This is a genomic window from Streptomyces sp. NBC_00569, from assembly GCF_036345255.1.
In the GTDB taxonomy this organism is placed as follows: Bacteria; Actinomycetota; Actinomycetes; order Streptomycetales; family Streptomycetaceae; genus Streptomyces.
In genome coordinates this window covers 630,882-686,440 of the sequence record NZ_CP107783.1, presented here as the reverse complement: position 1 = coordinate 686,440, position 55,559 = coordinate 630,882, and the positions used below count along the sequence as shown (strand labels likewise).

The window sequence follows — 55,559 nt, the reverse complement described above, 5'->3', positions numbered from 1 at the left end:
CGTCGGCACTGGCCTCCTACTTCGCCACCATCGTGCAGGGACTTTCGCAGCGCGCGCGGGACGGAGCCGACGCGGACGAGCTGTCCCAGGTGGCCGAGCTGGCGCTGGCGGCGTGGCCTGGCGGCGACTGACGGCCACATCGGGACCCTTCCGTCGTCGGCGAACCGGCCCGTGAGAGCGTCGGACGCGCCGTCGGCGACGCGCTGGGCATCGCGCTCTAACTGGGACGCACGCCCACCGCATCCGGCTCGTCCCGGCCTCCACGCCGACGCCCGTCACCGTTCGGCCCACCCGAACCACTGCCCCTGACTTCGCGTGCCCGGCGCTCAAGACCGCGCCGGACGCGTGGGGCTCAGTTCCCGCGCAGCTGCTCGCGCAACAGCGTGCTCAGGGAGGTGGGTTCGCGTCCGATCAGGGTGGCGAGCGTCGGGTCGACTGTCGCGAATTCACCGGCGCGGCCGGCGGTGAAGACACCGAGCAACTGATCGGCCGTCCCGGCGGCAACGCCGTGGCCCACGAGCTGCTCGCGGAACGCGTCATCAGTTGACGTGATCCTCTTGACGCTGCGGCCGCCGACTTCGGTGGCGAGGTTCGCGATGTCGTCGAAGGTCAGCGCCTGCGCGGCGGTGAGCGGTGGGGTCGGGCCGTCGAAGAGGCCCTCGTCGGCGAGGACGGCACCCGCCGCTTCGGCGAGGTCGGCGTGCGCGGTCCAGCTCACCGGCCCGTCCGCGGGGAGTTCGACTTCTCCGGACTCCAGCCCGTGTCCCAGGAACTGCAGCGCACTCGTGGCGTAGAAGCCGTTGCGCAGCGAGGTGAACGGCACACCGCAGGCCCTCAGAGCCTCTTCCGTGGAGGCATGGTCACGGCAGGGCTCGAAATGCGACGTGGGGCTCGCGCCCATGTGGCTGGTGTAGAGGATGCGCCGGGCGCCCGCCGCGACCGCCCCGTCTATCGCGGCGCGGTGCTGCCGCACGGCCTCCTCGCCCATCTTGTCGACGGAGACGATCAGCACTTGTGAGGCGCCCTCGAAGGCGTGCGCGAGGCCGGCGGCGTCGCTGAAGCTGCCTTGCCGCACGCGCACCCCTCGGTCGGCGAGGTCCTGGGCCTTCTGCGGGTCACGGACGCTGACGCCTACCCGGTCCGCGGGCACGTGTGCCAGCAGGCTCTCGACGATCTGACGCCCGAGCTGTCCGGTCGCTCCGGTCACGATGATCATGGTTCGCTCCAACGCATGGTTCCAGTGGAATCGCTTTCACCGTAACACTGATATTAACGATGGTAACGCCCGTGTTGTATCGTCGATATATGCCATCACGTTCACGAGGGAGTCGCGGCGAGGCCGCCGCCGCGTCCGAGACCGCACCCACGGAGCGTGAGCCCCGGCAGCGGGTGATCGAGGCCGCCGCCGAGCTGTTGGCGCGCGAGGGCCGTGACGCGGTCACGACGCGCGCCGTGGCGGTCGCCGCGGGCCTGCAACCGCCCGCCATCTACCGGTTGTTCGGCGACAAGGACGGCTTGCTCGAGGCCGTGGCGGAGCACGGTTTCGCCAAGTTCCTCGCGAGCAAGACCGTTGTCCCCCATCCGCAGGACCCGATCGAGGACCTCCGGGCCGGCTGGGACCTGGCCGTCGAGTTCGGGCTCGACAACCCCGCGCTGTACACGCTGATGTACAGCGAACCCACGACCACCTCGTCGGCCGCGTTCGAGGCGGGCATGAAGATCCTCATGGGGCGCATCCGGCGGCTCGCCGCCGGCGGATGGCTCAGGGTCGACGAGGAGCTGGCCGCCATGATCATCCATGCCACGGCGCGCGGCGCGGTCCTCACCTGGCTGTCACTGCCCGAAGACCAGCGCAATCCGGCCCTGTTGACGACGCTCCGGGAGTCCATGGTCGCCACCGTCACCAACCAGGAACCGGCCGTGCAGGCCGCGGGCCCGGCCGGCGCCGCGCGCGCCCTGCGTGCCGCGCTGCCCGAACAGACAGTCCTCAGTGGGGCGGAACAACGCCTGCTGACCGAGTGGCTGGGGCGCCTCGCCGCCGACGGCTGAGCCCAGGGCCTCTCCTGCGGATCCAGGCTGGGCTCGCGGGGCCCGGCACGCTCGTCCGCGCGTTGTCTGATCCGATCGGAACGCCCTAGCCCGCCGGTGGCAATGTGCCGCGCGCCCGCTCGTGCCTGCCGTCACTTCACCCGTACCTGGCAGCACAATCGCCCCTGTCAGGACGCACGGGCGTGTGTGAGCGGCACACGGCACAGAGGGGAACGACCGATGGACGCAGCAGAGTCTCCGAAACGCAGGGTTCTGCTCGCCGGCGCACTTGCGAGTGCCACGGTCGCGCTCGCGGCGTGCACACCGACCCGCGCCGTCACCGCACCGACCGGCGCCGTCACCACACCGTCCAGCCCCTCCCCGACGCCGCCGCCGACCACGCCCGCGGCGGCATTCGCGAGGCTGATGGAGGGCAACAAGCGCTGGGTGAGCGGGGACCTTCAGCACCCCGACAGGGATCCGGACCGTCGTGAGCTGGTGGCTCAGGAGCAGGAGCCGTACGGGTCGGTCCTCTCGTGCATCGACTCCCGCGTACCGCCTGAACTCCTCTTCGACACCGGGCTCGGCGACCTCTACGTGATGCGCACGGGCGGGGAGGCGATCGGGCCGGTCGTCACCGGTTCCGTCGAATACGGGCCCATGACGAGTGGCACCCCGCTCATCGTGGTCCTCGGCCATCAGCGGTGCGGCGCTGTCAAGGCGGCGTACGAGTCCCTGCGTGACGACAAACCGCTGCCGGGCAACCTGCAGGCGATCGTCAAGGCTCTGGAACCGGCTTATCGACAGGCGGTCCGCAAGGGTGGAGGGGACCCCGTCGAGACCATGGCCCGCGCGCAGGTCACCTTGACCGCAACAGATCTGCGCACCAACGGCGACCTTTCCCCACTCGTGGGAAAGGGCGACCTCGCCGTCGTGGGCGCCTACTACTCTCTCGACACCGGCAAGGTGGAAGTCCTGACCGGCGCCCCGTCCTGAGCCGGCCCCGCGCGGCCGGTCGTCTCAGCCGGTGAGGAAGTCGATGAGGCTGTGCGGTGCCCGTTCGTCGAGGCAGAGCGCCATGAGCCGGTGCGCATCCACGGCTTCCGACTCGCTGCGCGGGAACATCGCCTCTTCATAGGTGGTGAGTGCCGCTTCGAGGTCGTCGGGGTGCGCGGCGATCGCCTGCCCGAGCTCGGCGCCGTCGAGCATCGCCAGGTTCGCGCCCTCGCCGGACGGCGGCATGAGGTGGGCGGCGTCACCGAGGAGCGTCACCCCGGGAACGCGGTCCCACCGGTGGCGGTCCGGGAGCGTGTGGATGGTGCGCGGTACCGGTGCGGTTTCGCCGTCGGTGATCAGCGCGGTGAGTTCCGGCGCCCACCCGTCGAACTCGGCCGCGACCCGAGCGGTCGCCGCGGCGGCGTCCGTGAAGTCGATGCCGGCGATCCACTCGGCGGGGCAGTTCAGTTGCACGTACGTGTGCAGGATGTTCCCCGCCTCGCGGTGGGTGGAGATGCCCTTTCCCGGGGCGAGAGCGAACATCGCGCCGCCGCCGACCGCCTCGGCCGCCGCGGAGTGCCGCTCGTCGGCGTCGTACAGGTAGGTCTCGATGAACGTCGTGCCGACGTACTCGGGCTCGGCGTCGGAGAGCAGCGGCCTGACCTTTGACCAGGCGCCGTCAGCGCCTACGAGGAGTTCGGTGCGCACGGTGGATCCGTCCATGAACGTCAGTTCGTGCAGCCCGTCGCCGAGGGCCGTGACGCCGGTGAGCTTCTTTCCCCACTGGACCGTCCCCGCGGGCACGGAGTCGAAGAGGATGCGCCGCAGGTCTCCGCGGAGTACCTCGGGCCGCCCGCCGTTGCCGTCGTCGGGTTCGTCGAGGAGCACCTTTCCGCGCTGGTCGAGCGCGCGCGTGGCCTCGCCGCCCGCATGGATGATCGCGCGGAATTCGGCGGTGAGGCCGGCCGCTTCCAGTGCGAGCTGCCCGTTGTGCTCGTGGATGTCGAGTTGGCCGCCCTGCGCGCGGGCCTCGGCCGAGGGCTCGGCCTCGTAGACCGTCGCGGGTATGCCGTGGACGTGGAGGACGCGGGCGAGGGTCAGCCCTCCGAGGCCTGCGCCGATGATCGTTACGGGTGTGGTCATGGTGATTCCTTGCCTGTGCACGACTGCCGGGCGGGGATCCGGCAGGTCATCTCATCTCTGGAATGTTGTTCCAGAGTCAGACTGGAACTCTGTTCCAGAGATGTCAAGCTGGAACGGGGTTCCAGACGTATGTCAGGATGGGCGCATGGCAACCAGGGCGCGTCGTCCGGAGCGACGGGAGAAGCCGCTCTCCCGTGAGCGCATCGTCGAGGCCGCGATCGGGCTTCTCGACGCGGCGGGCGAGAGCGGACTCACGTTCCGCGCGCTGGCCGAACGGCTCGCCACCGGGCCGGGCGCGATCTACTGGCACGTCGCGGGCAAGGACGAACTCCTCAGTGCCGCCACCGACGCCGTCGTCGCCGGAGCCATGACCGCCGACACCGCCGACGCCACGCCGCAGGACGCGATCCGAGCACTTGCGCTCGGGGCGTTCGACGCGATCGACGATCACCCGTGGATCGGCGCCCAACTCACCCGAGCCCCTGGGCAGTCGCCGATGCTGCGGGTCTTCGAACACATCGGGCGCCAGGTGCAAGCGCTCGGGGTGCCCGCCGCCGATCAGTTCACCGTCGCGTCCGCGCTGTGGAATTACATCCTCGGAGTGGCCGGACAGAACGCGGCCAACGCCCGTTCGGCCCCGCCGGACACGGACCGGGCCGCGTTCCTGGGTGCTGTCTCGGCGGTATGGGCCAACCTCGATCCCGACGAGTACGCGTTCACCCGCAGCGTCGCCGGCCCACTGCGCGATCACGACGACCGAGAAGAGTTCCTCGCCGGCATCGACCTCATCCTCACCGGAATCACCGCCGGTCGACAGCCGACCGACCAGCCGAAGCTTTCGGGGACGCGACGGGGATGACGCGGCGAGGCGAACGGATACGGGCATGAAGCGCGAGCGCCGACCGCCCCGATGCCGTTCGGCGTGACCCGGGCGGGCTACGCGGCCGGGAGGTGCCGCACGGATCGGGGAAGGGACTGAGGATGCGTCTGTTCCCCGAGCGGCTGACGAAGCTGCTGAGCCGTGTCCCCAGCGGCAGCCGGCTCGTGAAACGGCTGAAGCACCCGGCCGCGGTGCAGACGCTACGGGCCACCGTCGCCGCGACGATCGCCTACGTCATCGCCCTGCGCCTCAGCCGCGAACCGGTCCCGCTGACCGCGCCGCTGACCGCTCTCCTTGTCGTAGAGGTGACCCTGTACGCGACCGTGAAGATGAGCATCCGCCGCATCAACGCCGTGGTCGTCGGAGTGTTCATCGCCATCGGGTTCAGCGCCTTGGTGGGGCTGAGCTGGTGGAGCCTGGGGCTGATCATCCTCGCGTCCCTCACCATCGGGCCCTTCGTCCGCGCGAACGAGTTCGTGCCCGAGGTGGCGATCAGCGCCATGCTCGTACTCGGCGTCACCCAAGTGGCGTCGAGCGCATGGGACCGCGTACTGGAAACCCTGATCGGAGCCCTGACCGGGCTCGCCTTCAACCTGTTCTTCGCGCCGCCCCTCTGGGTGGACACGGCGGGTGACGCCCTGGAGGACCTCGCCCGGCGCATGCGCCGCCTGCTCCTCGAGCTCGGCGACCAGCTCGACGACGAGACCCCCTGGCCACTCGCTGCGGAACGACTCCACGAGGCGCGCCGCCTCGATCAGGACATCGCCGACGTGGACGCCTCCCTGCGGCAGGCCGAGGACAGCCTCCGGCTCAACCCGCGCGTAAGGGAGGGGCGTCTGCACCGCGTCGTTCTGCGGACCGGCCTCGACACACTCGAAATCTGCACCGTCGTGCTGCGCGTCATCGCCCGGACCCTGACGGACCTGGCCAAACAGCGTGAAGAGGAGTGGCTGCTCGACCCCGAGGTGTCGATGGCGATGCGCGATCTGCTCGGGCACGTTGCCGACGCGGTGGTCAGCTTCGCCGTACTCGTCTCCACCGGAACCAGTTCGGAATCGGAAGTGGCCGAAGACCGCCTGGTCAGCCATCTCGGCGCCGCCAATGCCCAGCGCGAACACGTCGCGCGACTGCTTCTGGACACCGTCCAGGAGGACCCGAGCCATTGGCAACTGCAGGGGGCCCTGCTCACCGAGATCGACCGCATCCTCGCCGAACTCGACACGGAGCACCGCTCGCAGCGCCTCATGGAGGAACTCGACCGCAACGCCCAGCAGCTGCACGAACGGTACCCGGCACTCGCCGAAGTACTGAAGTGGGCACGCAAGCACGGGCTTCGCGTACGCCGGAAAAGCGCGTGAGAGGGGGCGAGGCGGGCTAGTGGCCCGTCAGTGCCGCCCTGAGCTCGTCCAGCGACTCCCGCATGAACCGCGACATCTCACCTTCCTCCGCCGCGCCGATCCAGCGCTCGAAACCCACCTTGAAGACGGCGACCCCCGCCTCGGCGGTCAGGCTCGCCGCCGGCTCGGCCACGCCGCGCCGGCGCAAGGTGTCGGCGAGTGCCGCTGACATCGAGGCGAGCTTGATGAGTTCGCGCTCCTGGAGTTCCGTGGTCGCCATGATCACGGCCTGCCGACGGCGCGCGAAGTCGCGGCGGTCGGCAAAGTACTCGGCGAGCGCGTCGAGGCCCACGGCCACCGCGTCGATCGGCGCCGCGGACTTCGGCACGTCGGCGACCGCTTTCACGAACGCCTCCTCCAGATGGCTGGAACCGGCGAAAAGGACCTCGCGCTTGTCCGCGTAGTGGCGGAAGAACGTGCGCTCCGTGAGCCCGGCCCGTTTGGCGATCTCCGCCACGGTCGTCTGCTCGAACCCGCGCTCGCTGTAGAGCTCCAACGCCGCGTTCGCCAGACGCCCACGCGCGTTCGGCTCCCATCTACCCATGCGCAGATCTTACGTGATGACAGTGAATGACATCAGGTGTAGCGTTGATGACAGGCACTGACATCACCTTGGCAGCATCTGCCATCGACTCTTCTGGGGTTTCTCATGCGCATCTTCGTGACCGGCGCTTCCGGCTGGATCGGCTCCGCGGTCGTTCCCGAACTCATCGACGCGGGACACCAGGTCGTCGGGCTGGCCCGCTCCGACGCCTCCGCGGCGGCGCTCACCGCCGCGGGGGCGGAGGTCGTCCGCGGCACCGTCGACGACCTCGACGTACTGCGTGACGCGGCCGCCGCGTCGGACGGGGTGATCCACCTCGCCTTCAAGCACGACATCGCCTTCTCCGGCGACTTCCAGGGGGCCGCGGAGGCGGATCGCCGCGCCGTCGACGCCCTCGGCACCGCGCTGGTGGGCACCGACCGGCCCTTCGTCATCGCCTCCGGCGTGGCCGGCCTCGCGCCCGGTCGGGTGTCGACCGAGCAGGACACGGCCACGGCCAACGGCTCGCCGATCACTATCCGCGCTGCCACCGCTCAGGCGGTGCTCGACCTCGCCCAGCAGGGCGTGCGCTCGTCCGTCGTGCGGCTCTCCGCCACCTGCCACGGCGACGGGGACAACGGTTTCATGGCGACGCTGGTCGCCACCGCCCGCGCCAAGGGCGTCTCCGGATACGTCGGCGACGGCGCCAACCGCTGGCCCGCCGTCCACCGCCTCGACGCCGCCCATCTGTTCCGCCTCGCGGTCGAGAAGGCCCCCGCAGGATCGGTGCTGCACGGCGTCGCGGAAGAGGGGGTCGCGCTCCGCGACGTCGCCGAAGTGATCGGCCGGCACCTCGACGTGCCGGTGACCTCCGTGGCTCCAGAGAACGCCGCCGAGCACTTCGCCTGGCTGGCCGCCTTCGTCGGCATCGACGCCCCGGCGTCGAACGCGCTGACCCGCGGACTGCTTGCCTGGGAGCCGACCCACCCCGGCCTCCTCGAAGACCTCGACAAGGGGCACTACTTCCAGGCGCCGACGACCACTGCCTGACCAGAGCCACGACGTCGGCACCGGCGCGGTGCACGTACGCGTGGACCGCGGCACAGCGGCTTCACCTCAACCGGCCGACCGCCGTCCTGCCCGACTCGTTCAGCCGGCCAGGACACGGATCTCGTCGTGGATTCGTTCCGTGAGTGGTTGTGCCAGTTCGCGATGGTTGTCGTCGGTGATGGCGGTTACGACGCAGGTGCTGCCGTGATGGATGGCGGTGACCGCGAGGGGGTGGCCCGGGCCGAGTGGTGGGATGCCTGCCATCGCGGTGAGCCGCGCTGATCCGAGGGTCAGTTCACCGGCGTGTGTGGACACGCTGCTGCACAGCAGGGAGAAGTAGCGAGGCGAATCGACGTAACGGCCCGCCGCGTTGCTCAAAGGGGTGATCTTGCGTGGTCGTGAGGAGACCACGGCGGCCTGGGCACGGGCCCTGGCTCCGATCGCGGCGCGACGGACGAAGGAGTCGACGGCGGCGAGTCTCTCCCGAGCGTCCCTCAGCTGGGGGAGCGGCACCCGCACCGTGGCGTAGTGGTTGCCGAGGAGCTGCGATTCCTCGTCGGTGCGTACGTCGACGGGGACGAGGGCGCAGATGCCGGGCACGGTCGGCAGGGGGCGGGCGGTGACGCCCAGGGACCGCAGCGCACCCGCGGTGGCGGCGAGGAAGACCGCGTTGGTGGACGCGCGCCCGGCCGGCGCAGCGGAGCGCAACGAGGCGCGGGCGGCGTCGAGTTCCCCGCGCGGCACCTGGCGGAAGGACAGGACGCGGTGAGGGTCCACGGGACCGTGAAAGGGGAGTGGGCGGCCCTTGGGGAGCAAGTCGCCCAGAGCCCAGACGAGTTGACGGGCCCGGGAGGGCGAGTCCGCTGTCGCAGAGCCGCCGGCTCGCGGAGGGCGCAGGACGGCGGTCTCGTCGGTCAGGGCGCGGAGCAACGTGGCGATCGACCTCCCGTCGAGCAACGCGTGGTGGGCGCGGAACAGGAGGACGAAGCCGCCCGTGGTCGGGATGAGGTGCAGCTGCCAGGGCGGGCGGCGGGGGTCGAGTGGCGCAGTGAAGAGGGCTGAGATGTCCGCTTCGAGTTCCGTCGTGGCGGCGCCGGGGCTTTCGACGATGTGGTGAGCGGCCTCGAAGCGCGGGCCGGTCGACCACAGCGGCCAGCTGTTCTCCGCGGGATCGGCCGCGCTCGGCATCTGCCGCAGCCGCTCGTAGGGCGCGAGGCGGTACCCGGCCAAGGAGCGAAGGGCGGACAGCGTGGGCGGGGGCCCCTCGAACCAGGCGAGCAGCGCGGCCGTCATGTTGGTGCCGCCGCTGCTCTGCTGGCGGTGCATCCAGGCGTCCAGCGGTGGCATGGCGGTGGTGGGGCGCGAGTTGTCGTGTTCCGACGCGGTCGACGCGGTGGCGAGGTGTGATGGCGGGGCTGGTCGGGTCATAGGGGGTCCTCAAACCGATGATGGGGTGCGCCCCCCGTTCGGTGTGTCCGGGCGAGCTCTGGGCCGGCGCATGCGCGGGTCGACGGGGATCAGCCGAGCGCGGCGACCGCGCGGGCCACCACCCCCGCTCCGTCCTCCTGCGCAAGGCGTACGGCCGCTGCCGCGGCGTTTTGCGACAGCGCACGGTCCTGGGTCGTCCGGGTGAGCGCGTCGGCCAATCGTGCGGCGGTCAGTTCGGTGCAGGGCAGTGCTTGCGCGCTCACCCCGAGCTGCACGAGGCGGGCGGCCCACCAGGGCTGATCGGTCATGACCGGCACCGGTACCGCCGGAACACCCGCCCGAAGACCGGCCGCCGTGGTGCCGGCGCCCGCGTGGTGGACCACTGCCGCCGTCCGAGGCATCAGCCAGCTGTGCGGGATCTCGTCGACGGTGATGACGTCGTCGTCGACCACCGAGAGGCCGGCCCAGCCCGACTGGACGACCCCACGCAGCCCCGCGCGGCGCAGCGCCTGTGCTGCGATCCGGCCGAGCTCCTCGGGGTCGCCGGGCATCATGCTTCCGAAACCGATGAGTACCGGGGGTGGTCCGGCCGCAAGGAAGTCCTCCACCAGGGTGGGTGGTTGCCAGTTCGGGCACTCGTGCGGCCACCAGTACCCGGCCACGTGCAGCCCGGGCCGCCAGTCCGCCGGACGTGGAACCACCCAGGGGCTGTAGCCGTGCCAGATCGGCCACTGATCGCGCTCACGGACGCTGCGCAGGCGATGGGCACTGCGGTGGTCGACACCCAGACGGGCGTGGACGGCGCGATTCGCCGTGCGGAACAGGGTGTCGAAGAGGGCGTTGGCGGCGTGGCCCCGCAGGACGTTGGTGCGGCCCGGTCTCCGCCAGGCCATCGTGCACGGGGCGAACTCGGCAGTGGGCACATCGGGTTGAAGGAAGACGCCCATGCTGGGAATGCGGTGGTAGCGCGCGATGGCCGCGCCGATCGGGGCGGCCATGGTCGACAGCAGGACGAGGTCGGCCTTCGGATCCACCGCTGTGAGGACGGCGTCCACCAACGAGAGCATGGCCTGTTCGGTCGTACGGAAGAGTGACCGTAGCGACTTGAGTGCTTGGCGTCGGGGTGAACGAGGGGCGTCCGACGGATGCCCTGCGCTGCTGCGGCTGCTGTGGGCGCCGATCAGCGACTCGAAGGGATCGGCTTCGAGCGGCTGCATGCGGAGTCCACAACAGGCAACCATCGGCGCGAACTTGGCGTGAGTGACGATCTCGACGGTGTGCCCCTCGGCCAGCAGCCGGTGGGCGAGGCCGGTGTACGGGGCGACCGAGCCGGTCGAACCCACCGTGATGACTTGGATGCGCATCGAGTGCGGGTCCCCTTTCAACCGGAGTCGCGCAACCCGGTTCCGCTGCCGCGTTGTTGGGCTGCCGCGACTCGCGTTCGTCCATACGCCACCAACGAGCGCGCTGACCGAGAGTCACATGATCACGTGCTGCCCGGGACGCCGTCGGGCGTGCTCACCGTGCCGGGCAGGGGTGGGAAGTCCGCTCCACCCCGCGGCAGTACGTGAGCTGTTCCAACGGCTCGTCCGTCAGGAAGTGTGTGATCAGGTCGGCGAGTTCGACCGGCCGCTCCAGCGGAAGCATGTGGTCGGCGTCGGCCACCTGCGTGAACCAGCTGTCGGAGCACGTGGCGGCGAGGTCCCGGCACAGGTCCGGAGTGGTGAACGTGTCGTGTTCCCCGGTCGCGACCAGTACCGGCATGGCCGGCGGCCGGCTCGTGTCGAGCATCTCGTGCCTGAGCAGACGCATCGTGTTGGCGAGGTGTTTCGCGACGTCCTCCTCGCTCAGGTTGAGCATCCGGCGCATCAGGAAGCGGCGAACCCGGGAGCCTGCGGTGACGGAGTCGATCCGGTCGGCGTTGACCATGAACGCGACGGTCTCCTCGGCGAACTCCTCCATACGCCGGTCCACGAGCAGGTCCAGAGTCCGGCGCATGGCGACCCGGGCGTGCCCGGGAATGGACGTCATGGTCCCTACCAGCACCATCCTCTCGACCAGTTCGGGCCGCCGCTGCGCGAGGCGGTAGACGATCGCCGTGCCGTACGAACCGCCCACGAGATTGACGGAGGTCAGACCCGACTCGTCGAGCATGTGACCCAGTGCGTCCGCGAGGAAGTCCGCGCCATGGCGGTCGGGGAGAACGTTCCCGGCACCCCAGCCCGGCAGGTCGACAGTGAACACGTCCACGTGCGCGAGCAGTTCACGCTCCAGACGGCCCCAGCTCTCCTTGGTCTGGAACGCTCCGCCGACCAGCACCAAGGGCGCGATACACGGCGCGGCCGCACGCACCAGCCGCGATTCGCAGCGGTAGCCCTCCCAGGCGTGGCGGGATACGAGAGGGGATCGGGTGCGGGCGTTCGGGACGGCGAGCGCCGGGCGCGTCAGCGACACGGGGTCTCGACCCCCGTTCCGTGCATCAGGTCCAGCGGTGGGCCGCCTCGGCGTTGTCGCCGCGTGGTCGATCCGGCCGAGGTCCCGACAAAACCGTACATTGGCATGCCGTCAAGATATCGTCCCGAACGGAACATTCAGTTCCATTCGCTGGATAGTGGTCGAGCCGTGGCATACCAACTCTCCAAGCTCGCTGACTTGTTCCCCCAAGCCGGTGCCGTGGCGCGCGTGCTGGGGCATCGGGCTCAGGTACGGCGGCCGGCGAGCAGGCGTCGGAGCCAGCGGGTGCGGGCGGTGCGCGCGTCCTGGCTCAGGGTTGCTTTGGGCGCCACGCTGTCGAAGCCGTGGTAGGCGCCCGGCCATACGTGCAGTTCGGCCTGGCCGCCCGCCTGCCAGATGGCACCCGCGTAGGCGACGCCCTCGTCCCGGAACATCTCTGCCGACCCGACGTCGACATACGCCGGGGGGAGCCGTGAGAGGTCCACGGCGCGGGAGGGGGCCGCGTACGGGGGCAGGTCCTCGGCACCGTGGCGATCACCCAGCAGGGCCTGCCACGCCGTGGCGTTCGAGGTGAGGTCCCACAGCCCGAGGCCCGACATCTGTCGACTGGAGAAGGTGCTGCCGCGGTCGTCGAGCATGGGGCACAGCAGCAGTTGTCCCAGCGGCTCGGGACCGCCGCGGTCGCGGGCCAGCAGGGCGAGGGCCGCGGCGAGTCCGCCGCCCGCGCTCTTCCCGCCGATGATGACGCGGTCCGGGTCGATGTCCAGTTCGGCCGCGTGCGCGGTGACCCAGACGAGCCCTGCGTAGCAGTCCTCAAGAGGCTCCGGGTACTGCGCCCCTGGCGCCAGCCGGTACTCCACCGAGATCACGGCCATGTCCAGCGGAAGAGCCCACTCGCGAAGAATCCGCGGAAGCACGGACCACGCGTTGCCCATGACCATCGCGCCGCCGTGCATGTAGTACAGCAGCGGCAGCGGCCCGACGAGTCCGGAAGGCCGGGCGCTCACGAGCGTGACCTCCGGCCCGCCGGGCGGTCCCGGTACGCGCAGCTCCGTCACTTCGAAACGGCCGTCCGCGCACAGGTCCTCGGCGGTCGGCCTGGGCCGGGCCGCAGCGTCCTGCTGCTGCCGGGCGGCGAGATTGTCCGGGGTGAGAGGCTCCCTCGCCCCTCTGTCCAAGTCCGCCAGTACGACGCTCAGTTCAAGGTCGAACGGGGGCGCCGCCTTCGGCGCCGGGACACGGTCCCCGGTCGGGCTGCGGAACGATCGTCTGAGACCCATACGCCGCAGCCAACCACACCGATCGGCTGCGCCGACGCCGCTGCCTGATGCCTCACGCCGTAAAGGTGCGGGCCGGCGAGTTCGGTGGAGTTAGCGCCGCTATTCGTCCCTACGAGTGAATTGATGAATGGACGTCTGAACGGTCGTCCCCGCTGTGCGCTGTGCTGGGTCAAAGGGCAACGGATGCCGAGGGGGAGCGTATGCGTGTCGCCGTGCTGTGTGTCTGGCTGATCACCGCGAGCCTGGGCGGATATCTGGCCACGGTGTGGATCCGACACGGCGGACTGCAACAGCGCACGCCGGGCGTGACGCGGCTGCCGCTGTGGCTCGTCCTCGGCCACATCGCGCTCGCCGTCGCCGGACTTCTCTCCTGGACGGCGTACCTCGTCGGCAACGCGCGCGGCTCCGCCTGGGCCGCCTGCGCTGTCGTTCTGATCGTGGCAGCTTTCGGCTTCATGATGCTCTTCCGCTGGCTGCCCAGCCGGGGCAGACATTCGCAGGGGCATGCCACCGCCGAACGTAACTTCCCGCTCACCGCGGTTGTCGCCCACGGGATGAGCGCTGCCGTCACGGTGCTGCTGGTCGCGCTCGTCGTCCTGGGACGCGCGTGACACGGCCGGTGGCGGCAGCTCCCTGCTCCCTCAGGCGCGGTCCCGCACCGCGTCGAGGCGGTCACGCACCCAGGCGTCCACATCGTTGACGTGCCGGTTGGCCGCCGTGAAGGCGGCCAGGCTGTCGTGGGCGCGCAGGGCGCGGTAGATGTCCATGTGCTGCTCGTGGGTCCAGGCGAGCACGTCGGACTTGATGAGCGCTCGCCAGACGCGGGCCCTGGCCGTCTGCTGGGTGACGGAGGAGAGCAGCGACTCAAGGGTGCGGTTGCCTGTCGCGGCGACGATGTCGGCGTGGAACGCGAGGTCTTCTCGGACCAGCTCCTCCGGGTCGTGCAGCGTCCGCATGCGCTCGATGCGCTGGTGGAGGGCGTCGAGGGTGGCCGCGTCGATCCGGGTCGCCGCGAGCGCGGTGGCGCCCGGCTCGATGACCTTGCGGCACTCCAGCATCTCGTCGAGACCGGTGTCGTTGGCGAGGTCCAGGAAGCTGCCGATGGCGCGCACCAGCCGGTCCGGCCGCAGATCCGTGACGAACGTGCCGTCACCTCGGCGCACGTCGAGAACCCCGGCCATGGCGAGGGCGCGTACGGCCTCGCGGAGAGAGGGGCGGGACAGCTCCAGCTCGTTCGCGAGCGCGGTCTCCGGGGGAAGTCGCTGACCCGGCGCGAACTCGCCCGACTCGATGCGCTTCTTGAGGCGGCTGATTGCCACGTCGACGACGCTGAGTGCGCTCTCGCCGGAGCCGTCCGCGTCTCTCTTGGTTGACATGGGGTCAGGATCCCATCCGGTCGGACTCGCCCCAGACCGGACCGGTGGGGTAGCGGTAGGTCTCCAGGGTCTCGCGGCGGATCTGCGCGCTGTAGCCCGGAGCCTCCGGCACCAGGTAGCGCGAGCCGCGGATGCGGACGGGGTCGTGGAAGTGCTCGTGGAGGTGATCCACGTACTCCACCACGCGGTCTTCCATCGAGCCGCTGACGGCTACGTAGTCGAAGATCGACAGATGCTGTACCAGTTCGCACAGGCCGACTCCGCCCGCGTGCGGGCAGACGGGCACGTCGTGCGCGGCGGCGAGCAGCAGGGCGGCGACCGCCTCGTTCACGCCGCCGAGCCGGCAGGCGTCGATCTGGCAGATGCCGATCGCCTCGCTCTGCAGGAACTGCTTGAACATCACGGCGTTGTGGGCGTGTTCACCGGTGGCCACGTGGATCGGCGCGATGCGCCGCGCGATGGCCGCGTGACCCAGGATGTCGTCAGGGCTGGTCGGCTCCTCGAACCACCAGATGTCGAACTCCGCGAGCGCGTCCGCCCAGGCGATCGCTTCCTCGACGCCGAGCGTCTGGTTGGCGTCGATCATCAGCCTGCGGTCGGGGCCGATGATCTCGCGGGCGATACGGCAGCGGCGTATGTCGTCCTTGAGGTCGGCCCCGACCTTGAGCTTGACCGCGTCCCAGCCCTGCGCGACGGCCTCCTTGCACAGCCGGGCCAACTTGGCGTCGTCGTAGCCGAGCCAGCCCGCGCTGGTCGTGTACGCGGGGTAGCCGTGCCGGCGCACGTACGCCTCCCGTTCGGCGCGACCCGGCACCTGGGTCTCGAGCATGTCGAGCGCGGCCTGCGGGGTCAGCGCGTCCTTGAGGTAACGCCAGTCCACCAGGTCCACCAATTGCTGCGGCGAGAAGTCGGCGAGCAGCTTCCACACCGGCTTGCCCGCCAGCTTGGCGGCCAGGTCCCAGGCGGCGTTGACGACCGCGGCGGTGCCGAGATGGATCGCTCCCTTGTCGGGGCCCAGCCAGCGCAGCTGACTGTCGCCGAGCAGATGGCGGGAGAAGCCGCCCAGGTCGCCGACGATCTCGGCGACGGACAGACCTACGGCCCGCTCGCCGATCGCCCGTGCGGCCTGGACCGCGAGGTCGTTGCCGCGGCCGATGGTGAAGGTGAAGCCGTGCCCTTCGGAGACGTCCGTGAGCTTGTCGCCACCGCCGACGCGCAGCACCACGTACGCCGCCGAGTAGTCCGGCGAGTCGTTCATCGCGTCGGAGCCGTCGAGGTCCTTGGAGGTGGGGAAGCGGACGTCGATCGTTTCCACATCGACGATACGAGCAGTCATCGGCGGTCACTCCTGTGTGCGACGGGTGGACGAGGTGACGAGGCGCGGTGGACCCGTGTTCCGGGCTTCCGGCGAATGATGGCCAAGATGTCAGATGTCTGCGGCGCTCGCCAGATGTTTCGCTCAGATCATCTGGTTGCCTCCCAGGTATTGCTCGTCAGTTGGGCCATCGCTACGGTCCATTGGTCAGATGTCTACGGCGCCCCCAGGCTAGACATCTGACAGACAGCCGCAACCCCCTACGCGAGTCAGCGTGGACCGCAGGAGGTCCGATGAACATGGTGCCCACCCTGGAGAGCGTGCGCCGGAAGGTGTCCCGGCGCTTGCTCCCCCCACTCTTCTTGATGTTCGTACTGAGCTTTCTGGACCGCACGAACGTGGCGCTGGTGAAACCCCACCTCGAGGCGGACGTGGGAATCGACGCCGCCGCCTACGGTCTCGGTGCCGGCGTCTTCTTCGTCGGCTACGCGGTGCTGGGTGTCCCGTCCAACCTCGCTCTGCACCGGATCGGCGCCCGCCGCTGGCTGGCCGGCCTCATGTTCGTATGGGGCCTGCTGTCCTGCGCGATGGCGACCGTCAACAGCCCCACCAGCTTCTACGCGCTGCGCTTCCTGCTCGGCGCCGCCGAGGCCGGCTTCTTCCCCGGCGTGATCCTCTACATCACGTACTGGTTCCCGGCCGCCGACCGCGGCAAGGCGACCGGCATGTTCCAGTCCGCCGTCGCCATCTCCAGCATCATCGGCAACCCCCTCGGCGGCTATCTCATCGGGCTCCACGGGCTGGCCGGCCTCGACGGGTGGAAGTGGATGTTCCTCCTGGAGGGAGCGCCCACCGTCCTGCTGGCGATAGCCGTCCCCTGGCTCCTCACCGACCGCCCGGAGCAGGCGAGTTGGCTGACGGGCGAGGAGAAGGCACTCCTCACCGACCGCCTCGCCGCGGACCGCCCGGACCCGACCGTGCGCTCACCCCGGCGCGCTCGCGACGTCATCGGCGACAGCCGGGTACTCCGCCTGATGTTCGTCTACTTCGCGATCCAGATCAGTGTGTACGGGGTCACGTTCTGGCTGCCCGCGCTGGTCGGGCGCATCGACGGTCTCGGCGACGTCGGCATCGGCTTCGTCTCCGCGCTGCCCTGGGTGTTCGCCCTGCTCGGCGTGGTGATTCTGCCCTGGTACTCCGACCGCACCGGCGACCGGCGCGGGCCGCTGCGCATCGCCCTCGTGCTGACCGTAGCCGGACTGCTCGGCGGTGTGCTCCTGCCGCCGGTACCCGCGGTCGCCGCCCTGTGCGTCGCCGCTTTCGGCTTCCTGGGCGCGCAGCCCGTGTTCTGGACGGTTCCGCCGACGATTCTCGCCGGCATCCAGATCGCCGCCACCATCCCGCTCATCTCCGGCTTCGGGAACCTCGGCGGATTCGTCGGCCCGTATGTGATGGGAGCCGTCGAGTCGGGTACCGGTTCGGGGGCCGGAGGCCTCTATGTCATCGCGGCGATCGCCGCCGCCGGGGCCGTCGTGGTCACCGGCTTCCACTGGGTGGGTCGGACCACCCGAACTCCCGCAGAGAGGACCGAAGATGACGCGCATCGTGCGCTTCGCTGACGACACCGGGGCCGTACACGCCGGAGTCGCCGACGAGACCGGAACCGTCCGCACCTTCGAAGGCGCGCCGCGCATCGCCGACCTGCTGCGACTGCCGGCAGCCGACCTGCGCACGCTGGTGGAGGCCACCGCGGCCTCCGCCGGCCCCGGCCTTCCCGTACGTGACGTGCTGCTGCTCCCGCCGCTCGACGGCCTGATGGAACTGTGGGCCGCCGGTGTCACGTACGAGCGCTCCCGGGACGCCCGGGTCGCGGAGAGCACCGAGCAGTCGGTGTACGAGCGCATCTACGACGCCGCGCGCCCTGAGCTGTTCTTCAAGTCCCAGCCGTGGCGGGTCGTGACCGACGGCGAGCCGATCGCGGTACGGGACGACTCGGACCTCGACGTCCCTGAGCCCGAACTCGGCCTCGTGCTCAACCGGCACGGCGAGACGGTCGGTTACGTGATCGTGGACGACGTCAGTTCCCGATCGATCGAGGGCGAGAACCCCCTCTATCTGCCCCAGGCCAAGATCTATGCGGGAAGCGCCGCGGTGTCCTCGGGCATCGCGCCCTTCTGGGAGATCGAGGACGCGACCGCCCTGAAAATCGCCCTGGAGGTGCGGCGGGACGGCGCTGTCGCCTATGCGGCGACGACCACCACGGCCTCCTTCCACCGTCCTCCGCAAGGACTGGTGGACCATCTCTGGCACTCCCAGCCGTTCCCCGACGGCGCGGTGCTCTCCACCGGCACCGGCATCGTGCCCGGACTCGACTTCACCCTGCGGGGCGGGGACGTCGTCGAGATCACCGTCGACGGCGTCGGGAAGCTCTCGAACCCCGTACTCGGAGACCAGGCGGAGTTGGACTGGCTGGTCGAAGCGATCGACCACCCACTGACGCGGCGTGCGCACCGAACAGAACCGAATGGGGGCCGGTGACCGATGGGGCGCGCGGCGGCCCCCTCATGGGCCGGCAAGCGCCAAATGACGGACTGGGGACGGCAGTTGACCCTCACAAGGAGGCGTCGCGGGGAGGGTGGCCCGTTCCATGGGGCACTCGTCGATGCGACAAGGCGTGGCCCTAGTCTCGTCGCTTGTGACTGAAACTTCCTCACACCACAATGCGACAGCGGACGCCTACGACGCCGTGTCCGTCCTCTACGCCGAAGTCACCCGTGATGCGCTGGACGCACAGCCGCTGGACCGCGCGGTGCTCGCCGCGTTCGCCGAACTCGTGCGGACGGACGCGGACGGGCCCGTGGCCGAGCTGGGCTGCGGCCCGGGACGTGTGACCGCGCACCTGCGGGACCTCGGCCTCGATGTCTTCGGCGTCGACCTGTCGCCGGTGATGATCGACCTGGCCCGCGAGACCTACCCCGACCTGCGGTTCGAGGTCGGCTCCATGGACGCGCTGAGCCTGGCCGACGGCTCGCTGAACGGCATCCTGTCCTGGTACTCGGTCATCCACACCCCACCGCAGGACGTGCCCTCGTACTTCGACGAGTTCCGCCGTGTACTCGCGCCCGGCGGCCATCTTCTGCTCGGCTTCTTCGAGTCAGGGGACGATCCGGTCACGGAGTTCGACCACAAGGTGGTGACGGCCTACCGGTGGCCGGTCGAGGACCTGGCGAAGATGGCCGCCGAGGCCGGCTTCGCCGAGGTGGGCCGGATGCTGCGCGAACCGAGCGAGGGCGAACGGTTCCGCCAGGGGCGTCTGCTGATGCGCAGGGGCAGCTGACGCGACGCCGCCGGCCCGTGCCCTGGGGGAGGGCGGGTACCCCCGCCGGGGCATCAACCGCACGCCGCGTGACCGGGTTTGTGTGTGGACTCGGAGAATGCCTTCCACGCGGCGTGCGGCTCCGGCACCCTCACCGGGGCACTCACCCGGTTCCGCTCCTTGGCGATGCGGGTCAGGCCCTGGCCTCGCTGATGTTGACCATCCAGGTGATGCCGAACTTGTCGGTACACATGCCGAACACGTCACCCCACATCTGCTTCTCCAGCGGGACCGCCACGTTGCCGCCGGCGGACAGCTTCTCCCAGTAGCCGCGCAGCTCGTCGGCGTCGTCGCCGCTCAGGCTCACCGAGAAGTTGTTGCCCTGCTTGAGCTCCATGCCCGGCGGGTTGTCGGCGCCCATGAGCATGAAGCCGTTCGGGGCCTCCAGCATGCCGTGCATGACCTTGTCGGCGTACCCGGGGGGCGTCTCGGAACCGAACGCTCCGTACGTGTTCACCGACAGGTTGCCACCGAAAACGCTCTTGTAGAACTCCATGGCTTGCTTGGCGTCACCGGCGAAGCTGATGTACGGATTGAGTCGAGAGACCATGAGGGATTCCTTTCGTGACGTTTTGTCAGGGGTGCACACTAGTCGCGTTCCGCCTGCTCGGTCGGGATAGGCGCCGACCGATTCCCCGGGACGGGCCTTGGCCGCGTGGATTCCTCGGCGGGAGCGGAATTCCCGACACTAGAGTGAAACGGTGACTCTCCCGCAGGAAAACCCGGCACGCCCGATCAGCGAAGACGACCGCAACTCGGCCGTGCAACGTGTGCAGGAGGCGTACGCCGAGGGGCACATCTCGCATGAGGACATGGACGGCCGTCTGCAGCAGGTCCTGACCGCCAGGACGCACAGCGAGCTCGCGCCGGCTCTCGCCTCGCTCCCGGAGGAGGACGCGGGCACGTCGTCCACGATCGGCGCCCTCGGCGGACGGATCAAGCGGCGCGGCGCATGGAAGGTCCCTCGGAGTCTCAGAGTCGAGTCCGCCTACGGAAGCGTGCTCCTGGACCTGTCCCGGGCGGTCTTCGAGCACGCGGCAGTCGACATCGAGCTCCAGGTGGGCACCGGCAGGGCCAAGATCACGGTTCCTCGCGACGCGATCGTCGACGTGGAGGGTCTGCACACGGGGTGGAAGGACCTGCGCTACAAGGCCCCGCGGCACTCGGGCACGGGCGGGCCGAGGATTCGGATCTCCGGGACCATGGGGTTCGGCCGATTGAAGATCCGCCACGCGCGGCGTTGAGGGATCGGTCCGTCCAGGACCGAGGTCACGCTCACCTACGGCTGGTCGGCGGTGCCGCGGCACATCCGGGAGTACATCCAGTTCCCGCCGTTCGGCCCGGAGCATCTCACCAACTCGCTGCACCACTTGGCCGTGCTTGCCTCCGGTAGGTGATGTCTCCACCAGGAAGGAAGGCGCGGATCGGCGCCGTCCGGCCACCGTTGGTTCATTGATCTCGGCTGCCCCGGACCGCTGGTGGTGTCGTACTCATGCGCCAGCCGTCGCAGCGAGGTCCGATCACATCGGTCGGCCAGCCCGCGGTGTCCACGGCCGCCTCGTAGACGGCGTCGCCGAACGCCACGATGGCCTGGCGAGGGTCGGCCGTCTCCCTGAGCGTGGACCACGGCAGCAGGGCGAGACCCGCGCCGGGATTCCAGGCCGCGCCGTCGACACCCCAGGACCGGCCTTCGAGACCGCCCGGTTCGGGCCAGATGTAGGCGTACATACCGGCGTTCGGCGACTTGGCGTCGCCGAAGGTGAACCCGACCGATACGTACTCGTCGCGCGCGGCGTTCTGCATGAACGCCGGACGGTCGGCCTCCGGGGTGGCCGGATGTGCCCGGTATCGGGTGGCGGACAGATCGAAACCGCCCCACATCACACCGACCCGGGGACGATGCCCCTGGAAGGGGGCCTGCCACGTTTCGAGTCCGCCGGCCGCGAGGTCGAAGGCCGTCCACATCAGCCGGGCGGCGTCGCCGTCCCAGATGCGTTCGACCTGATCGTCCTCGAACTGCCGTGGCGCACCAGGGATCTCGCAGATCAGCGAGGTGCGCGGCGGGCGCACACCGAGGTCGGCCACCGCGTCGCAGAACGACGCGTAGAAGGCCGCGACTGATCCGTCGGACACGGGCACCGTCACCGAACCCTGATCGGACTCGACGACCACGTCACCGTCGAGCAGCCGGTAGTGCACCTCGAAGGTGACTCCCTGGCGCCGAAAAGTCGGCGTCCGCAGACCGCGGGGGGTGACATCGAGAACGATGTTTCCCCAGCCGGCCTCGAAGGGCTCGTCCAGGGTGTACTTGCCTCCGACCTGCACCAGCCGGTTCACGTAGTCGACCATGGGCGCCAGGTCCTCGTAGACCAGCGACGGCCATGCGTTGAGTCGTTCGCTCATGGAGAGCCTCCCGCCATTTTCTCACGCAGCTCAGAGCGCTGCCTGCTCGGCGGCGAGGGCTGCCCATCCGGCCAAACCGGCCTTGGCGGGAACGACGCGTTCCGCAATCCGGCGCGTTGCGCCACCCCCTTTCCCGGTCTCACCCGCAGCGCCGCGACCAGGCCATGAGGCGAACCCGGCCCCCTTTCGAGGCCGCACACGGTTCCCGCAGAGCGCCGCACACGCAGGGAAACGCATCGTCTGAAAGTGGATATGCGAAACGCTCTTCGGTGAATTGATGGATTGGCCGGTGATCACGGCAGGGAAGGTTCACCGCGCCACCGGCACGCGATCTTCACCGGCTCACCCCGGCACCCGTCGCGTGTCTTCCGTCCGCCCTGAGAGGGGGTGCAGTGATGAAGCTTCTCTTCGCTATCCGCAACAAGGCCGCGGCCCGAAAGTCCCTGAAGGCGAACGCCTGGTATCTCTGGTACTGATCCGGCACGCCTCCACCCGCCCCCGCTGTGCGGTGGCAGCGAGCGTCGCGCCCGACGCCGGCTGCCGTACAGCGGGGGGTTCCGCCCCCACCGCCACCGGAGAACCCGTGTCGCTCACCTCCGCGCCGCGCACGCGCCGCACCGTGTTCGCCCCGCGACTGACAGCCCTCCTGGACGACCACCTGGGCCGGGACGTCTTCCGGCTCGAGAGCGACACCGTCGGAGTGGCCGGACACGACGTCACCGACCGGATCCTCGCCGCGCGCCGGGCGACGGAGACCGAGCGGCCGACGTTCAAGCCGCTGCACGGCCGCTCGATCTCGCGCAACGAAGCCTCCTCGGTCACCCGGACGACAGGCAACGACGTCCGCGAGGCGCTGAGGCACCCCTTGCCGCCGGACGTCGACCTGTCGGGTCCTTGGCCTCTCACCGGACACCTCCTCCTGAGGGACCTCATCCTCGGCCAAGACCCCCTCCGTCTGCGGTTATTGATGAGCCGTAACCTCGAACTGACACCCAAGCTGACCTGGTCCGTGATCGCCGCAGGCGCCGCGCTGCCCGGCTGGCCGCGACCCGGCGCCCACCTCACCGGTCTTGCGGGGCGGGCGGCCGAGGCCGTCGGCTACCAGGACCGCAGGTACGCGATGGGTGTCTACCGGCGAGCGGCCGCCCCGGTGTGTTTCACGGTCTCGACCCTCGTCGCGAACGCACTGTGGCTCGGCTCCCCCTTCGACGACAGCACGCCGAACCGCAACATCATCTACGAGGCCCTGCGACTGCTGCCGCCCTCGTGGAACATCCTCCGCAACGCCTCCCCGGAGTACCCCGCGATCGACAGCCGGATCCGGGATGACGACGACGTCCTGCTGCTTCCGCTGCTCTCGCACCGCGACCCGGCGCTGTGGGAGGACGCGCCCGCCTTCCGGCCCGAGCGCTGGGACGAACTAGACCCCGACACCACGCCGGGCTATCTGCCCTTCGGGCATGCCTCTGAGCGCTGCTGGGGACGGCACTTGGTGATGCCGCTCGCCGAACTTCTGCTGGACCGGATCCGCAGCTCAGGGCTCGTCGTTGATCCCGACCAGCGCACCGGCAGGGTTCCGCTGCTCGGCCTGCTGGGGGTCGAGGAAGTACGTCTGACGAAAACGCGAAAAGCCTGACGAACGCCATGAGTTGTCGCCGGACCGTTGAACTTCCTGGAATCCAAGCCTACTTGGCGATGTTGCGGAGAGGCACAACCAAGAGTCTTCCGGCCCGAGGTGCACGATCGTAGGGCGCCGCCTTACGGGAGGATGGCGTCGATGTATCCGCCGTCGACCCGCAGCGCGCCACCCGTGGTCGCGGACGCCAGGTCGGAGCTCAGGTACACCACCATGTTGGCGATCTCCTCGGGTTCGATCAGGCGCTGCAACAGCGACTGCGGGCGGTACTCGCGCATGAAGACCCGCTGCGCCTCGTCCCAGGGCAGGTCGCGGTCGACGAGTTGGTACACGAAGTCTTCGACGCCACGGGTGTGCGTAGGGCCCGCGATGACGCAGTTCACGGTGACGCCGGTCCCCGCCGCATGCTTGGCGAAGCCGCGGCTGACCGCGAGCAGAGCGGTCTTCGACATGCCGTAGTGGATCATCTCGGCGGGGATCACCACCGCGGAGTCGCTCGCGATGTACTGGACACGCCCCCGGCCGCGTTCGGTCATCCGCGGCAGGTACAGCCGCGTGAGCCGGACGGCGGCCAGCACGTTCACCTCGAAGTAGCGGCGCCATTCGTCGTCAGTGATGTCCAAGGGGTTCTTCGCGTCGAAGATGCCGAGATTGTTGATGAGGATGTCCACGTCAGGCAACGTTTCCCAGGCGCGTCGAGCGCCCTCCTCGGAACCGACATCGGCGGCGACCGGAACGAAGTCACCGTCCGGCACGCCGGCTCTGAGCTGCTCGACGGCCGCCTCCACCCTGCCCTGGTCGCGTCCGTTGACCCCGACCCGCGCGCCGGCGCGTGCGAGTCCGGTCGCGATCGCGGCTCCGATGCCTTGTGTGGAGCCCGTCACCAGAGCGGTCCGGCCCGAAAGATCCAGGTGCACGTCGTGGTCCCTTACTGGAATGGGTGGGTGATCGGCAGGTCGTCACGAGACTCTTCCCGCTCGCGGACCCCCGGTGATGTCCGAGGGCTCGGAAGTGGGGCCGAACGGGTGGGAAGCGGTAGGACTGTTACGCGCTTCTGGGTGACGGGACGTAGACGAGGCGTGACGGAAGCGGGGCCGGAGCCGTGCGGGGTAACGGCCGAGACGTCAACCTGGTGCCTTCAGTACATAAATGGACGATACATATGAGAGCAACAGAAATATGGGCGACGCGTAACGGCCTTCACGTCTTGCGCACATTCAGGACGATCTGTTGGCAAGTTGTGCGTTCTCGGCCATCGGGCCGGGACCCGCACATCGCAGACCTGCGGCACATCACGCCGGTACACGGGTCTGCAGTACAAAGTGAAGGGGCATTCATGTCCGCTTTCATGTCAGTTGTCGCCCGCCGTACGGCTGCCGCCGCTCTCGCGGCCGGCGCGCTGGTCGGAACGTTCGCCGCGTCGGCATCGGCCGACGCCGCCGTCCGCCCGGGCCGCGACCGTGTCGAGATCTCCGGCGCGCAGTACGACTCCCCGGGCTGGGACAACGGCACCAACCGCTCCCTCAACAAGGAGTGGGTCGATGTCACCAACACGTCCCGGCACGCCGTGAACCTCGATGGGTGGACGCTGTCGGCCAGGGACGGCCGCACCTACACCTTCCATCACTACCGTCTGGCGGCCCGCTCGACGGTCCGCGTCCACACCGGTGTCGGACGCGACAGCGGCCGTGACGTGTACCAGGACCGTCGCAGGTACGCGTGGGACAACCGCTCGGACACCGCCACGCTGCGCGACGACCGCAACCGGAGGGTCGACACCCTTTCCTGGGGCGGCCACCGCGACGACCGCGGCCACGGACACGGCGGCCACCGCTGACCTGACCTGAACCTGCCCGCGGGACTCCCAGCCCGCGGGCAGCGATGACCCGCCACAGGGGGCGTTCCGCAGCACGGTCTGCGGGACGCCCCTTTCGGCTGCCGCCGAAAGTACGGACGCCGCCGCGACGTCACCCCTGCCAGTCGTAGCGGCGCTCCGGTCGGCCGGCGACGCCGTAACGCAGTGACACGCCGGCGCTGCCGGTGCCGTGGAAATATTCGAGGTAACGGCGGGCGCTGACGCGGGAGATGCCGGTCAGGGCGGCGCATTCGGTGGCGGACAGAGTGCCGGCGGCCTCGCGCAGGGCGCGTTCGACCATCGCGGCGGTCTCGACACTCATGCCCTTGGGCAGACCACCGCCCGGAGCGGCCAAAGCAGTTCCGCCCAGCACGCGGTCCACGTCGGCCTGGCCCCGTACGACCGCGGAGAGCAGCCTGCGGCGTCGGGCGGCGTACCGCTCGAGGCGGGGGAGCAGGTCCTCGAAGTCGAACGGCTTGAGCAGGTAGTCGACCACGCCGCGGCGGACCGCGCGGCGCACCGTCTCCGCTTCCTGGGCGGCGCTGATGACCATGATGTCGCAGTCGTGGCCCGCGGAGCGCAGCCGGGGGATGAGATCGAGGCCGAAGACGTCCGGCAGGTACAGGTCGAGCAGGATGAGGTCGGGGCGCAGTTCCTCGACGGCGTCGATCGCCTGTTGCCCGGTGTGAGCCGTGCCGATGACACGGAACGGCTCGACGCGCTCGACGAAGGTGCGGTGCACCCGGGCCACCATGAAGTCGTCGTCCACGACGAGCACGTCGATCGAGTCGTCTCCTGCGGCCGTGTCGTGCGGGGCGGTCATCCGGCGACTCCTTCGGGCGCCACATCGGCGGGACGGCCGAGCGGCATGTGGGCGGTGAACATGGCGCCGTCGACGGTGTTGGCCACCGATATCTCGCCGCTGTGGCGCTCGCAGACGAGCTTGGTGAGGGCCAGGCCGATCCCGCGCTCGCCCTCCCGGGCGGCCTTGGTGGTGAAGCCGTGCGCGAAGACCTCCCGAGCGACCTCGGGCGGCAGGCCGGGGCCGGAGTCCCGGACCACGACCTCCACGCTGGACGCGTCCTGCCGCAGCTCCACCTCGACCCACGCGTCACCGGTGTCGTCATCGGAAGCGGCGGCGTCCACCGCGTTGTCGACGAGGTTGCCGATCACGGTGGCCAGATCGGCCGCGTCCTCCGGTGCCAGCCGGTCGAGCGCGGTCCCCGCGGACATCCGCAGGCTGACCTTGCGTTCGGCGGCGAGAGAGGACTTCGCCATCAGCAACGCGGCGATGGCGGTGTCGCGCACGCGCCGGGCGAGTGTCACATCGAGCGATTGGCGGCGCTTGTTGAGGGCGCGGATGTAGCGGACCACTTCGTCCTGCTCTCCGATCTGGATCAGACCGGAGATGGTGTGGAGCTGGTTCGCGAACTCGTGGGCCTGCGCGCGCAGCAGCTCGGAGGAGCTGCGGAAGGAGCCGATCTCCCGTTCCAGTTCGGCCAGTTCGGTGCGATCACGCAGCGTCGTGACCGAACCGAGCAGGCGGCCGTCCTTCGTGACGGTCATCCGGTTCATCACCAGCAGGCGTCCACGGCGGATCACCACCTGGTCGTGCCGGTCGGCCGCGCCGTGCCGGGCCCCCGCGAGTACGTCCCGCAGCCGCCCCTCGAAACCCAGGTCGTCGATGCTCTGCCCCACGCAGTCCTCGGGCAGGTCGAGGAGGCGCCGGCCCACGTCGTTGACCAGTGTCAGACGGAGTTGCGGGTCGAGTGCGACGACGCCCTCCGCGATGCCGTACAGCATCGCCTCGCGGTGCTCGGCGAGGCCGGCGATCTCGCGCGGCTCCAGGCCGTACGTCTGGCGTTTGACCCGCCGGGCAAGGAGCCAGGAACCCATCACACCGAGCCCGCTCGCGATGCCCAGATAGGCGAGCAGGTACGACGAGGCGCCGCTGAGCCGCTGCCACACGGTGGGGGAGGCCTCTCCGATCATGACGGTGCCGAGCTGCCGCCCCAGGGTTTGCGGCGCGGCGCTCAGGACGGGCACCTGGGCCACCAGCTCATGGCTTCCGTCCAGCGTCAGATCGCCGGACCAGCTGCGGCCCCGGGCAACCCCCGCTCCCAGGCTCAGCCGTTCACCCACCACCGTGGGGTTGGTGGACGAGACGATGCGGCCCTGCGCGTCGGCCACGGTCACCGATGTGACGCCCGACTGCGCCAGTGTGGAGTGCACCAGCGGGGCCAGCGCCTCCTCGGGGACGGGCCTCACGAGCTGGCTGCGGACCAGGGGGTTGGCGCCCAGTTGCTCGGCCAGCGCGTCGACCTTGCGGCCTTCGACCCGCTGGAAGGTGGCCTCGGACTGGGCGAGCGAGACCCCCGCGACCGCCAGCAGCACCACCACGACGATGGCGAGCTGGAGCACCAGCATCTGGCCCGCGAGGGTATGGCGGCGGAAGGTCGTGACCACAATTAACTCAATCTTCGCTACTGACACAACGTGGGCGGCTCGCGTGCCATGTCGGACAATCATGACGCCCGGCCGTTGAAATCGAAAGCGAGGTGCCATGAGAGGTCCCGCACGTGCCCTTCGTGGCACCGTCGCCGTACTGACGCTCCTCACCGTCAGCGCATGCGGGGTGTTTCCGGGCGGACAGGCGCAGCCGGACGGCGATCTGCGGATCGTGGTGCCCAACACACCCGGTGGCGGCTACGACACCACGGCCCGGACCGCGGCCCGGGTCATGGACGAGACGCGCATCGCGCCGGACGTGCAGGTGTTCAACCTTCCCGGTGCGGGCGGCACGGTCGGCCTGCAGCGCATCGTCGACGAACGAGGCAATGGCGACCTGGCGCTCCAGATGGGCCTCGGCGTCGTGGGAGCCTCGCATGAGGCGAAGGCGAAGGTGACGGTCGCCAGGACCACACCGATCGCCCGTCTCATCGAGGAGGCAGGTGCGGTCGTCGTCCGCAAGGACTCGCCGTACAGAACGGTAGGCGACCTCATCACCGCGTGGCGAAGGGCTCCTGAACGTCTCGCCGTCGGTGGCGGATCATCACCCGGCGGACCGGATTACCTGCTGCCCATGGAGCTGGCGAAGACAGTCGGCATCGACCCCAAGCAGGTCGACTACGTCGGCTACGGCGGCGGTGGCGGTGACCTGCTGCCGGCGCTGCTCGACGGCGAGGTCGACTTCGCCACCAGCGGCCTGGGGGAGTTCCTCGACCAGGTCGACAGCGGCCAGCTGCGTGTTCTCGCCGTCACCGGCGAGCATCCGGTCGAGCCTCTGGCCAAGGTCCCGACGCTCAAGTCGTCGGGCATCGACCTGGTCTTCAGCAACTGGCGGGGCATCGTCGCGCCGCCCGGCATCAGCGACACCGACAGGAAGCGCTGGGTCGACGTGCTGACCGAGTTGCACCGGTCCAGGCGGTGGCAGGCCGAGCTCGACCGGCACGGCTGGACCGACGCGTTCGCCACCGGAGACACGTTCGCGGCCTACCTCATCCAGCAGGACAAGCTCGTCGCCGACCTCGCGGCCTCCCTCGGACGGGAGTGACCTGGCGGTCGTCCACCGACGGCCCGCTTCGACACCGACGGCCTTCACCACGGGCAACTGCCCGACGTCATCCCACCCACCCATGACCGGGACGGTCCAGCCCCTGTGCGCGCGGGCTCGCCGAGCCATGCCCGTTTCCCCCCGGCCAGACCCCGAAAGGCACTCCGCCCGTATGACCTCGCACACCTGGTACCTGTTGCTCGTCCTCACCGTGGCGATCGGGCTGCTGATCTACTTGATCAACTCCCGGCTCCGCATCCACCCGTTCATCGCCCTCGTAGTGGTGACCATCGGCACCGGGCTCGCCGCCGGTGAACCCGTGGCGAAACTGACCGGGTCCATCGAGGAGGGAGCGGGCGGCACACTCGGCGACATCGGTCTCACTCTCGCCCTCGGAGCCATGCTCGGCCGCCTGCTGTCCGACTCCGGCGCCACCGACGCCATCGCCCACGCCATCGTCGACCGCTCCAGCAACCGCAGGCTCCCCTGGCTCGTCGCCGCCGCGGCATTCGTCATCGGCATTCCGATGTTCTTCGAGGTCGGCCTCATCGTGCTGCTGCCGCTGATCTTCAGCGTCGCCCGCCGCCTGGAGGACGACGGCGCCACGAAGGGCTCTCCGTACGTACTGCTCGGCGTGCCGGCCATCGCCGCGCTGTCCACCCTGCACGGCATGGTGCCGCCCCACCCCGGACCGCTGACCGCCATGACAGGCCTTCACGCCGACCTCGGTCTGACCCTCGGCGTCGGCATCATCTGCTCGATCCCGACCGTCATCCTGGCCGGCCCCGTGTACGCCCGCTGGATCGCGCCCCGCCTGGCCGACGTACGCCCCGACCCCGTGCTCGTGGCCCAGTTCACCGGAGCCGACCGGAACGACGCGGCCGGCACCACCACCCACACCTCTTCCACCGGCCCGGCCGAGGGGACGTACACCGACACTCTGCAACGCGCCGGTGTGTCCACGGGACTGGCCGTCACCTCGGTTCTCATACCCGTCGCCCTGATGCTGCTGCGCACTCTCGCCGAAACCGTCCTCGACGAGTCCAGCACCGTGCGTGCGGCGCTCACGTTCGTCGGTGAACCGCTGGTGGCGATGCTCGCCGGTTTCCTCTTCGCGCTCGGTGTGACCCTCGTACGCGGTGGCCGCTCCAGCGAGGCGACGCGCTCCTCCCTGACGGACAGCCTCAAGTCCATCGCCGCGATCCTGCTCATCATCGGTGGCGGCGGCGCGTTCAAGCAGGTGCTTCAGGACTCCGGTATCGGTGACGCCATCGCCTCCGCGGCCGAGGGAGCCCACCTCAACGTGATCGTGCTGGGCTGGCTGATCGCGCTGCTCCTGTCCCTGACCACCGGTTCGGCCACCGTCGGCATCGTCTCGGCCACCGGTATCGTCGCCCCGCTGATCGGCACGGCCGGCGGGCTGGAGGCCTCGCTCCTGGTGGTCGCCATCGGCGCCGGCTCCCTGGGCCTCAACTACGTCAACCATGCCGGGTTCTGGCTGGTGAAGGAGTCCTTCGGCATGGACCTCGGCCAGGCCGCCAAGACACAGACCGTCGTGCAGACGCTCGTCAGTGTGATGGGCCTCGGGATGGCCCTGCTCCTGTCCGTCCTCGCCTGACGGGAGCGAGCGCTAGGAGTTGGACCAGTCGCGGGTGGACAGCACCAGCAGGTAGCCGTCCGGGTCCTGGATCGCCACACCCCACGTGTCCCAGTAAGGGTTGTGCGCCGGAACCCGCTTGCCGCCGTGCTGTTCGAGGCGTTCCACGAGGGAGTCCGGTACCGGTTCGCCGAGGTAGATCACCAGTAGATCCTCGGCGGTCGGCCGCGGCTCCACGGGTGCGGCGGGATCGTGGACGAGTTCCAGGTGCCAGGCCGCATCAGGCCAGCCGGCCATGAGAAGTGAGTGGTCGTCAGGCGTGCCGTCCGACGCATGCCGGTACAGGACGTCGAGGCCGAGTCCCGAGATCCAGAAGCGCTCCGCCGCTGCGAGGTCACGCGACGGACGGGCGATGCGTACATGAGCCGCGGCGTTGGCCGGCATCGTGTCAACTCCTGATGGGTGAGAACTTCTTTCCAACTGGCAGGTCGTACGCCGAGCCTAACGAGCAAGCGATCTTTCGCCCATCCGGCGCACGTCCTAGGTCTCCCGGCCGAACTCCGGCTCCTGCGAGCCGCCTTCGGCCCGCGCCTTCGCCGAGGCGATGTAGTTGTCGACGATCCGGCAGAGCCGCTGCCGGTCGAAGCTGGGACCGTGGCCCGGGCGGACGATCCGGACCGGCAGCTCGCGCAGGCGTCTCATGGTGCGGACGTACTTCTCACGGTCGGAACCCGGCAGCTCGTCGAGGAGTACGTCGTCGTACACGACGTCGCCGCTGAACAGAGTCCCGTCGGATGCGTCGAAGAGGGCGATGCCGCCCGGACTGTGGCCCGGCAGATGCAGCACGGCCAGCGCGCGGTCACCGAGATCGATGCGGTCACCGTCGGGGAGGTGACGCGTGACGTGTGCGGGGCGCAGTTCGTACGTCGACGGGTCGTAGCCTGCGTGCGGGACCGCGGAGATCAGCAGCGGGGGCAGGTCGAAGTCCTGGAGGCCGCCTTGGGCGGCCCATACAGAGCCGAGCAGCGATCCGAGTTCCGGTGACTCCACGGCTTCCAGCGGGTGTGCCCAGCAATGGGCGAACGCGTGGGCCCCACCCATGTGGTCCAGGTGGGCGTGCGTCAGGACGACGGTCGGTTCGCGATCGGTGAGCCGTGCCAGGAGCGCCGGAAGGTCGCCCACTCCCAGACCGCAGTCGACGAGGAGATCGCGATCGCGGCCGCGGACCAACCACGTGTTGGCGTCGAGCAGTTCATGGACGTGGGGTTCGTCGATCAGTGTGAGGGTGCTGTCGATCGTGGTGACCCTGAACCAGTCGTGGACCACGGGGAGTGCCGGATGGGTTGCCATCATGTGTCCTTGGGTCCAGGGCCCGTCGGCGTGACCGACGGGCCGGGCGTGGCGTCGGCCGATCGCCTGGCTACGTGTCGGTCCTGTCGTGGTCCCGCGCCGCGGCGAGGGCGCCTTCGCCGAGCCCGAGGATGCGTTCCGCGGTCGCGGTGATCAGCTCGCGGACCTCGGCGTAGTCGATCTTCGTGCGCATGGCGGCCTGCGGGCTGAGGCCGTCGATGAGGACGAGGATGTGCATCGCGGCGTAACCGGCGTTGTCGACGCGGAAGCAGCCTTGTGAGACGCCGGCCTCGATGTGTGCCTCCAGACGGTCCTGGGCGGCTTTCATCTGCCGTGTGACCGCGGTGAGCAGCGCGGGGCGGCGCCGGCTCGCCTGCCAGGCGTCCAGCCACAACAGGCTGACGGGGTCGCGGTCCTCGTGCAGCCACGCCTGCATCAAGTGCCGCACCTGGTCCACCGGGTGGTCCGATCGCGCCGCGTGCTCGAAGACCGTGTCGTTGTCGGCGGTCGCGGCGTGGCTGAAGGCCGCGGCGACGAGTTCGTCGGCGGACTTGAAGTGATAGTCCACCAGGCCCGGGACGACGCCCACGGCCTGGGCGACCCGTTTCGCCGTCAGCTTGTCCAGGCCCTCGCTCACGGCGATCTCGCTCGCGGCCCGCAATATCTCCGCGCGCCGCTCGCCGGCGGGCAAGCGGCGTCGTCCGGTCCGTGAGGTTGACGTCATGACCTGGGATGCTATTGACTCCCGCCCCAACAAGCAACTGGTGCGCGTCCCAATAGCGGGTTTCCGGAGGTCAGGATGGCGTTGAGGGCAACTGGCGGCACCAGTGAGGGACCCGAGCCGGGCGAGCCGGTCACCGACCGCGCCGGCCATGTGGAGACCCACGGCGTCGACCACATCCCCGACTCCGACCGCCACGGTCGGCCACGCTCCCTGTTCGCGGTGTGGGCGGCCTCCAACATGAGCTACCTGTACATCGTGCTGGGTGGCGCGATGGTGCTGCTCGGCCTCGACATCTGGCAGTCCTTCGCGGTGATCGTGGCCGGCAATCTGCTGTGGGCGGGCGTGGGGTACCTCGCGACGAGCGGCCCAAGCTCCGGAACGCCGAGCTGGGTGGTGACGCGGGCGATGTTCGGAGTCCGCGGCAACAGATTCCTCAACGTGACGCTCGGGTGGACCGTCGCGGTGGCCTACGAGGCGATCGGCCTGGCCCTGGGATCCCTCGCCGGGTTCGCGCTTGCCGAGCAGTTGGGTATCGACGTGAACACCCCGGTCAAGGTGGCGATCGTGCTGGTCACCGCCGTCGTGACGTTCTCCATCAGCGTGTACGGGCACGCCACCATCATGCGGTGCAGCATCTGGTTCACCTGGGCGCTGACCGCCTGCGTCGTGGTCCTGGCGTACTACGTGCTGCGTCACACGGACTGGGGCTACCGCACACCTGCCGCCACCGCGGTCCACGGCCACGAGCTGTGGGTGGTCCTCGCCTCGGGATTCACGATCATGGTGGGTGGCCCCCTGTCTTGGAGCAGCGGCGCCGACTACGCCCGCTATCTGCCCGCCGATGCGTCACGCAAGGCGGTGTGCTGGTGGACGGCCGTCGGCGGTTTCGTGCCCGCCGTCCTGCTCAGCGGACTCGGCGTCCTGGCCGGGACGGCGGTGGACATGACCGACGCGCAGACGTCACTGAGGGCGGTCGTGCCCGGCTGGTTCTATCCGGTCTTTCTGCTGATCGTCATCTTCGGCTCGATCACGAACAACGTACTCACGGCGTACAGCGGCGGCCTGGCCCTTCAATCCGGCGGGATCCCCTGGAGCCGCGCGTTCACCGTCATCTTCGACGCCTCCATCGCGCTCGGCCTCACCTTCTACTCCCTGTTCGTGTCCGACTTCCTGGACACCATGAACAGCGGTCTGGAGCTCTCCGTCGCCTTTCTCGGCCCAGGGTTCACGATCTACGCCGTGGACATCCTGCTGCGCCGCAACCGCTACGACGGAGTCGCGTTGCAGGACCAGAGCTCCCACAGCCGTTTCTGGTACTGGCACGGCGTGAATCCCGCCGGAGCCGCCGCGATGGCCATCGGTGTCGGGGCGGCGCTCCTGTGCGCCAACACGGGCATCTACACCGGCCCGGTCGCAGCCGCCCTCGGCGGCGCCGACCTGTCCGCAGCCGTCGGAATGTCCCTGGGAGCCCTGGTCTACGCGGGACTGATGCTCCGTCGGCGGCGTGCGACGGCCGACCGGCCCGGTGTCTGAAGAGTCTGTCCGGCTCGACGGCGGACCGGTCGTGGAGCCGCCCGGCAACTCGCGAGGACCGAGCCGGCCCCGTCGGTCAGGCAGCTCGTGGTCACCGCGCCGGGAACGGCACGCCCCAGTTCTCCTCCTCCAGGAGCAGCCCGTTGGCCAGACAGCTGATGGTCCGGTACCAGCCGGCGAGTACGAGGAACTCCAGGAGCTGGGCGTCCTCGTAGTGTTCGCGCAGGGCGCCCCAGGCGGACTCCGAGAGGCGCGCCGTGTCGTGCAGTTCGTCGATCGCGTCGATCAGGGCCGCATGGCGCGGCGGCCACGCACCGGTGACGCTGGTGTCCATGTCGGTGGTCGCCCGGAGCTGTTCCGGGCTGAGTCCGGCCTGCTGGGCGAGGACCGCGGCATGCACGCCCCACTCGTAGGCGCAGCCGGTGCGAGCGGTCACCCGTGCGATGACGATCTCGCGATCGATGTCGGGGAGGAGTCCGTGCCCCAGCAGTCCGGCCCCCAGGGCGAACATGCGTGAGGCCAGTTCCGGGTTGCGGTGCAGGACCCGGAAGAGAGTCAGCGGTTCGTGCGGCACGCCGGGCGGCATCCATCGGCGGAGCGCGCGGTCGATGGAGTCGGGGTACGGCGGCGTGAGCGGTTCGATGCGCGGCATTCCTTCGTGCCTCCTACATCCCTCGTGCTTCGATTTCAGAATCACTATGATGCTTCTGAAATCGAAGCGCAAGAAGTGGGCGAGGAGGAGCAAGAAGTGGCCAGGGAACAAGAAGTGGGCAAGGAAGCGGGAACGCCGAGGCCCGGCGTACCCGTACGAGGGTCCGAGTCGGGTCGCCCGGTCATGGCCGCACTCGATCTCCTCGGGCGGCGTTGGACGCTGCGCATCCTGTGGGAGCTGAGCCGCACCCCGGCAGGGTTCCGTGAACTGCAGCGGCGGTGCGATCGCATGTCCTCCAGCGTGCTCAGCACCCGGCTCGACGAGTTGACCGGCGCCCGTCTGCTCGCTCTCAAGGACGACGCGTATCACCTCACCCCGCTCGGTGAGAATCTCGTCGAGGCGCTCGCCCCCCTGCATGCCTGGAGCCGACGCTGGGCGGAGGAGACAGGCGCCGAGGGGACGGAAGAGGCCCCCGGCCGGCGGTGACGCCGGTCAGGGGCCCTTGGTTCAGTCTGCGCTCCGCCTAAGTCACCCGTCGGATTCCGGTGACGGGATGTAGGCGCCCGGCACGTCCTTCGGGGCGAAGATCTTGCTCTCGCCGGGGTACGGCTTCGACCACTCGTGCGTCTGGTACCACGTGAAGTGGTTCATCTGCGCGGGGTTCGCGAAGTCGGGCTTGGCGTCACGCCCGGTCAGCCGCTGCTGCGACTTCCAGGCGTCCCACTGCGCCGCGAGCTTCTGCTTGTCCGCCGGCACCTTCGCCGAGGGCGCCGGAGCGGCATCGGGGTTCTGCGGGGCCGGGGTGTCCAGACCGCAGGAGGGCGGGGTCTTCAGGCCCCCGGTGAGCGAGGTCCGGTTGGGCAGCGCCTTGAACGGCGTGACGTCCGCCTTCTGGCTGAACGCCCCACGCATCGGGCTGGCCGCGCTGTCCTTCTGGTTCATCGGGTGGACCCCGAGGATCTGCTCGATGGTGCGGATCATCGTGATCTGCGAGTAGTAGTGGCTGTCGACCACACCGTGCCTGGCCCACGGGCTGATGATCTGGATCGGGGCGCGGTGGCCGTCGACGTGGTCGAGGCCGGCCTGGGAGTCGTCCTCGACGACGAAGATCGCCGAGTCCTTCCAGTACTTGCTGTGCGAGATCTCGTCGACCATCCTGCCGACCGCGAGGTCGTTGTCCGCGACCTGGGCGGCGGCGTTCGCCGGACCGCCGGTGTGGTCGCTGGACAGCCAGAACATGTTCAGGTTGGCCGGCCCGTTCTTCTCGAAGTCACGCTTCCAGATCTCGGACCGGTAGATGTCCGGGACGCTCGTGTCGAACTTCGGGAACCCGTGCACCGACACCGAGTTGAGGGACGGGATGGGCGAGGACGACATCAGGGGGTAGGCGGTGTCCTGCCCGGTCGCCCCCATGTTCTTGGAGTCGCAGTACAGGTTCTGCCAGCTCGCGTCCGCCGGCTTCGTCAGGAACTGCTGGAACTCGCCGAAGTCCCGTACGGACTTCCCGGCCGCCTGGGCGCCGGTCCAGATGAAGCCGGTGCGCTGGTGGCCGAGTGCGTCGTCCTCGGTGTCGTAACTGCGCGCGTACTCGCCGGCCGAGGACTCGGTGTACTCCGGATTGTCGGCCTGCATCAGCCAGTTGTGGCCCTCGGCGGAGTTCGTGCCGATGTCGTACGTGTTGTCGTACAGGCCGAACTGCTTGGCCAGGGCGTGCTGGTTCGGCGTCACGTTCTCGCCGAACTGAGCGAGCGACGGGTCGCCGTTGCCCTCCGGGACGTCACCCAGGACCTGGTCGTAGGTCCGGTTCTCCTTGACGATCAGGAACACGTGCTTGATCGTCGACGGGTCTCCGAGCCGCTGAGGGACCGGCACGGGCTTCGGCTTCTTCTTGTCCTTGCCGTGGGCCAGTGTGACCGAGCCGCGGGTCCAGCCGTTCTGCTGGAAGACCTTGGCCGTCTCGGACTTGATGACGCGGTCGTTCGGCAGGGTGAACCGCTGCACGCTCGACGTCGTGTCGTGGGTGGCGTGGCCGGCGCCGCTCGTGGGGCGGCGGGCGTCGATTCCACGGGTGTTGGAGACGACCACCTGCTTGCCGACGGTGGCGATCTCGGCGGGGAAGTAGTCCGTCGGGAGCAGGCCGACGTAACTGACCGGCTCCTGCGGGGTCGTGTACCGGTAGACGGCGACCGCGTTGGCGCGGCCGAGCGTCACCAGCAGATGACCGTCGTCGGTGAGCGTCACCGCGTCGGGCTCGTATCCGACCGACGACTCCGGCCACGGCTGCGTGGCGACGGTCTGCACGACCTTGTTCTTGGTCGTGTCGATGACCGACACGTCGTTGGTGGCCGTGTTGGTGACGAACAGCGCGTTCTTCTTGGCGTACAGCGCGGTCGGGTGGAGACCGACCTTGATGCTCGATACGGCGGCATCCGGGTTCGCCAGGTCGATGACGCTGACCGTGCCGGTGGTGGTGGAGGCGGTCACCTGGTCGGCGGGCACCTGGGTGTTGTACGAGTTGATCGTGGTGTCGCCGGGCTTCGCAGGACGCCCGCCCTCGTTGCTGACGTAGAGCTTGCCGCCGACCTCGGCCATGTCACGCGGGGCGTTGCCCACGGACCAGCTCTGCCGGACGGTGCCGGTCGCGGCGTCGATGGCGACGACGCGGTTCTGGCCGTTGACCGCCGAGTACACGGTGGAGCCGTCGGGCGAGAACACCGGCTCGCCCACCAGCGCGTGCTTGGGCCCGTCCGCCGGGATCTTGACGGACGTCGGATCGGCGACGCTGCCGTCCGGGTTCACGGTGAACCTGGTGTATCCGTCGATCTGGCCCAGCCACAGCTGCGAACCGTCGGGCGAATACGTGGGGCCTTCCTGGCCCACGTCGTTGCCGCTGATCCGCAGGTCGGCCGAGGCGGAGTTGCCGACGAGCTGCTGCACCTTCCAGCTCTTGAGGTCCACGATCGACAGCGCCATGCCGCCGTCGGTGATCGAGGCCGCGAGGTGGGTGCCGTCCGGGCTGACCGAGGACGACATGATCTTGCCGTTGTCGACGACGAGACGGTCCCCGTACGGGGCGATGTACTGGTCGCTGGAGATGACCTGGCCCTGACGCGTCGTCTGGCCGACCTGGTCGGTGCCGAACTGGTGCGTCTGGGCGAAAGCGGTGCCCGCGGCGGTGAGGGCCAGAGCCGTGATACCGGCCGTGGCCAGCGGCGTCCGGCGGCCGATGCGTCTGCCGAGAAGACCGGATCGGGCCTTCGCGGCACGCCTGCGACGGCGTGTGACCTGCATGAACTTATCCCTTCGAGGTAGAGAACAGCTCGACGTTGCCGTCGAACTGCCAGAGCGGGTTCGGTCCGTCCCCGGTCGGGGTCCGCACCAGGAAGTAGCCGTTCACTTCCTTCGGTCCATCGCCGTCGGCCATGAACCGCCCGTCAGCGGTGATGTCGAGCTGATAGATGGCCGACCCGGTGGCCTCGACGTCGGGGAGATGCCAGGACACGACGCAGCGCCAGTCGTTGCCCGGCCCCTCGGCCGCGACACCGACGCTGCCCTTGGTGCACGCAGCGCTCGCCTTGAGCTGGGCTTCGGTGACGGCGGGTCGGTTGAGCTGCTCGGTCTGCAGGCGGTAGAGATGAGCGAATGCCGTGGCGACCGAGCGCTGCACCTTGTCCTGCTCGATCCCGGAGCCCGTGGCCGAGGTCGCCGGGGCGACGACGACGGCCGTCAGAACGAGGAGACCGACGAGCGGCAGGGCTCCGACGGTGACGGCGCGGCGCCCCGAGCCGTCGTGCGTCAGATCGGTGAAGTCCCGCCTCAGGAACAGGACATAGGCCAGCGCGGTCGCGGTCACCGCCCACAGCAGGCTGACAACGATGCCAATGAGCAGTGGACCGAGCTGTGCCGGGCTGGTGAACAGACCGTTCCAGGCGATGAAGGCGTAGCTCGGCAGAGCGAGGCGTACGGAGACGGGGAGCGGCAGCATCTGGGCGAGCTGCGTCGTGAGCGCGACGAGCATGGGCAGCAGGAGCCCCATCGGTGAGCGCCCGAGCGCGACGGACCCGAGCAGTCCGATCGCGGCGAAGGCCAGCGTCGGGGCGAGGACACAGACCCAGGCGAGCAGAACCTGAACGGCCGCGTCTCCCGGCGACAACAGGTGGCCGTCGAGCCCGACCAGCGGCTGGTTGCCGACCGTCACGACCCCGCCGGCCGCGCCGGAACAGGCCAGCCCGGCCACGAGCAGCAGGATGACGGTGAGGCTGGCCAGTGCCTTCGCCGCGAAGATCCGGCGGGGCGAGCGGACCGCGACGAGCAGATGGCGCCAGGTGCCGAGCCGGTCCTCGGAGGCGAACACGTCACCGGCGACCACCGAAGTCAGCAGCGGGAGCGCCCAGGTGCCCGAGAATCCGAGGACCACCAGCGAACCGGCCCATCCCGTGGCGTGCATCCAGCGGCCGAAGAGCGTGTCGACGGGGAGCGAACTCTGCTGACTCACGGCGGCGACGAAGAGCGCCGGCGCGATCCAGCAGGCGAGGACCAGCAGCCGGATCCGCCATTGCGAGACCAGCTTGACCAGCTCGAAACGGTAGCCGCGCGCCACCGAGACACGCGGGGCGGCAGCGGCGTCGGGGCCGGCGGCGACGGTTGCGGTCATCTGCTGTTCTCCTGCTGCTCGGTGAGGGCGAGAAACGCCGCTTCGAGCGGCGACACCACGGGCGAGAGCTCGCGCAGCGCGATGTCCGCGTGCACGAGCCGCACCACCAGTTCGTCGAGGGCGGGCACCAGCGCGCGCACGACGAGCGCCTCGGTGTCGTGCCGTCCCACGGCGTCGTCGACGACGCGGATCCCGGAGGTGTCGGCCGCAAGGCGGCGCGCGGCCTGCGGGTCGGAGGTCAGCAGCCGGTAGTCGAGATCGCTGTTCTCGGCGGCCAGCTTGCTCAGCGGGCCGGAGAAGGCGATCCGCCCGGTGGCGAGGATGGTGACCTCCGAGCACAGCGCCTCGACGTCGTCCATGCGGTGGCTCGACAGCACGACGCCGGTCCCCTCCGCCGCGAGGTCGGCCAGGACGCGGTGTACGTGCTTCTTTCCTGCCGGGTCGAGGCCGTTGGACGGTTCGTCGAGCACGAGGAGCCGGGGCTTGGTGAGCAGGGCCGCGGCGAGTCCGAGCCGCTGACGCATGCCGAGGGAGAAGCCGCGGGTGCGGTCGTCGGCGACATCGGTGAGCCCGACCTGCCCGAGCACGTCGTCGATCCCCGACGCCCGTGCGTCGAGGCCGCGCAGGGCGGCCAGCGCGGCCAGGTTCTGCCTGGCGGTGAGCGAGGGGTAGAGACCGGGACCGTCCACGAAGCCGGCGACACCCTCGGGAGCGGCGAGCGCCCGCCCGATGGGCGTACCCAGGATGTCCAGTTGGCCGTCGTCGGCGACGGCCAGGCCGAGCAGCAGGCCGAGCAGCGTCGTCTTCCCGGCGCCGTTCGGCCCGACCAGGCCGTGGATCTGCCCCTGCGCCACATCCAGATCGATGCCGTCGAGCGCGACGACGTCGCCGAAACACTTGGTGATCCCGCGAGCCCGTATTGCCAGGCTTTCGTCCATGAGTGCCTTCCTTGGAAACCTCCGAGGATCTTAGGGACGGCACACGACTCAAGCGGGGACGGATGCTGGACGTTCGGGGAACGGGAGACGACCGGAATCCGTCACACCGATGCCCGACCGATGGTGGTCGAAATGTCGAACAGACCCCAGCCCGGGGGGAGTTGACGCGAAGTCATTCAGAGTCCGCGCCGTACAGCCCCCGGCATGGAGGTGCAGCCGTGACCGATGAACTGCCTGAGCACGCGCAGCTGCAGGCCGTGTGGGCGGTCGCGCGCCCACAGGGCGAAGGGCGGGACCACTCCCTGTTCGAGCTCGAACACGCCGTCAGCCTGCGGAGGACGCCAACACCCTGAACAGGCCGGCCGACCGCCGGCCGGAGGCCGGGATCTGCCCGGCACCGGCGGAGCCGGGCGACCCGACCTTTGCCGCGGCCCGACTGCCCGGACCTCAGCGACCGTACGACAGCGGCGCGACACCACCGGCGTCCCTCATGGCAGATGCCATGGAACCGGCCGAACCGGCTGTGATGAAGGGGCGGTTCGAAGCGGCCGTCGACGAGTACGAGCGTCTGTTCGGCTGGCTCGCCGGACACATGGTGGCCGATTGGCAGCTCCTGGACGCCCTCCTCATCCCGATACCGGTCGACGCCGCACGGGCCCGGTACGCCGCACCGGCCCGCACCGCCACGGCCGGCAACCCCTACGGAGTGGTCGCCCACCTGCTGACCGGTGGGCTCGGCGCGATGCGCAATCCGGACCTGACCCCGTCGGAGAACCGCGCCGACCCGGCCGGAGTGACGGCGCTGCCGCGGACCGCGCCCCGGCTCGTCGACACGGCGGCCGCGACGACAGCCGGGCAGGCCGCCCCGCTCAGCCGCTCCGACCCCGACCGGACCGCCTTCGTCACAGCCCTCGAAGCAGTCGTCGCACAGACATGCCCGTCCACCCGCGCCACCGGGCGCAGGCGCACAAGGGCTGACGGGCATGACAAGCTGTCCTTCCCATTGCCCGAACCCAGGAGGTCACCATGGCTGCAGAGTCTGCATCGCAGGAAGGTTCGGAGCCGATCGAGGCCGCGAACGAAGGCCTGACGCCCGACGCCGACGGCCAGTACGACCTGAAGCGCAAGTTCCGCGAGGCGCTGGACCGTAAGCGTGGCATGCAGGCGGACGCCGCCGGCGGCGCCGCGAAGACCGGTTCGAAGATCCGCGGCGCGCACGGTCCGGCGTCGAGCCAGAAGTCGTTCCGACGCAAGAGCGGCGGCTGACCACGGCAGCGCTCCTTCGAAGGTGACGCGCCGCATGGCACGCTGAGCCCCCTGGGTCTGTGATCGTCTGGGAGGTTGCCACGTGGCGCAGTATCAGCCGGCGGGGACCGTGGGCGACGCGGACGCCCGGGCAGAGGAGAACCGGCTCCGCAAGGACCTCGGTTTCTGGGGCCTGACCGCGATCGGCTTCTCCAACATCCTCGGCTCGGGCTGGTTGTTCGCCGCCCTGTACGCCGCCCAGACCGCCGGCCCCGCCGCACTGCTGTCCTGGATCGCGGCCGGCGCGCTCTGCGCACTGGTGGCCCTGGTCATGGTCGAACTCGGCGCCACCAGGCCGGAGGGCGGCGGCACCGTCCGGTGGCCGCTGTACGCGAGCGGCCGGCTGGTCGGCACGGTCGTCGGCTGGTCGGTCCTGCTCTCCGTGGGCGGCACCGCCGCCGAGATCAGCGCGATCATGCAGTACGCCGCCCACTACGTGCCCGGGCTCTACGAAGGTGGCAGGCTCACCGCGTCGGGCCTGGGCGTCGCCTCCGCGCTCAGCGTGCTGCTCACCGCGCTGAACTGGTTCGCGGTACGGATGTTCGCCCGCCTGAACAACCTGGTGTCGGTGTTCAAGGTCGTCGTCCCCGTGGTCACCATCGTCGCGCTCTTCCTGTCCGGCACCCACTCGGGCCGTCTCACCGAGCACGGCGGCTTCGCCCCTTACGGCTTCGCCGCGTGCCTGACCGCGCTCGCCGGCGGCGGCATCGTGTACTCCGTGAACGGTTTCCAGGCCCCCCTGGACTTCTCCGGCGAAGCCCGCAATCCCCGCCGCAACGTACCCGCGGCCGTGCTCACCGGCATCGCCCTCGCGGTGCTGGTCTACCTCGGGCTCCAACTCGCTTTCCTGTACACGGTGCCCGACTCGCTCCTCACGCACGGCTGGCAGGGCGTGAACTTCGATTCGCCGTTCGGCCAGCTCGCCCTCGTGCTCAACCTGCACTGGCTGGCCACGCTGCTCTACGCCGACGCGGTGGTCTCCCCGGGCGGTTCGGCCTACGTGGGCGTCGCCCTCGACGCCCGCCACACGTACGCCCTCGCGAAGAACGGTCTGGTGCCCCGTTTCTTCATGCGCATCGACCCCCGCTCCGGTATCGCGCGCCGTGCCCTGGTCCTCAACCTCGTCGTCATCATCCTGTTCATGCTGCCGTTCGGCGGCTGGCAGGACATCGTGAGCGTGATGGGGGACATGTACCTCCTCATCTACGCCGCCTCGGCGGTCGCCGTCGCGTCCTTCCGGGCGCACGACCGGGAGCGCGGAGTGCCCCTCGCGGACGGTCAGGTGCCGGGCGTGCGCTGGATCGCGCCGGTCAGCTTCGCCGTGTCCACCGAGTTCATCTACTGGTCCGGCTGGGAACACCTGCGGCTCGCTCTGCCCCTGGTCCTGGCGGGTGTCCCGCTGTACCTGCTGCAACAGGGCCGGACGGCGGGACGGCCCGTACGCGAGGAACTGAGTCAGGGGGCCTGGATCGTCTTCCATCTGGCGGCGCTGACCCTGCTGTCATGGCTCGGCACGTTCGGCGGCTCCGGACGTCTGCCGGCCCCGTACGACACCGTCGTGGTCGGCGTCCTGGCCCTCGCGGTCTTCGTATGGGCGGTGCGCTCGGGCGCAGCCCATCTCCGAACGGATCCGTCAGCCGAGCGAGTGTTCTAGGGGCATGAGGGCCAGCTCTCTCGCGATCAACTCCGCAGCGGCGCCGGGCGGTTCCCGAACCTGGGCCGCTGGTGCTGCTCCGTCGCCTCGGTGGCCATCACTCGCACCGTCCGCCGCGAAGACGTCACCGGATCAGAGGACGCGCGGTCGATTCTCCGGGGGCGAAGAGCGGAGAGACGCAGCGATGGAGTCAACCCATCGGTGGCCTGTTTGCCCAGGTCAGGAGCCGTGGCCGCATCAGGCTGCCGGGAGTAGATTGGTTGATGTCAAGCAACTGACTCCGGCGGGAGTGATGCCTTGTGGCAAGGACAACCGCAGAGTCGACCGCCGCACGTCGGGGTGGTCTCCGTGAGCCGGGACCGCGCTACAAGTGGATCGCGCTCTCCAACACCACGCTGGGTGTCCTGATCGCGACGATCAACATGTCGATCATGCTGATCGCGTTGCCGGACATCTTCCGGGGGATCGGTGTGGACCCGCTGCAGCCCGGCAACACGAGCCTGCTGCTGTGGCTGATCATGAGCTACATGGTGGTCACCGCCGTGCTGGTGGTCAGCTTCGGCCGCCTCGGTGACATGTACGGCAGGGTCCGGATGTACAACATGGGGTTCGCGGTGTTCACCGTGTTCTCGGTGCTGTTGTCGGTGACCTGGATGCACGGCACGGCGGGCGCCCTGTGGCTGATCGGCATGCGGGTCCTGCAAGGTGTCGGCGGGGCGATGCTGATGGCGAACTCCAACGCCATCCTCACCGACGCCTTCCCCGCCCGTCAGCGCGGCCTCGCACTGGGGCTGAACCAGGTGGCCGGTATCACCGGATCCTTCATCGGCCTCGTCCTCGGAGGACTGCTCGGGCCCCTCAACTGGCATCTGGTGTTCCTCGTGTCCGTACCGTTCGGCCTGTTCGGCACCGTGTGGGCCTATCTGAAGCTGCACGACACTGGCGTTCGGGCGGGGGCACGGCTGGACTGGTGGGGCAACCTCACCTTCGCCGTGGGCCTGATCGCCGTACTGGCCGGCATCACGTACGGCATCCAGCCCTACGGCGGCGACATCATGGGCTGGGCCGATCCATGGGTGATCGCCGCGATCGCCGGCGGCATGGCGATGCTGGTCGTCTTCTGCGTGGTGGAGACCAGGGTCCCCGAGCCCATGTTCCACCTGTCGCTGTTCCGGATCCGCGCGTTCACCGCGGGGAACGTGGCGAGTCTGCTGGCGGCGCTCGGGCGCGGCGGCCTGATGTTCATCCTGATCATCTGGCTCCAGGGCATCTGGCTGCCCCGCCACGGCTACGGCTTCGAGCAGACCCCGTTGTGGGCCGGCATCTACATGCTCCCGCTGACGGTCGGGTTCCTGGTCGCGGGGCCCTTCTCCGGCTGGGCCTCGGACCGGTTCGGGGCCAGGGCTTTCGCCACCGGAGGCATGCTGCTGGCCGCCGCCACCTTCCTGGCCCTCCAGGCGCTGCCGGTCGACTTCACCTACCCGGTGTTCGCCCTCGTCCTGCTGTTGAATGGGCTCGGCATGGGCCTCTTCGCGGCACCCAACCGGGCGGCCATCATGAACAGCCTGCCGCCCGACCAGCGCGGGGTGGGCGCCGGGATCAGCACCACGTTCCAGAACTCGGCCACCGTGCTGTCCATCGGCATCTTCTTCTCCCTGATGATCGCGGGCCTGGCCGGCGCGCTCCCCGCAGCCCTCAACCACGGCCTGACCGCGCAGGGGGTCCCCGCCGCCGACGCCGCCAAGGTCGCCGCCCTCCCGCCGGTCGGCGTGCTGTTCGCCTCGCTCCTCGGCTACAACCCGGTCCAGACCCTGCTCGGCCCGCACGTCCTCGCTCAACTGCCCCCGGGACACGCCCACTACCTCACCGGGCGCGGCTTCTTCCCGGAGCTGATCTCCCAGCCGTTCGCCGACGGCCTGTCCGTGGCCTTCGACTTCGCGATCGCCGCGTGCGTCGTCGCCGCCATCGCCTCCATGCTGCGCGGCGGCCGCTACATCCACGACGACCGGGTCCTGGCCCGACCCGCCCCGCTTCTCGCGCCCGCCCCGCCCGCGCAGACGGCCTCGCCTCCGGCCGCCCCGCCGACGCCCCGATCCGAGGGGCCGTGATGACCTCTTCCTCCGACTCCGACGCCGCTGACTGTGACGCTGTCGCCTTTGATTCCTCTGACTCTGATCCCCTCGACTCCGAGCAGTCGGCGGAGCTCGCCGAACGGCTCCGTGGCGCGATCCAGCAGCTCCTCCCCGAACTGCGCGCCCACGGCATGCAGAGCCAGCTCACCCCCAGCCGGATGGCCGCGCTGGCGGCCCTCTCCGCGCACGGGCCGCTGCGCATCAGCGACCTCGCCACCCGCATGGGCATCGCCCTGTCCACCGTCTCCCGCATGGTGGACCTGCTCGACGGCTTCGGGTGGATCGAACGCGAGGCGGACCCGAAGGACCAGCGGGCCACCCTGATCGCCCTCAACGACACGGGCCAGGCGCTGCTCGACTCCACACGCCGCCAGGCAGCCACCCGTCTCGCCGAACGGATCGACCAGCTCACCGCCGACCACCAGCACTCCCTGCGCGACGCCCTGCCGGCCCTGGAAGCCCTCTCCGCGCAGCGCCCCGCCGAACCGCCGGGGACCGGCCGACGCTAGGGCCTACCCGTCGGTGCCACTGGGCCGAGGGGCCGGACGGCGCTGGATGGCGATGATGGCGGCGTCGTCGCCGAGGTGTCCTCGGCAGTGGGCGAGGAGGTCCCGGCGGATGTGATCCAGGAGTGCTTCCGGGCTGCTCGTGGTCCACTGCCCGACCCGCTGCGCCAACGGATAGAAGGTCCCGCCCTCATCGCGGGCCTCGGTGACCCCGTCCGTGTAGAGGATCAGGGTGTCACCGGCGACGAAGGCGAACTCGTCGACGGGAAACTGTGTGACCTGAAGCCCGGCCACGCCGAGAGGCGGGGCCGGCTGGGGACTGGTGAGGGTGCGGACGTGATGCTCGTGCAGCAGTAATGGCGGGGGATGTCCGCAGCAGGTCATGCGGGTCATGTGCCCGTCACGGGGGATTTCCAGCAGCAGGGCGGTGATGAAGTGCTCGCCGACCTCGTCCGCCACCTCGACGAAATCGGCGAGGTAGCGGGACACGCTCCGGTCCAGGGCGCCGGCGAGCTCGGGCAGCGTGTCGTGCTGGTCGGCGACCACGCGGAACGCACCGAGCAGCAGCGCCGACTCGCCGACGGCCGACAGCCCGTGTCCCCGTACGTCACCGATGATCATCCGTACGCCGTCGCCGGTGCCGGTCGCCGTGTAGAGGTCGCCGCCGATCTCGGCCTCGTGCTCCGCCGCCAGGTACAGCGAGGCGATCCGCAACGGGCCGATGCGGTGGGGGAGCGGCCGCAGCAGGGCCTTCTGCGCGGCCTCGGCCACGGACCGCACTCTGGCCAGTTCCCGCCTCCGGCGCTCGCGCACGCCGCAGATGAACACGATCAGAGCGGAGAGCAGGGTGAGGGAGAAGACCTGCACCATCACATTGCGTGTATTGAGAACGCCGAAATGGACGCCGATGAACACCTGGGCCCCGATCGCCAGGGCCCCGACGAATGCCGTCAGGCGCGGTCCTGCGAAGGACGCGGTGAGCGCGGGCGCCACGACCAGCAGCGGCCCCAGATGCACGTCGGCCGGCACCAGGATGTCGATGACCGTGATCACCAGGATGAGCGCGAGCGGAATCATCACCAGCGCGTGACTCGGCTGCCACCGCTGCCACAGACCTCCCATGCGCCTCTGTAGGCCCACGTCATCTACTCTGCACCCTCGGAGCGTGACGTGGGCATCGAGCGAGTCCTCACCTGCACTGATTGCTCAGGGTGACGATTGTTGATCGCAAGAGGGGGCGCGCGGCGGCACTGTCCACGTCGAAGAGTTCCGCCGTTCCACGTCGTAGAGTCCAGGGCCATGGTTCGTCACACCGCCCGGGCGGCAGCGAAGTGCACAGCCGCCGGTGATCCCGGCCCGGCCCGTCCTGGGGCCGCTGCGTGAGCGTCTCGATCGTGCTGTTCACGTCCGACCTCCGCGTGCACGACCACCCGCCTCTACGGGCGGCGCTCCGCACGTCGAGTGAGGTGGTGCCGCTGTTCGTACGGGACACGGGGATCGCGTCCGCCGGGTATGTGGCGCCCAACCGGGAAGCGTTCCTCGCGGACTGCCTGGGTGACCTCGACGCGGCGCTGCGCGCGTGCGGCGGGCGCCTCGTGGTGCGGTCGGGGGACGTGGCCGATGCCGTGGCCGGCGTCGCGGCCGAGACCGGCGCGGACGCGGTACACATGGCGGGCGGCGTCAGCGCGTACGCGCAGCGGCGTGAGGAGCGGCTGAGGAACGCCCTGGAGGCGCAGGGGCGGAGGCTGATCGTCCACGACGCGGTCGTGACCGCGGTGGCGCCGGGCGCCGTCACTCCGGCGTCGTCGGACCACTTCGCCGTGTTCACCCCGTACTTCCGGCGCTGGTCGGAGCAGCGTCTGCGCGACGTCCTCGCGGCGCCGCGATCGATCCGGGTCCCGGACGGCGTGGCCACGGAGGGGACGCCGTCACGCGCGCGGGTCTCCGGGACCTCGCCGGGCCTCGCGACGGGCGGGGAGAGGACGGGCCGCAAACAGCTGACCGCATGGCTACGGCGTGGCGTCGCAGATTACGGGGACAGGCACGACGACCTGCCCGGCGACGCGACGTCACGCCTGTCGCCCCACCTGCACTTCGGCACGCTCTCCCCGGTCGAAATCATCCATCGCGCGCGTGGAGCCGGTGGTCCCGGCGCCGACGCGTTCGTACGCCAGCTCGCCTGGCGCGACTTCCACCACCAGGTCCTCGCCGCGCGCCCGGCCGCCGCGGCGCACGACTACCGCACCCGCCACGACCGTTGGCGCTCCGGACGAGCGGCGGCCCGGGACATCGAGGCGTGGCGCGAGGGGCGCACGGGCTGTCCGGTGATCGACGCGGCCATGCGGCAACTGAGCCACGAGGGCTGGATGCACAACCGTGGCCGCCTCCTGACCGCGAGCTTCCTCACGAAGACGCTGTACGTGGACTGGCGCGTCGGCGCCCGTCACTTCCTGGACCTCCTCGTCGACGGCGACATCGCGAACAACCAGCTCAATTGGCAGTGGATGGCGGGGACCGGCACCGACTCGCGCCCCAACCGTGTCCTCAACCCCGTGACGCAGGCGAAGCGTTACGACCCGGACGGCGCGTACGTGCGCCGCTGGGTCCCGGAACTCGCGGGTCTCGCCGGGTCCGCCGTGCACGAGCCGTGGAAGCAGCCCCGAACCGAGCGCGAGAAGTACGCGTACCCGGACCCGATCGTCGAACTCGCCGAAGGGCTCGAACGGTTCAGGCGGGCACGCGGACGGGACTGAGTCCTCTCGACGCGGGGTCCGTGTCAGGGTCCCCGTTTCGGCGGGCGAGGGAAGAATCCACTCGTGCGGGCGGCGTACGCGGCGTATCCGGGGCGCTCGGCCATGTGCCGTTCCAGGAGCGGCTTTCCGCTGCCCCTGAGCAGCAGGAAGCTCATCGTGAGCGGGGAGACCACGGCGACGGCGGCCGCGGCAGCCCCCGCGTCGCAGGCGACGAGGAAGACGCCCCACCACACGCAGAAGTCACCGAAGTAGTTCGGGTGCCGTGTGAGCCTCCACAGACCGCGGTCCATGACGCGTCCCCGGTGGGCCGGGTCGGACTTGAAGCGGGCGAGCTGATGGTCACCGACCGCCTCGAAGAAGAGTCCCACCGCCCAGAGCGCGGCTCCGGCCACCGCGAAGGCGGACAGGGGCCGTGTGCCGTACTGCGCTGCCTGGACCGGCAGCGACACCAGCCAGACCAGGGCGCCTTGGAGCAGATAGACGACGCGCAGGGCGTACAGGTCGCGGTTGCCGCGGGCTCTGGCGAGCAGTGCCTCGTAACGCGGGTCCTCGCCGTGGCCGCGGCCTCGCCGTGCGATGTGCAGCGCGAGCCGCAGGCCCCACACCCCCGTGAGCACGCTGACCAGCAGGCGCCGTCCCGGGTCGCCGTCGCCGGCCGACATCACGTAGGACACGAGAGCGACGGCCGTGAAGCCGACGCCCCAGGCCACGTCAACGATCCGGTGCAGACCCGTGCGCAGGGCGACGGCGAAGGTGACCGCCATGACGAAGAGCGCCGCGCCCGCGGCCGGTGCGAGGTTCCCGGCGAAGGCGGCCCACTCGAACCCGTTCACCGTCCACCACCACCCGGCCGGGGAACGGTCGCCGAACCCCCGCGGTGGCCGTCCTTCGTGAACAGGTACTGCTGGACGTCCAGGTAGCCCGCACGGAACCCCGCCTCGGAGTACGCGAGGTAGAAGGTCCACATGCGGCGGAACATGTCGTCGAAGCCGAGCTCTGCGACCTCGTCGGCGCGCTCGGTGAACCGTTCGCGCCACAGCCGCAACGTCTCGGCGTAGTGGGCGCCGAAGCCGTCGCGGCGGGCGGTGCGCAGGCCGGTGCGGTCGCGGACCGTCTCCTCGATCGCTTCCACGGAGGGCAGCTGACCGCCGGGGAAGATGTACTTGTGGATCCAGGTGAACGTGCCACGGCTCGCGAGCATCCGGTCGTGCGGCATGGTGATGGCCTGGAGGGCGGCGCGGCCGCCCGGCGCGAGCCGTTCGTCGAGCGTCCTGAAGTAGACGGGCCAGAACTCCACGCCCACCGCCTCGACCATCTCGACACTCACCACGGCGTCGTACGTTCCCTGGGCCTCCCGGTAGTCGCACAGCTCCACGGAGACCCGGTCGGCCGCCCCCGCGGCGCGGATGCGCTCACGCGCCAGGTCACGCTGTTCGGCGGAGAGAGTGAGCGTGGTGACGCGGGCGCCACGCCTGGCGGCCCTGATCGCCAGCTCGCCCCAGCCGGTGCCGATCTCCAGCAGGCGGGTGCCGGAGGTGACTTCGGCGAGGTCGAGCAGGCGGTCGATCTTGGCGTGCTGTGCCGCTTCGAGGTGCCGCCAGGTCGCGGGGAATCCGCGGAAGACGGCGGAGGAGTAGCTGAGCGATGCGTCGAGGAACAGGGCGAACAGGTCGTTCGACAGGTCGTAGTGGCGGCTGATGTTGTCGCGGGCACCGACCGGGGTGTTGCGCTGGGCGGCCGGCTGCCGTGGTGCCCAGACTCCGCGCAGCCGCTGAAGGGGGCGGGGGATCAGTTCGGCGGCGTGGCCGGCGAGCACGCTCAGGGCGGCCACGAGGTCGGGGGCGTCCCACTCCCCGGCCATGTAGGACTCACCGAAGCCGACGAGGCCGTTCACTCCGATGCGGCGGTAGAAGGCCTCCGGGTCATGGATCCTCAAAAGGGGCCCGCCCCGGCCGAGTCGACTGCTGTCCGCGAGTCGCACATGCATCGGGAGGCGGTCAAGCGCGCCGCGCACGACGGCCTGGGAGACGGCGGTTCTCGCGCGCGAGGACGGGGGCGGCGACGCGACGTCCGGCCATCGGGTCGCGTCCACGGCCGCGTCCACGGCCGTGCTGTCGGCCCGCCGCTCGGCGTTGCCGCGGTGGGTCACCGGGAAGTTCATCGTTTCTCCTTCGTGGATACGCCCGGCTTTAGCCGGGGGAGGAAATGAAGCTCCCGCGTGAGCGGGCAGGGAAAGCAGATTCGCTGCCAGGGGCGGATCGGCATACACCGAAACCGCTGGCGAGGGACACCACAAAGAGCAAATGGGGCTCAACTGTCAGTCCTCCCAGGTAGGTTCCGATGCGTGACGACAGAAGCGACCACGCAGGCGGCCGGCCATTGCCGGTACACCTACCGCGTGCGTCTGTCGGCGTCGGCCCGCACTGCGCTCGAAGCTGAGTGGGACCGGGCGCGTTGGGTGTGGAATGAGTGCGTCGCCAAGTCCAAGGCCGTCCACGCGCACAACCAGGCGACCGGCGAGAAGACGACGTGTGGGCCGGTCCAGCTCGCGGCGATGCTGACCGAGGCCCGATCGCGCACGCCGTGGCTGGCCGATGGTGCCTGCGTTCCTCAGCAGCAGCTGATACGCGACTTCGGCAAGTCGCGCGCGAAGGCCCTCAAGGACATCAAGGCGCGGTTGCCGATGCGGCAGCGGGCCGGGATGCCGAAGTACAAGAAGTAGCGTGAAGCGCTGCCCACACTCGAATACACCAAGCGAGGGTTCCGCCTCAAGGACGGCCGTCTGCATCTGGCCGGCCACATCGTGGTGCGGCCGGTGTGGTCGCGCGAGCTGCCCAAGCCTCCCTCGTCGGTGCGTGTGTACCGCGATGCGGTGGGGCACTGGTGGGCGTCCTTCGACGTCCCCGCACAGACTGAGAAGCTGCCCGCAACCGGTCGCGTGATCGGCATCGACTGGGGCGTCAAGGAGACCGCGACCACCACATCCGACGACCACGACCTTCCCCACTCCCAGCACGGGCGGACAGCCGCGCAAAGACTTGCCCGCTATCAGCGGATGATGGCCCGGCGCCGCCCTGCGAAGGGACAGGCCGGATCGAAGGGATACCGCGAGGCAAAGCGGCAGAGGGCGAAACTGCAACGCAAGGTCGCGGCCCAGCGGCAGGACACCGGCCGCAAGTGGGCCAAGAAGGTCGTCCGCGACCACGACGCCTTGGCCATCGAGGACTTCAAGCCGAAGTTCCTCGCGAAGTCGACCATGGCCAGGAAGGCGGCAGATGCCGCGATCGGCGCCACCAAGGCGGCGCTTGTCGAGATGGCCAGGAAGCACGGCCGGACCGTCCATCTGGTACACCCCGCGCACACCACGACGGACTTCGCGCAGTGCGGAGCGAGAACCAAGCACGCACTACCTCTTTCCGAACGAACGTATACCTGCACCGCATGCGGAGCCGTCTCACCGAGAGACAAGAACTCCGCCCGCGTGATGCTGGTCCGGGCTGGTCTTCCACCCGGCTAGTGCTGATCGTGTAAGACCTGCACCCCCGCCGGGGGGCAGGCGACGTGAGCTAGGAATCCCCCTCGTTTGACAGGGGGGAGGAGTCAATCCATGCCTTTCTGTACGCGGTGTCGGGGGCGGGGCTGCAAGGGCAGCCCCTTCAGATACAGGCGGATGCCTTGCGCTCGGATGGCGGTCGAGACGGCGAGCGTGGGCCACGGGTGCCGCAGCGCGGCGCGGACCAGCGCTCCCGAGGTGGCTTCGAGCCGGCGGCCCCGGACGGTCGCCGTGAACGGCCGCCCGTCCGCCCGCTCCAGATGCACGGCGAGATCGAGCCGCTCCCCGGGCAGGGGAAGACGCATCCGGTACTGCCCGTCGACGGGGAAGAACGGCGAGACGTAGAACTCTTTGTCCACGCGGAATTCCTCGTGGAACCCTTCGCGGAGCGCCTCGTCCGGGCTCAGCAGGTAGCAGTGCCGTTCGCCGTACGTGTTGTGGACCTCGGCCACCACACAGCGCAGTTCGCCGTCCCGGTCGTGGCACCAGAAGAGGCTGAGCGGGTTGAAGACGTGACCCAGGACGCGGGCCTGAGCGAGCATGACGACGGACCCGGTCGGGGGCGCGACACCGTGCGCGGCCAGGAATTTCTCCAGGCCCGCCCGGATCGTGGGCCCCGTTCCGCCGAAGTGGTCCCGCGCCTCGAAGCGGGCCAGGGGACGCAGCGGGGCGGGGAGACGGGGAGGGCGGTCCACATCGATCAGCCACAGGTAGGTGCGGTGCCGCACCACGTGGCGCCTGGGTGCGGAGCGCACGTGTGTGACCAGGCACGGATACAGCGCGGGCGCAGGGCCGGGCGGGAGAACATCTGCCGGGGCGGACGAGGACCGGGGGGCGGGGATCACCAGACCACCCCCAGCGCCGCGGCCGCCGCCGCGCCGGAGCGGCAGCCGTCCTCGTGGAAGCCCCAGCCGTGATAGGCCCCCGCATAGGCGGTGCGCGGCCCGCTGAGGGCGGGGAGACGCTGCTGGGCGGCCACCGACTGCGGGGTGAGGACCGGATGTTCGTACGTCATGCGGGCCAGCACCCGGCCTGGGTCGACGCGGCCCTCGCCACCGAGGGTGACGACGAAGGTCTCGGGTGCGGTGAGGCGCTGCAGACGGTTCATGTCGTAGCTGACGCGGACCCGGTCGGCCGCGACGTCGCAGGTCGGCATGAGGTAGTTCCAGGCGGCGCGCGCCCTCGCCGCTTTGGGCAGGACGCCGGTGTCGGTGTGGAGGACGGTGCTGTTGCGCGAGTAGCGGAAGGCGCCGAGGACGCGGCTCTCCTCGGGAGTGGGGTCGGCGAGGAGGCGCAGGGCCTGGTCGGGGTGGGTGGCGATGACGACGGAGTCGTACGCCGTCGTCAGGCCGTCCTCGGTCGTGAGTTCGACGCCGTCGGGGTGCCGGCGCACGGACCGTACGGGCGTGGCGGTGTGGACGGCGCCCAGCTGCTTCACGACGCGGTCGACGTAGCTGCGTGAGCCGCCGGTCACCGTGCGCCAGACCGGCGAGCCGGTGACCGACAGCAGACCGTGGTGCGCCAGGAACCGGAACAGGTAACGCGCCGGAGCGCGCCGGGCCGTGGCGGCGTCGCAGGACCAGACGGCGGCGACGAGGGGCGTCATGAAGTGGGCGACGAAGTACGCGGAGAAGCGGCCCCGGGTCAGGAACTCGCCGAGAGTGAGGGCGTCGTCGCCGCTCTCGGCCAGCAGTCGGCGAGCGGCCCGGTGGAAGGCGGGCACTTCGGCCAGCATGCGCAGATAGCGCCCGCGCGCCACGTTGCGCGGCTGGGCGAGCAGGCCCGAAGGCCCCAGGGCCCCGGCGTACTCCAGGCCGCACCCTTCGCACCGTACCGACATGCTCATCTCCGACTCCTGCGTGGCGACGCCGAGTTCGCGGAAGAGCCGCAGCAGGTTCGGGTAGGTGCGGCGGTTGTGGACGATGAACCCCGAGTCGACCCGGTGCAGGCTGCCGTCGGCCGAGGGCACGTCGTGGGTGTGCGCGTGACCGCCGGTCCTGTCGTCGGCCTCGTACATCACCACGTCGTGGCGACGCGCAAGGACGTGTGCGGCGGTGAGACCCGCCACGCCGCTCCCCACGACCGCCGTCCGTATGCCCTGTGCCGCACGCGTCACGATCCACTCCTCATGCTCCGCGCCTCCGCTCGACTGCCCGCTCGGAGGACTCATGGGTAATCCGGAGCCGAGGCGGGGACGGATTGGCCGAGATGTTCGCCGCGGCACCGGCGACACAGGACATGGATGCGGAGCGCGTACCGCGTGGAAAACTCGTCCGCATCAGCACCAATCCGTCGGCGCCCTTGCTACGCATTACCGGTGTCCCGCCGTTCCCTCCCGGAAGATCGCCACGTGAACCGAATCGCACCCCTTGGGCCGTCACCCGCGCCGGAGCCCGATCTCCAGGCGCTCATGGGCCGGACCGCAAAGGGCAGCCATGAGGCCTTCGCCGCCGTGTACGACCGGGTGGCCGGGCCGGTCTTCGGAGTGGTGCGCAGCGTGCTGCGCGACCACGCGCAGTCCGAGGAGGTGGCCCAGGAGGTCCTGATCGAGGTGTGGCGCAGCGCCGCCCGCTACCGCCCGGACCGCGGTACGGCCATGAACTGGGTACTCACGCTCGCCCACCGGCGGGCCATCGACAGGGTCCGATCGGTCGAGGCCTCCGCCGCCAGGGAGCGGCAGGCCGCCATGCTGGAGCGCACCCCCGAGTTCGACGAGGTGACCGAGCAGGTGGAGCACCGCCTCGAACGCGAACAGGTACGCCGCTGTCTGCGCGGCCTCACGGAGCTCCAGCGTCAGTCCGTGACGCTGGCCTACTACCGCGGACTCACGTACCGGGAAGTGGCCGAGCTGCTCGCGCTGCCTCTCGGCACGGTCAAGACGCGACTGCGGGACGGTCTGATCCGTCTGCGCGACTGCCTGGGGGTGAACGCATGACGAACGCCGATGTCCACACGCTGACGGGTGCCTACGTGCTCCACGCGCTGTCCGACGACGAGCTGGCCGCGTTCGAGCGTCACCTCGGGGTCTGCGAGGCCTGCACCCAGGAAGTCGCCGAACTGACAGCGACAGCAGGCCGGTTGGGGCTCGCAGTGAGTGAGGCCCCGCCGCCCGAGCTCAAGGCCCGGGTGATGGGACGGATCCCCAATGTCCGCCAGGAGTCGCCGCTCCCGAAGCGGCCCTCGCGGGGCGGCGGTAACCCGGCGCGGGGCCGCCGTGCGTCGCGCTGGGCACTCGCCGCGTGCCTCGCGGCCGCCGCCGGGTTCGGCGGCATCGCGGTGTGGCAGCACGAGGAGGCACGGGACGCGCGGGCCGAGGCCGGCGCGGAGCAACGGCGGTCGGCGGAGCTCGCGGCAGTCCTGGGGGCGCCCGACGCCAAGGCCGGCAGCGCGCGCCTCGGCGGCGGTGCGAGCGCCACGGTGGTCGTCTCCAAGAGCCGCGACAAGGCGGCGTTCGTGTCGGCCGGGCTGGCCACGCCGCCGTCCGGCAAGGTCTACCAGCTGTGGTTCGCCGACGG

The 55,559-nt window shown here is 69.9% G+C and carries 53 protein-coding genes and 1 pseudogene (2 of these 54 cut by a window edge); 27 read left to right on the top strand and 27 right to left on the bottom strand.

All coding sequences use genetic code 11. The features are described 5' to 3' along the window. Positions 1-131: the 3' portion of a TetR/AcrR family transcriptional regulator gene (locus OHO83_RS03180; protein ID WP_389570521.1), read on the top strand. It extends 484 nt beyond the left edge of the window; only the last 131 of its 615 coding nucleotides appear in the window; its start codon lies beyond the left edge, outside the window; its stop codon occupies positions 129-131. Positions 132-352: 221 nt separating this feature from the next. Here the strand turns inward: OHO83_RS03180 and OHO83_RS03175 are convergent, their stop codons facing one another. Then, positions 353-1,216, bottom strand: a complete 864-nt coding sequence (locus tag OHO83_RS03175; protein WP_266679111.1) for an SDR family oxidoreductase — start codon at positions 1,214-1,216, stop codon at positions 353-355. An 89-nt stretch (positions 1,217-1,305) separates the two neighbouring features. On the opposite strand from OHO83_RS03175, the gene OHO83_RS03170 reads away from it, so the two are divergent. Then, positions 1,306-2,049 carry a TetR/AcrR family transcriptional regulator gene (locus OHO83_RS03170; RefSeq protein WP_330278600.1) on the top strand — a complete coding sequence of 248 codons (744 nt, stop codon included), beginning with the start codon at positions 1,306-1,308 and terminating at the stop codon, positions 2,047-2,049. A gap of 219 nt (positions 2,050-2,268) precedes the next feature. Continuing rightward, positions 2,269-3,024 (top strand): carbonic anhydrase, encoded by a 756-nt coding sequence (locus tag OHO83_RS03165; protein ID WP_266679115.1) that lies wholly within the window; start codon positions 2,269-2,271, stop codon positions 3,022-3,024. A gap of 24 nt (positions 3,025-3,048) precedes the next feature. Here OHO83_RS03165 and OHO83_RS03160 read toward each other — a convergent pair whose 3' ends face one another. Beyond that, the gene (locus OHO83_RS03160; protein WP_329431959.1) at positions 3,049-4,167 is read right to left on the bottom strand and encodes an FAD-dependent oxidoreductase; all 1,119 of its coding nucleotides are present in this window, start codon (positions 4,165-4,167) and stop codon (positions 3,049-3,051) included. A 145-nt stretch (positions 4,168-4,312) separates the two neighbouring features. Here OHO83_RS03160 and OHO83_RS03155 point away from each other — a divergent pair, with 145 nt between their 5' ends. Further along, positions 4,313-5,026 carry a TetR/AcrR family transcriptional regulator gene (locus OHO83_RS03155; protein ID WP_266679119.1) on the top strand — a complete coding sequence of 238 codons (714 nt, stop codon included), beginning with the start codon at positions 4,313-4,315 and terminating at the stop codon, positions 5,024-5,026. Between the two features lie 122 nt (positions 5,027-5,148). Then, positions 5,149-6,405, top strand: coding sequence for an FUSC family protein (locus OHO83_RS03150; protein ID WP_266679121.1), 1,257 nt, complete (start codon positions 5,149-5,151; stop codon positions 6,403-6,405). Between the two features lie 16 nt (positions 6,406-6,421). Here the strand turns inward: OHO83_RS03150 and OHO83_RS03145 are convergent, their stop codons facing one another. Beyond that, on the bottom strand, positions 6,422-6,988 hold the full coding sequence (locus OHO83_RS03145; protein ID WP_329431958.1) for a TetR family transcriptional regulator: 567 nt from the start codon (positions 6,986-6,988) through the stop codon (positions 6,422-6,424). Between the two features lie 105 nt (positions 6,989-7,093). Between OHO83_RS03145 and OHO83_RS03140 the strand changes: the two genes are divergently transcribed. After that, complete coding sequence (locus OHO83_RS03140; RefSeq protein WP_266679125.1) at positions 7,094-8,017, top strand: SDR family oxidoreductase; 924 nt, start codon at positions 7,094-7,096, stop codon at positions 8,015-8,017. 99 nt (positions 8,018-8,116) lie between these two features. Here the strand turns inward: OHO83_RS03140 and OHO83_RS03135 are convergent, their stop codons facing one another. The 4 genes from OHO83_RS03135 to OHO83_RS03120 all read right to left on the bottom strand — a co-directional run bounded on the left by OHO83_RS03135 (position 8,117) and on the right by OHO83_RS03120 (position 13,179). Further along, complete coding sequence (locus tag OHO83_RS03135) at positions 8,117-9,445, bottom strand: wax ester/triacylglycerol synthase domain-containing protein (protein ID WP_330278599.1); 1,329 nt, start codon at positions 9,443-9,445, stop codon at positions 8,117-8,119. An 89-nt stretch (positions 9,446-9,534) separates the two neighbouring features. Then, positions 9,535-10,809 carry a glycosyltransferase gene (locus OHO83_RS03130; RefSeq protein WP_330278598.1) on the bottom strand — a complete coding sequence of 425 codons (1,275 nt, stop codon included), beginning with the start codon at positions 10,807-10,809 and terminating at the stop codon, positions 9,535-9,537. Positions 10,810-10,963: 154 nt separating this feature from the next. Beyond that, complete coding sequence (locus OHO83_RS03125; protein ID WP_329431952.1) at positions 10,964-11,899, bottom strand: alpha/beta fold hydrolase; 936 nt, start codon at positions 11,897-11,899, stop codon at positions 10,964-10,966. Between the two features lie 245 nt (positions 11,900-12,144). Continuing rightward, entirely contained in the window at positions 12,145-13,179 is a 1,035-nt protein-coding gene (locus OHO83_RS03120; RefSeq protein WP_330278597.1) for an alpha/beta hydrolase, read from the bottom strand. A 200-nt stretch (positions 13,180-13,379) separates the two neighbouring features. Between OHO83_RS03120 and OHO83_RS03115 the strand changes: the two genes are divergently transcribed. Then, positions 13,380-13,790 carry a hypothetical protein gene (locus OHO83_RS03115; RefSeq protein ID WP_266679135.1) on the top strand — a complete coding sequence of 137 codons (411 nt, stop codon included), beginning with the start codon at positions 13,380-13,382 and terminating at the stop codon, positions 13,788-13,790. Between the two features lie 30 nt (positions 13,791-13,820). On the opposite strand, the gene OHO83_RS03110 is transcribed toward OHO83_RS03115, so the two are convergent. Together OHO83_RS03110 and OHO83_RS03105 are read right to left on the bottom strand one after the other, a co-directional pair. Next, complete coding sequence (locus OHO83_RS03110) at positions 13,821-14,555, bottom strand: FadR/GntR family transcriptional regulator (protein ID WP_266679137.1); 735 nt, start codon at positions 14,553-14,555, stop codon at positions 13,821-13,823. Positions 14,556-14,559: 4 nt separating this feature from the next. Then, positions 14,560-15,891 carry an enolase C-terminal domain-like protein gene (locus OHO83_RS03105; protein WP_330278596.1) on the bottom strand — a complete coding sequence of 444 codons (1,332 nt, stop codon included), beginning with the start codon at positions 15,889-15,891 and terminating at the stop codon, positions 14,560-14,562. A gap of 272 nt (positions 15,892-16,163) precedes the next feature. Between OHO83_RS03105 and OHO83_RS03100 the strand changes: the two genes are divergently transcribed. From OHO83_RS03100 to OHO83_RS03090, 3 genes are all read left to right on the top strand, one after another. Continuing rightward, on the top strand, positions 16,164-17,489 hold the full coding sequence (locus OHO83_RS03100; protein WP_330278595.1) for an MFS transporter: 1,326 nt from the start codon (positions 16,164-16,166) through the stop codon (positions 17,487-17,489). After that, positions 17,464-18,408 (top strand): fumarylacetoacetate hydrolase family protein, encoded by a 945-nt coding sequence (locus OHO83_RS03095; protein WP_266679143.1) that lies wholly within the window; start codon positions 17,464-17,466, stop codon positions 18,406-18,408. The genes OHO83_RS03100 and OHO83_RS03095 overlap by 26 nt, the downstream gene beginning before the upstream one ends. A 157-nt stretch (positions 18,409-18,565) precedes the next feature. After that, positions 18,566-19,207: a class I SAM-dependent methyltransferase gene (locus OHO83_RS03090; RefSeq protein WP_266679145.1), complete on the top strand. Its 642-nt coding sequence runs from the start codon at positions 18,566-18,568 to the stop codon at positions 19,205-19,207. A 172-nt stretch (positions 19,208-19,379) separates the two neighbouring features. On the opposite strand, the gene OHO83_RS03085 is transcribed toward OHO83_RS03090, so the two are convergent. After that, on the bottom strand, positions 19,380-19,796 hold the full coding sequence (locus OHO83_RS03085) for a VOC family protein (RefSeq protein ID WP_330278594.1): 417 nt from the start codon (positions 19,794-19,796) through the stop codon (positions 19,380-19,382). A gap of 151 nt (positions 19,797-19,947) precedes the next feature. On the opposite strand from OHO83_RS03085, the gene OHO83_RS03080 reads away from it, so the two are divergent. Continuing rightward, positions 19,948-20,490, top strand: a complete 543-nt coding sequence (locus OHO83_RS03080) for a DUF1707 SHOCT-like domain-containing protein (RefSeq protein WP_330278593.1) — start codon at positions 19,948-19,950, stop codon at positions 20,488-20,490. Between the two features lie 205 nt (positions 20,491-20,695). On the opposite strand, the gene OHO83_RS03075 is transcribed toward OHO83_RS03080, so the two are convergent. Beyond that, positions 20,696-21,649: a DUF5996 family protein gene (locus tag OHO83_RS03075; protein ID WP_266679151.1), complete on the bottom strand. Its 954-nt coding sequence runs from the start codon at positions 21,647-21,649 to the stop codon at positions 20,696-20,698. 395 nt (positions 21,650-22,044) lie between these two features. Between OHO83_RS03075 and OHO83_RS46885 the strand changes: the two genes are divergently transcribed. Together OHO83_RS46885 and OHO83_RS03070 are read left to right on the top strand one after the other, a co-directional pair. Then, entirely contained in the window at positions 22,045-22,125 is an 81-nt protein-coding gene (locus OHO83_RS46885; protein WP_353963518.1) for a tryptorubin family RiPP precursor, read from the top strand. A gap of 107 nt (positions 22,126-22,232) precedes the next feature. Further along, a complete protein-coding gene (locus OHO83_RS03070; protein WP_330278592.1) occupies positions 22,233-23,285 on the top strand; it encodes a cytochrome P450 in 1,053 nt (350 codons plus the stop codon). A gap of 122 nt (positions 23,286-23,407) precedes the next feature. On the opposite strand, the gene OHO83_RS03065 is transcribed toward OHO83_RS03070, so the two are convergent. After that, complete coding sequence (locus tag OHO83_RS03065; protein WP_329431944.1) at positions 23,408-24,202, bottom strand: SDR family NAD(P)-dependent oxidoreductase; 795 nt, start codon at positions 24,200-24,202, stop codon at positions 23,408-23,410. A gap of 419 nt (positions 24,203-24,621) precedes the next feature. Between OHO83_RS03065 and OHO83_RS03060 the strand changes: the two genes are divergently transcribed. Further along, positions 24,622-25,122, top strand: coding sequence for a lamin tail domain-containing protein (locus OHO83_RS03060; protein ID WP_330278591.1), 501 nt, complete (start codon positions 24,622-24,624; stop codon positions 25,120-25,122). 130 nt (positions 25,123-25,252) lie between these two features. On the opposite strand, the gene OHO83_RS03055 is transcribed toward OHO83_RS03060, so the two are convergent. Next, positions 25,253-25,963, bottom strand: coding sequence for a response regulator (locus tag OHO83_RS03055; RefSeq protein ID WP_266679159.1), 711 nt, complete (start codon positions 25,961-25,963; stop codon positions 25,253-25,255). Then, a complete protein-coding gene (locus OHO83_RS03050) occupies positions 25,960-27,606 on the bottom strand; it encodes a sensor histidine kinase (RefSeq protein WP_330278590.1) in 1,647 nt (548 codons plus the stop codon). The genes OHO83_RS03055 and OHO83_RS03050 overlap by 4 nt, the downstream gene beginning before the upstream one ends. 97 nt (positions 27,607-27,703) lie before the next feature. On the opposite strand from OHO83_RS03050, the gene OHO83_RS03045 reads away from it, so the two are divergent. Both OHO83_RS03045 and OHO83_RS03040 read left to right on the top strand, forming a co-directional pair. Next, complete coding sequence (locus OHO83_RS03045; RefSeq protein ID WP_266679163.1) at positions 27,704-28,693, top strand: Bug family tripartite tricarboxylate transporter substrate binding protein; 990 nt, start codon at positions 27,704-27,706, stop codon at positions 28,691-28,693. 172 nt (positions 28,694-28,865) lie between these two features. After that, entirely contained in the window at positions 28,866-30,311 is a 1,446-nt protein-coding gene (locus OHO83_RS03040; RefSeq protein ID WP_266679165.1) for a GntP family permease, read from the top strand. Between the two features lie 12 nt (positions 30,312-30,323). Here the strand turns inward: OHO83_RS03040 and OHO83_RS03035 are convergent, their stop codons facing one another. The 3 genes from OHO83_RS03035 to OHO83_RS03025 all read right to left on the bottom strand — a co-directional run bounded on the left by OHO83_RS03035 (position 30,324) and on the right by OHO83_RS03025 (position 32,364). Continuing rightward, on the bottom strand, positions 30,324-30,734 hold the full coding sequence (locus OHO83_RS03035; RefSeq protein ID WP_266679167.1) for a VOC family protein: 411 nt from the start codon (positions 30,732-30,734) through the stop codon (positions 30,324-30,326). Between the two features lie 96 nt (positions 30,735-30,830). Further along, the gene (locus OHO83_RS03030; RefSeq protein WP_330278589.1) at positions 30,831-31,643 is read right to left on the bottom strand and encodes an MBL fold metallo-hydrolase; all 813 of its coding nucleotides are present in this window, start codon (positions 31,641-31,643) and stop codon (positions 30,831-30,833) included. Between the two features lie 67 nt (positions 31,644-31,710). Further along, positions 31,711-32,364 carry a TetR/AcrR family transcriptional regulator gene (locus OHO83_RS03025; protein ID WP_330278588.1) on the bottom strand — a complete coding sequence of 218 codons (654 nt, stop codon included), beginning with the start codon at positions 32,362-32,364 and terminating at the stop codon, positions 31,711-31,713. A gap of 75 nt (positions 32,365-32,439) precedes the next feature. On the opposite strand from OHO83_RS03025, the gene OHO83_RS03020 reads away from it, so the two are divergent. Next, the gene (locus OHO83_RS03020; protein WP_330278587.1) at positions 32,440-33,897 is read left to right on the top strand and encodes a purine-cytosine permease family protein; all 1,458 of its coding nucleotides are present in this window, start codon (positions 32,440-32,442) and stop codon (positions 33,895-33,897) included. Positions 33,898-33,988: 91 nt separating this feature from the next. On the opposite strand, the gene OHO83_RS03015 is transcribed toward OHO83_RS03020, so the two are convergent. Next, complete coding sequence (locus OHO83_RS03015; RefSeq protein WP_266679199.1) at positions 33,989-34,549, bottom strand: carboxymuconolactone decarboxylase family protein; 561 nt, start codon at positions 34,547-34,549, stop codon at positions 33,989-33,991. 183 nt (positions 34,550-34,732) lie between these two features. Between OHO83_RS03015 and OHO83_RS03010 the strand changes: the two genes are divergently transcribed. Beyond that, positions 34,733-35,035 carry a winged helix-turn-helix transcriptional regulator gene (locus OHO83_RS03010; RefSeq protein ID WP_329437620.1) on the top strand — a complete coding sequence of 101 codons (303 nt, stop codon included), beginning with the start codon at positions 34,733-34,735 and terminating at the stop codon, positions 35,033-35,035. Positions 35,036-35,077: 42 nt separating this feature from the next. Here the strand turns inward: OHO83_RS03010 and OHO83_RS03005 are convergent, their stop codons facing one another. From OHO83_RS03005 to OHO83_RS02990, 4 genes are all read right to left on the bottom strand, one after another. Continuing rightward, the gene (locus OHO83_RS03005) at positions 35,078-37,840 is read right to left on the bottom strand and encodes a bifunctional YncE family protein/alkaline phosphatase family protein (protein ID WP_330278586.1); all 2,763 of its coding nucleotides are present in this window, start codon (positions 37,838-37,840) and stop codon (positions 35,078-35,080) included. A gap of 4 nt (positions 37,841-37,844) precedes the next feature. Continuing rightward, the gene (locus OHO83_RS03000; protein ID WP_330278585.1) at positions 37,845-39,203 is read right to left on the bottom strand and encodes an ABC transporter permease; all 1,359 of its coding nucleotides are present in this window, start codon (positions 39,201-39,203) and stop codon (positions 37,845-37,847) included. After that, positions 39,200-40,141, bottom strand: a complete 942-nt coding sequence (locus tag OHO83_RS02995) for an ABC transporter ATP-binding protein (RefSeq protein WP_266679205.1) — start codon at positions 40,139-40,141, stop codon at positions 39,200-39,202. Before OHO83_RS02995 ends, OHO83_RS03000 begins: the two co-directional genes overlap by 4 nt. 176 nt (positions 40,142-40,317) lie before the next feature. After that, positions 40,318-40,461, bottom strand: a complete 144-nt coding sequence (locus OHO83_RS02990) for a hypothetical protein (RefSeq protein WP_266679207.1) — start codon at positions 40,459-40,461, stop codon at positions 40,318-40,320. Between the two features lie 170 nt (positions 40,462-40,631). On the opposite strand from OHO83_RS02990, the gene OHO83_RS02985 reads away from it, so the two are divergent. From OHO83_RS02985 to OHO83_RS02965, 5 genes are all read left to right on the top strand, one after another. Further along, entirely contained in the window at positions 40,632-41,231 is a 600-nt protein-coding gene (locus tag OHO83_RS02985; RefSeq protein WP_330278584.1) for a hypothetical protein, read from the top strand. Continuing rightward, positions 41,168-41,407: a DUF5302 domain-containing protein gene (locus tag OHO83_RS02980; RefSeq protein WP_330278583.1), complete on the top strand. Its 240-nt coding sequence runs from the start codon at positions 41,168-41,170 to the stop codon at positions 41,405-41,407. Before OHO83_RS02985 ends, OHO83_RS02980 begins: the two co-directional genes overlap by 64 nt. Positions 41,408-41,489: 82 nt before the next feature. Further along, positions 41,490-43,100 (top strand): APC family permease, encoded by a 1,611-nt coding sequence (locus tag OHO83_RS02975; RefSeq protein ID WP_266679213.1) that lies wholly within the window; start codon positions 41,490-41,492, stop codon positions 43,098-43,100. Between the two features lie 299 nt (positions 43,101-43,399). Then, the gene (locus OHO83_RS02970) at positions 43,400-45,208 is read left to right on the top strand and encodes an MFS transporter (RefSeq protein ID WP_330278582.1); all 1,809 of its coding nucleotides are present in this window, start codon (positions 43,400-43,402) and stop codon (positions 45,206-45,208) included. Further along, a complete protein-coding gene (locus OHO83_RS02965; RefSeq protein WP_266679217.1) occupies positions 45,208-45,741 on the top strand; it encodes a MarR family winged helix-turn-helix transcriptional regulator in 534 nt (177 codons plus the stop codon). Before OHO83_RS02970 ends, OHO83_RS02965 begins: the two co-directional genes overlap by 1 nt. Positions 45,742-45,744: 3 nt before the next feature. Here OHO83_RS02965 and OHO83_RS02960 read toward each other — a convergent pair whose 3' ends face one another. Next, on the bottom strand, positions 45,745-46,860 hold the full coding sequence (locus OHO83_RS02960) for a PP2C family protein-serine/threonine phosphatase (protein ID WP_330280705.1): 1,116 nt from the start codon (positions 46,858-46,860) through the stop codon (positions 45,745-45,747). Positions 46,861-47,117: 257 nt separating this feature from the next. Here OHO83_RS02960 and OHO83_RS02955 point away from each other — a divergent pair, with 257 nt between their 5' ends. Continuing rightward, positions 47,118-48,491, top strand: a complete 1,374-nt coding sequence (locus tag OHO83_RS02955; protein ID WP_329431917.1) for a cryptochrome/photolyase family protein — start codon at positions 47,118-47,120, stop codon at positions 48,489-48,491. A gap of 23 nt (positions 48,492-48,514) precedes the next feature. Here OHO83_RS02955 and OHO83_RS02950 read toward each other — a convergent pair whose 3' ends face one another. Further along, positions 48,515-49,324, bottom strand: a complete 810-nt coding sequence (locus tag OHO83_RS02950) for a DUF1295 domain-containing protein (protein ID WP_330278581.1) — start codon at positions 49,322-49,324, stop codon at positions 48,515-48,517. Beyond that, complete coding sequence (locus OHO83_RS02945) at positions 49,321-50,652, bottom strand: cyclopropane-fatty-acyl-phospholipid synthase family protein (protein WP_330278580.1); 1,332 nt, start codon at positions 50,650-50,652, stop codon at positions 49,321-49,323. The genes OHO83_RS02950 and OHO83_RS02945 overlap by 4 nt, the downstream gene beginning before the upstream one ends. A 393-nt stretch (positions 50,653-51,045) precedes the next feature. Between OHO83_RS02945 and OHO83_RS02940 the strand changes: the two are divergent. Beyond that, positions 51,046-52,078, top strand: a pseudogene (locus OHO83_RS02940) (RNA-guided endonuclease InsQ/TnpB family protein). A 13-nt stretch (positions 52,079-52,091) separates the two neighbouring features. Here OHO83_RS02940 and OHO83_RS02935 read toward each other — a convergent pair. Both OHO83_RS02935 and OHO83_RS02930 read right to left on the bottom strand, forming a co-directional pair. Continuing rightward, positions 52,092-52,799 carry a DUF1365 domain-containing protein gene (locus tag OHO83_RS02935; RefSeq protein ID WP_405633995.1) on the bottom strand — a complete coding sequence of 236 codons (708 nt, stop codon included), beginning with the start codon at positions 52,797-52,799 and terminating at the stop codon, positions 52,092-52,094. 86 nt (positions 52,800-52,885) lie between these two features. Beyond that, positions 52,886-54,160: an NAD(P)/FAD-dependent oxidoreductase gene (locus OHO83_RS02930; RefSeq protein WP_330278579.1), complete on the bottom strand. Its 1,275-nt coding sequence runs from the start codon at positions 54,158-54,160 to the stop codon at positions 52,886-52,888. Positions 54,161-54,394: 234 nt separating this feature from the next. On the opposite strand from OHO83_RS02930, the gene OHO83_RS02925 reads away from it, so the two are divergent. Together OHO83_RS02925 and OHO83_RS02920 are read left to right on the top strand one after the other, a co-directional pair. Beyond that, the gene (locus OHO83_RS02925) at positions 54,395-54,979 is read left to right on the top strand and encodes a sigma-70 family RNA polymerase sigma factor (protein WP_330278578.1); all 585 of its coding nucleotides are present in this window, start codon (positions 54,395-54,397) and stop codon (positions 54,977-54,979) included. Next, positions 54,976-55,559, top strand: partial view of an anti-sigma factor gene (locus tag OHO83_RS02920; protein WP_330278577.1) — the 5' portion only. The gene runs 169 nt beyond the window's last position; the window shows 584 of its 753 coding nt (coding positions 1-584); the start codon lies at positions 54,976-54,978; the stop codon falls past the right edge of the window. Before OHO83_RS02925 ends, OHO83_RS02920 begins: the two co-directional genes overlap by 4 nt.

What these genes read in the sequence shown, in the direction of transcription:
- OHO83_RS03175 (WP_266679111.1), bottom strand. Translation starts at nt 1,216, where the DNA reads ATGATCATCGTGACCGGAGCGACCGGACAGCTCGGGCGTCAGATCGTC.
- OHO83_RS03170 (WP_330278600.1), top strand. Translation starts at nt 1,306, where the DNA reads ATGCCATCACGTTCACGAGGGAGTCGCGGCGAGGCCGCCGCCGCGTCC.
- OHO83_RS03165 (WP_266679115.1), top strand. Translation starts at nt 2,269, where the DNA reads ATGGACGCAGCAGAGTCTCCGAAACGCAGGGTTCTGCTCGCCGGCGCA.
- OHO83_RS03160 (WP_329431959.1), bottom strand. Translation starts at nt 4,167, where the DNA reads ATGACCACACCCGTAACGATCATCGGCGCAGGCCTCGGAGGGCTGACC.
- OHO83_RS03155 (WP_266679119.1), top strand. Translation starts at nt 4,313, where the DNA reads ATGGCAACCAGGGCGCGTCGTCCGGAGCGACGGGAGAAGCCGCTCTCC.
- OHO83_RS03150 (WP_266679121.1), top strand. Translation starts at nt 5,149, where the DNA reads ATGCGTCTGTTCCCCGAGCGGCTGACGAAGCTGCTGAGCCGTGTCCCC.
- OHO83_RS03145 (WP_329431958.1), bottom strand. Translation starts at nt 6,988, where the DNA reads ATGGGTAGATGGGAGCCGAACGCGCGTGGGCGTCTGGCGAACGCGGCG.
- OHO83_RS03140 (WP_266679125.1), top strand. Translation starts at nt 7,094, where the DNA reads ATGCGCATCTTCGTGACCGGCGCTTCCGGCTGGATCGGCTCCGCGGTC.
- OHO83_RS03135 (WP_330278599.1), bottom strand. Translation starts at nt 9,445, where the DNA reads ATGACCCGACCAGCCCCGCCATCACACCTCGCCACCGCGTCGACCGCG.
- OHO83_RS03130 (WP_330278598.1), bottom strand. Translation starts at nt 10,809, where the DNA reads ATGCGCATCCAAGTCATCACGGTGGGTTCGACCGGCTCGGTCGCCCCG.
- OHO83_RS03120 (WP_330278597.1), bottom strand. Translation starts at nt 13,179, where the DNA reads ATGGGTCTCAGACGATCGTTCCGCAGCCCGACCGGGGACCGTGTCCCG.
- OHO83_RS03115 (WP_266679135.1), top strand. Translation starts at nt 13,380, where the DNA reads ATGCGTGTCGCCGTGCTGTGTGTCTGGCTGATCACCGCGAGCCTGGGC.
- OHO83_RS03110 (WP_266679137.1), bottom strand. Translation starts at nt 14,555, where the DNA reads ATGTCAACCAAGAGAGACGCGGACGGCTCCGGCGAGAGCGCACTCAGC.
- OHO83_RS03105 (WP_330278596.1), bottom strand. Translation starts at nt 15,891, where the DNA reads ATGACTGCTCGTATCGTCGATGTGGAAACGATCGACGTCCGCTTCCCC.
- OHO83_RS03100 (WP_330278595.1), top strand. Translation starts at nt 16,164, where the DNA reads ATGAACATGGTGCCCACCCTGGAGAGCGTGCGCCGGAAGGTGTCCCGG.
- OHO83_RS03095 (WP_266679143.1), top strand. Translation starts at nt 17,464, where the DNA reads ATGACGCGCATCGTGCGCTTCGCTGACGACACCGGGGCCGTACACGCC.
- OHO83_RS03085 (WP_330278594.1), bottom strand. Translation starts at nt 19,796, where the DNA reads ATGGTCTCTCGACTCAATCCGTACATCAGCTTCGCCGGTGACGCCAAG.
- OHO83_RS03075 (WP_266679151.1), bottom strand. Translation starts at nt 21,649, where the DNA reads ATGAGCGAACGACTCAACGCATGGCCGTCGCTGGTCTACGAGGACCTG.
- OHO83_RS46885 (WP_353963518.1), top strand. Translation starts at nt 22,045, where the DNA reads ATGAAGCTTCTCTTCGCTATCCGCAACAAGGCCGCGGCCCGAAAGTCC.
- OHO83_RS03060 (WP_330278591.1), top strand. Translation starts at nt 24,622, where the DNA reads ATGTCCGCTTTCATGTCAGTTGTCGCCCGCCGTACGGCTGCCGCCGCT.
- OHO83_RS03055 (WP_266679159.1), bottom strand. Translation starts at nt 25,963, where the DNA reads ATGACCGCCCCGCACGACACGGCCGCAGGAGACGACTCGATCGACGTG.
- OHO83_RS03045 (WP_266679163.1), top strand. Translation starts at nt 27,704, where the DNA reads ATGAGAGGTCCCGCACGTGCCCTTCGTGGCACCGTCGCCGTACTGACG.
- OHO83_RS03040 (WP_266679165.1), top strand. Translation starts at nt 28,866, where the DNA reads ATGACCTCGCACACCTGGTACCTGTTGCTCGTCCTCACCGTGGCGATC.
- OHO83_RS03035 (WP_266679167.1), bottom strand. Translation starts at nt 30,734, where the DNA reads ATGCCGGCCAACGCCGCGGCTCATGTACGCATCGCCCGTCCGTCGCGT.
- OHO83_RS03030 (WP_330278589.1), bottom strand. Translation starts at nt 31,643, where the DNA reads ATGATGGCAACCCATCCGGCACTCCCCGTGGTCCACGACTGGTTCAGG.
- OHO83_RS03025 (WP_330278588.1), bottom strand. Translation starts at nt 32,364, where the DNA reads ATGACGTCAACCTCACGGACCGGACGACGCCGCTTGCCCGCCGGCGAG.
- OHO83_RS03020 (WP_330278587.1), top strand. Translation starts at nt 32,440, where the DNA reads ATGGCGTTGAGGGCAACTGGCGGCACCAGTGAGGGACCCGAGCCGGGC.
- OHO83_RS03015 (WP_266679199.1), bottom strand. Translation starts at nt 34,549, where the DNA reads ATGCCGCGCATCGAACCGCTCACGCCGCCGTACCCCGACTCCATCGAC.
- OHO83_RS03010 (WP_329437620.1), top strand. Translation starts at nt 34,733, where the DNA reads ATGGCCGCACTCGATCTCCTCGGGCGGCGTTGGACGCTGCGCATCCTG.
- OHO83_RS03005 (WP_330278586.1), bottom strand. Translation starts at nt 37,840, where the DNA reads ATGCAGGTCACACGCCGTCGCAGGCGTGCCGCGAAGGCCCGATCCGGT.
- OHO83_RS03000 (WP_330278585.1), bottom strand. Translation starts at nt 39,203, where the DNA reads ATGACCGCAACCGTCGCCGCCGGCCCCGACGCCGCTGCCGCCCCGCGT.
- OHO83_RS02995 (WP_266679205.1), bottom strand. Translation starts at nt 40,141, where the DNA reads ATGGACGAAAGCCTGGCAATACGGGCTCGCGGGATCACCAAGTGTTTC.
- OHO83_RS02985 (WP_330278584.1), top strand. Translation starts at nt 40,632, where the DNA reads ATGGCAGATGCCATGGAACCGGCCGAACCGGCTGTGATGAAGGGGCGG.
- OHO83_RS02980 (WP_330278583.1), top strand. Translation starts at nt 41,168, where the DNA reads ATGGCTGCAGAGTCTGCATCGCAGGAAGGTTCGGAGCCGATCGAGGCC.
- OHO83_RS02965 (WP_266679217.1), top strand. Translation starts at nt 45,208, where the DNA reads ATGACCTCTTCCTCCGACTCCGACGCCGCTGACTGTGACGCTGTCGCC.
- OHO83_RS02960 (WP_330280705.1), bottom strand. Translation starts at nt 46,860, where the DNA reads ATGGGAGGTCTGTGGCAGCGGTGGCAGCCGAGTCACGCGCTGGTGATG.
- OHO83_RS02945 (WP_330278580.1), bottom strand. Translation starts at nt 50,652, where the DNA reads ATGAACTTCCCGGTGACCCACCGCGGCAACGCCGAGCGGCGGGCCGAC.